Source organism: Vibrio sp. Hep-1b-8, assembly GCF_006124995.1.
Taxonomy (GTDB): Bacteria; Pseudomonadota; Gammaproteobacteria; order Enterobacterales; family Vibrionaceae; genus Vibrio.
In genome coordinates, this window is the sequence record NZ_QEWN01000114.1 from 1 (window position 1) to 57,671 (window position 57,671).

57 protein-coding genes, 1 rRNA gene and 3 pseudogenes (1 of these 61 running past the window's edge) are annotated in these 57,671 nt (G+C 45.5%); 37 read left to right on the top strand and 24 right to left on the bottom strand.

Going from position 1 to position 57,671, the window contains the following annotated elements:
• Positions 1 to 468 (bottom strand): 16S ribosomal RNA (locus DA100_RS14680); the annotation flags it as partial.
• Between the two features lie 598 nt (positions 469 to 1,066).
• Here DA100_RS14680 and DA100_RS14685 point away from each other — a divergent pair.
• Entirely contained in the window at positions 1,067 to 1,615 is a 549-nt protein-coding gene (locus DA100_RS14685) for a gamma carbonic anhydrase family protein (RefSeq protein ID WP_138972816.1), read from the top strand.
• Here DA100_RS14685 and DA100_RS14690 read toward each other — a convergent pair.
• The 4 genes from DA100_RS14690 to DA100_RS14705 all read right to left on the bottom strand — a co-directional run bounded on the left by DA100_RS14690 (position 1,608) and on the right by DA100_RS14705 (position 4,282).
• A complete protein-coding gene (locus tag DA100_RS14690) occupies positions 1,608 to 1,874 on the bottom strand; it encodes a DUF1488 domain-containing protein (protein WP_138972817.1) in 267 nt (88 codons plus the stop codon). The two genes, DA100_RS14685 and DA100_RS14690, sit on opposite strands and share 8 nt — an antisense overlap.
• Before the next feature lie 2 nt (positions 1,875 to 1,876).
• The gene (gene aroE / locus DA100_RS14695) at positions 1,877 to 2,710 is read right to left on the bottom strand and encodes a shikimate dehydrogenase (RefSeq protein WP_138972818.1); all 834 of its coding nucleotides are present in this window, start codon (positions 2,708 to 2,710) and stop codon (positions 1,877 to 1,879) included.
• 75 nt (positions 2,711 to 2,785) lie between these two features.
• Complete coding sequence (gene hemF, locus DA100_RS14700; protein WP_138972819.1) at positions 2,786 to 3,703, bottom strand: oxygen-dependent coproporphyrinogen oxidase; 918 nt, start codon at positions 3,701 to 3,703, stop codon at positions 2,786 to 2,788.
• 21 nt (positions 3,704 to 3,724) lie between these two features.
• Positions 3,725 to 4,282, bottom strand: coding sequence for an L-threonylcarbamoyladenylate synthase (locus DA100_RS14705; RefSeq protein ID WP_138972820.1), 558 nt, complete (start codon positions 4,280 to 4,282; stop codon positions 3,725 to 3,727).
• Between the two features lie 192 nt (positions 4,283 to 4,474).
• Between DA100_RS14705 and purE the strand changes: the two genes are divergently transcribed.
• Positions 4,475 to 4,960 (top strand): 5-(carboxyamino)imidazole ribonucleotide mutase, encoded by a 486-nt coding sequence (purE, locus tag DA100_RS14710; protein WP_138972821.1) that lies wholly within the window; start codon positions 4,475 to 4,477, stop codon positions 4,958 to 4,960.
• 4 nt (positions 4,961 to 4,964) lie between these two features.
• The gene (locus tag DA100_RS14715; protein WP_138972822.1) at positions 4,965 to 6,098 is read left to right on the top strand and encodes a 5-(carboxyamino)imidazole ribonucleotide synthase; all 1,134 of its coding nucleotides are present in this window, start codon (positions 4,965 to 4,967) and stop codon (positions 6,096 to 6,098) included.
• 38 nt (positions 6,099 to 6,136) lie between these two features.
• Here the strand turns inward: DA100_RS14715 and DA100_RS14720 are convergent, their stop codons facing one another.
• Genes DA100_RS14720 through dprA form a run of 3 tightly spaced genes read right to left on the bottom strand, consistent with a single transcriptional unit; the run spans position 6,137 to position 8,346 of the window.
• Entirely contained in the window at positions 6,137 to 6,721 is a 585-nt protein-coding gene (locus DA100_RS14720) for a topoisomerase DNA-binding C4 zinc finger domain-containing protein (protein WP_138972823.1), read from the bottom strand.
• Positions 6,722 to 6,736: 15 nt separating this feature from the next.
• A complete protein-coding gene (locus DA100_RS14725; protein ID WP_138972824.1) occupies positions 6,737 to 7,216 on the bottom strand; it encodes a DUF494 family protein in 480 nt (159 codons plus the stop codon).
• Positions 7,217 to 7,218: 2 nt separating this feature from the next.
• A complete protein-coding gene (gene dprA / locus DA100_RS14730) occupies positions 7,219 to 8,346 on the bottom strand; it encodes a DNA-processing protein DprA (protein WP_138972825.1) in 1,128 nt (375 codons plus the stop codon).
• A 275-nt stretch (positions 8,347 to 8,621) separates the two neighbouring features.
• Here dprA and def point away from each other — a divergent pair, with 275 nt between their 5' ends.
• From def to DA100_RS14760, 6 genes and pseudogenes are all read left to right on the top strand, one after another.
• Positions 8,622 to 9,140 (top strand): peptide deformylase, encoded by a 519-nt coding sequence (gene def, locus DA100_RS14735; protein WP_138972826.1) that lies wholly within the window; start codon positions 8,622 to 8,624, stop codon positions 9,138 to 9,140.
• Between the two features lie 26 nt (positions 9,141 to 9,166).
• Positions 9,167 to 10,114: a methionyl-tRNA formyltransferase gene (gene fmt / locus DA100_RS14740; protein WP_138972827.1), complete on the top strand. Its 948-nt coding sequence runs from the start codon at positions 9,167 to 9,169 to the stop codon at positions 10,112 to 10,114.
• A gap of 89 nt (positions 10,115 to 10,203) precedes the next feature.
• Positions 10,204 to 11,484: a 16S rRNA (cytosine(967)-C(5))-methyltransferase RsmB gene (rsmB, locus tag DA100_RS14745; RefSeq protein ID WP_138972828.1), complete on the top strand. Its 1,281-nt coding sequence runs from the start codon at positions 10,204 to 10,206 to the stop codon at positions 11,482 to 11,484.
• 56 nt (positions 11,485 to 11,540) lie between these two features.
• Positions 11,541 to 12,917 carry a Trk system potassium transporter TrkA gene (trkA, locus tag DA100_RS14750; RefSeq protein WP_138972829.1) on the top strand — a complete coding sequence of 459 codons (1,377 nt, stop codon included), beginning with the start codon at positions 11,541 to 11,543 and terminating at the stop codon, positions 12,915 to 12,917.
• Positions 12,918 to 12,926: 9 nt separating this feature from the next.
• Positions 12,927 to 14,372: a TrkH family potassium uptake protein gene (locus DA100_RS14755; RefSeq protein WP_138972830.1), complete on the top strand. Its 1,446-nt coding sequence runs from the start codon at positions 12,927 to 12,929 to the stop codon at positions 14,370 to 14,372.
• 9 nt (positions 14,373 to 14,381) lie between these two features.
• A pseudogene (locus tag DA100_RS14760) lies at positions 14,382 to 14,932 on the top strand (DUF3157 family protein).
• On the opposite strand, the gene DA100_RS14765 reads toward DA100_RS14760, so the two are convergent.
• Positions 14,929 to 15,582 carry a hemolysin III family protein gene (locus DA100_RS14765; protein WP_138972831.1) on the bottom strand — a complete coding sequence of 218 codons (654 nt, stop codon included), beginning with the start codon at positions 15,580 to 15,582 and terminating at the stop codon, positions 14,929 to 14,931. The pseudogene DA100_RS14760 and the gene DA100_RS14765 overlap by 4 nt on opposite strands.
• A 92-nt stretch (positions 15,583 to 15,674) precedes the next feature.
• Entirely contained in the window at positions 15,675 to 16,472 is a 798-nt protein-coding gene (locus tag DA100_RS14770; protein WP_138972832.1) for a sporulation protein, read from the bottom strand.
• Between the two features lie 293 nt (positions 16,473 to 16,765).
• Here DA100_RS14770 and DA100_RS21020 point away from each other — a divergent pair, with 293 nt between their 5' ends.
• From DA100_RS21020 to ccoG, 3 genes are all read left to right on the top strand, one after another.
• Complete coding sequence (locus tag DA100_RS21020; RefSeq protein WP_171052228.1) at positions 16,766 to 16,933, top strand: hypothetical protein; 168 nt, start codon at positions 16,766 to 16,768, stop codon at positions 16,931 to 16,933.
• A gap of 98 nt (positions 16,934 to 17,031) precedes the next feature.
• Positions 17,032 to 17,298 (top strand): YihD family protein, encoded by a 267-nt coding sequence (locus DA100_RS14775; RefSeq protein WP_138972833.1) that lies wholly within the window; start codon positions 17,032 to 17,034, stop codon positions 17,296 to 17,298.
• A 253-nt stretch (positions 17,299 to 17,551) separates the two neighbouring features.
• The gene (ccoG, locus tag DA100_RS14785; protein ID WP_138972835.1) at positions 17,552 to 18,970 is read left to right on the top strand and encodes a cytochrome c oxidase accessory protein CcoG; all 1,419 of its coding nucleotides are present in this window, start codon (positions 17,552 to 17,554) and stop codon (positions 18,968 to 18,970) included.
• Positions 18,971 to 19,330: 360 nt separating this feature from the next.
• Here the strand turns inward: ccoG and DA100_RS14790 are convergent, their stop codons facing one another.
• The 3 genes from DA100_RS14790 to DA100_RS14800 form a co-directional block, all read right to left on the bottom strand.
• Entirely contained in the window at positions 19,331 to 19,819 is a 489-nt protein-coding gene (locus tag DA100_RS14790; RefSeq protein ID WP_006880078.1) for a hypothetical protein, read from the bottom strand.
• A 31-nt stretch (positions 19,820 to 19,850) separates the two neighbouring features.
• A complete protein-coding gene (locus DA100_RS14795; protein ID WP_006880077.1) occupies positions 19,851 to 20,201 on the bottom strand; it encodes a hypothetical protein in 351 nt (116 codons plus the stop codon).
• A gap of 331 nt (positions 20,202 to 20,532) precedes the next feature.
• Positions 20,533 to 20,721 carry a hypothetical protein gene (locus DA100_RS14800; RefSeq protein ID WP_138972836.1) on the bottom strand — a complete coding sequence of 63 codons (189 nt, stop codon included), beginning with the start codon at positions 20,719 to 20,721 and terminating at the stop codon, positions 20,533 to 20,535.
• Positions 20,722 to 20,742: 21 nt separating this feature from the next.
• Between DA100_RS14800 and DA100_RS21365 the strand changes: the two are divergent.
• The 3 genes and pseudogenes from DA100_RS21365 to DA100_RS14815 all read left to right on the top strand — a co-directional run.
• Positions 20,743 to 20,955, top strand: a pseudogene (locus tag DA100_RS21365) (hypothetical protein); the annotation flags it as partial.
• 66 nt (positions 20,956 to 21,021) lie between these two features.
• A complete protein-coding gene (locus tag DA100_RS14810; RefSeq protein WP_138972890.1) occupies positions 21,022 to 22,008 on the top strand; it encodes a serine/threonine protein kinase in 987 nt (328 codons plus the stop codon).
• A 27-nt stretch (positions 22,009 to 22,035) separates the two neighbouring features.
• On the top strand, positions 22,036 to 22,638 hold the full coding sequence (locus DA100_RS14815) for a thiol:disulfide interchange protein DsbA/DsbL (protein ID WP_138972837.1): 603 nt from the start codon (positions 22,036 to 22,038) through the stop codon (positions 22,636 to 22,638).
• Positions 22,639 to 22,694: 56 nt separating this feature from the next.
• On the opposite strand, the gene DA100_RS14820 is transcribed toward DA100_RS14815, so the two are convergent.
• Entirely contained in the window at positions 22,695 to 23,579 is an 885-nt protein-coding gene (locus DA100_RS14820; RefSeq protein WP_138972838.1) for an acyltransferase, read from the bottom strand.
• A gap of 182 nt (positions 23,580 to 23,761) precedes the next feature.
• On the opposite strand from DA100_RS14820, the gene DA100_RS14825 reads away from it, so the two are divergent.
• Positions 23,762 to 24,751, top strand: a complete 990-nt coding sequence (locus DA100_RS14825) for a DUF2860 domain-containing protein (protein ID WP_138972839.1) — start codon at positions 23,762 to 23,764, stop codon at positions 24,749 to 24,751.
• A gap of 45 nt (positions 24,752 to 24,796) precedes the next feature.
• On the opposite strand, the gene DA100_RS14830 is transcribed toward DA100_RS14825, so the two are convergent.
• On the bottom strand, positions 24,797 to 26,320 hold the full coding sequence (locus DA100_RS14830; RefSeq protein WP_138972840.1) for a YifB family Mg chelatase-like AAA ATPase: 1,524 nt from the start codon (positions 26,318 to 26,320) through the stop codon (positions 24,797 to 24,799).
• Positions 26,321 to 26,796: 476 nt separating this feature from the next.
• On the opposite strand from DA100_RS14830, the gene ilvG reads away from it, so the two are divergent.
• The 6 genes from ilvG (at position 26,797) to DA100_RS14860 (ending at position 34,276) form a co-directional block, all read left to right on the top strand.
• Positions 26,797 to 28,443 carry an acetolactate synthase 2 catalytic subunit gene (gene ilvG / locus DA100_RS14835; RefSeq protein ID WP_138972841.1) on the top strand — a complete coding sequence of 549 codons (1,647 nt, stop codon included), beginning with the start codon at positions 26,797 to 26,799 and terminating at the stop codon, positions 28,441 to 28,443.
• A gap of 1 nt (position 28,444) precedes the next feature.
• On the top strand, positions 28,445 to 28,729 hold the full coding sequence (gene ilvM, locus DA100_RS14840) for an acetolactate synthase 2 small subunit (protein ID WP_138972842.1): 285 nt from the start codon (positions 28,445 to 28,447) through the stop codon (positions 28,727 to 28,729).
• An 11-nt stretch (positions 28,730 to 28,740) separates the two neighbouring features.
• Entirely contained in the window at positions 28,741 to 29,688 is a 948-nt protein-coding gene (ilvE, locus tag DA100_RS14845; protein WP_138972843.1) for a branched-chain-amino-acid transaminase, read from the top strand.
• Between the two features lie 12 nt (positions 29,689 to 29,700).
• Entirely contained in the window at positions 29,701 to 31,542 is a 1,842-nt protein-coding gene (gene ilvD, locus DA100_RS14850; protein WP_138972844.1) for a dihydroxy-acid dehydratase, read from the top strand.
• 3 nt (positions 31,543 to 31,545) lie between these two features.
• Positions 31,546 to 33,075, top strand: coding sequence for a threonine ammonia-lyase, biosynthetic (ilvA, locus tag DA100_RS14855; RefSeq protein WP_138972845.1), 1,530 nt, complete (start codon positions 31,546 to 31,548; stop codon positions 33,073 to 33,075).
• A gap of 220 nt (positions 33,076 to 33,295) precedes the next feature.
• Positions 33,296 to 34,276: an MDR family oxidoreductase gene (locus tag DA100_RS14860; protein ID WP_138972846.1), complete on the top strand. Its 981-nt coding sequence runs from the start codon at positions 33,296 to 33,298 to the stop codon at positions 34,274 to 34,276.
• Positions 34,277 to 34,335: 59 nt separating this feature from the next.
• On the opposite strand, the gene DA100_RS14865 is transcribed toward DA100_RS14860, so the two are convergent.
• Positions 34,336 to 35,277 carry a LysR family transcriptional regulator gene (locus tag DA100_RS14865; RefSeq protein ID WP_138972847.1) on the bottom strand — a complete coding sequence of 314 codons (942 nt, stop codon included), beginning with the start codon at positions 35,275 to 35,277 and terminating at the stop codon, positions 34,336 to 34,338.
• Positions 35,278 to 35,431: 154 nt separating this feature from the next.
• Positions 35,432 to 35,623: a hypothetical protein gene (locus DA100_RS14870; protein ID WP_138972848.1), complete on the bottom strand. Its 192-nt coding sequence runs from the start codon at positions 35,621 to 35,623 to the stop codon at positions 35,432 to 35,434.
• 134 nt (positions 35,624 to 35,757) lie between these two features.
• On the opposite strand from DA100_RS14870, the gene tusA reads away from it, so the two are divergent.
• Positions 35,758 to 36,006, top strand: coding sequence for a sulfurtransferase TusA (gene tusA / locus DA100_RS14875; protein ID WP_138972849.1), 249 nt, complete (start codon positions 35,758 to 35,760; stop codon positions 36,004 to 36,006).
• A 50-nt stretch (positions 36,007 to 36,056) separates the two neighbouring features.
• Here the strand turns inward: tusA and DA100_RS14880 are convergent, their stop codons facing one another.
• Both DA100_RS14880 and DA100_RS14885 read right to left on the bottom strand, forming a co-directional pair.
• The gene (locus DA100_RS14880; RefSeq protein ID WP_138972850.1) at positions 36,057 to 36,317 is read right to left on the bottom strand and encodes a hypothetical protein; all 261 of its coding nucleotides are present in this window, start codon (positions 36,315 to 36,317) and stop codon (positions 36,057 to 36,059) included.
• A gap of 158 nt (positions 36,318 to 36,475) precedes the next feature.
• Positions 36,476 to 37,033, bottom strand: coding sequence for a TMEM165/GDT1 family protein (locus DA100_RS14885; RefSeq protein WP_138972851.1), 558 nt, complete (start codon positions 37,031 to 37,033; stop codon positions 36,476 to 36,478).
• A gap of 441 nt (positions 37,034 to 37,474) precedes the next feature.
• Here DA100_RS14885 and glyQ point away from each other — a divergent pair, with 441 nt between their 5' ends.
• The 3 genes from glyQ to DA100_RS14900 all read left to right on the top strand — a co-directional run bounded on the left by glyQ (position 37,475) and on the right by DA100_RS14900 (position 42,007).
• Complete coding sequence (gene glyQ, locus DA100_RS14890; protein ID WP_138972852.1) at positions 37,475 to 38,398, top strand: glycine--tRNA ligase subunit alpha; 924 nt, start codon at positions 37,475 to 37,477, stop codon at positions 38,396 to 38,398.
• A gap of 2 nt (positions 38,399 to 38,400) precedes the next feature.
• Entirely contained in the window at positions 38,401 to 40,467 is a 2,067-nt protein-coding gene (glyS, locus tag DA100_RS14895; RefSeq protein ID WP_138972853.1) for a glycine--tRNA ligase subunit beta, read from the top strand.
• Between the two features lie 289 nt (positions 40,468 to 40,756).
• The gene (locus tag DA100_RS14900) at positions 40,757 to 42,007 is read left to right on the top strand and encodes a valine--pyruvate transaminase (RefSeq protein ID WP_138972854.1); all 1,251 of its coding nucleotides are present in this window, start codon (positions 40,757 to 40,759) and stop codon (positions 42,005 to 42,007) included.
• Between the two features lie 226 nt (positions 42,008 to 42,233).
• On the opposite strand, the gene DA100_RS14905 is transcribed toward DA100_RS14900, so the two are convergent.
• The 5 genes from DA100_RS14905 to dnaA form a co-directional block, all read right to left on the bottom strand.
• Entirely contained in the window at positions 42,234 to 42,668 is a 435-nt protein-coding gene (locus tag DA100_RS14905; RefSeq protein ID WP_138972855.1) for an Hsp20 family protein, read from the bottom strand.
• A gap of 347 nt (positions 42,669 to 43,015) precedes the next feature.
• Complete coding sequence (gene gyrB / locus DA100_RS14910; RefSeq protein WP_138972856.1) at positions 43,016 to 45,433, bottom strand: DNA topoisomerase (ATP-hydrolyzing) subunit B; 2,418 nt, start codon at positions 45,431 to 45,433, stop codon at positions 43,016 to 43,018.
• A gap of 13 nt (positions 45,434 to 45,446) precedes the next feature.
• Positions 45,447 to 46,529, bottom strand: coding sequence for a DNA replication/repair protein RecF (gene recF, locus DA100_RS14915; protein WP_138972857.1), 1,083 nt, complete (start codon positions 46,527 to 46,529; stop codon positions 45,447 to 45,449).
• A gap of 1 nt (position 46,530) precedes the next feature.
• Complete coding sequence (gene dnaN, locus DA100_RS14920; RefSeq protein WP_138972858.1) at positions 46,531 to 47,631, bottom strand: DNA polymerase III subunit beta; 1,101 nt, start codon at positions 47,629 to 47,631, stop codon at positions 46,531 to 46,533.
• Positions 47,632 to 47,684: 53 nt separating this feature from the next.
• Positions 47,685 to 49,091, bottom strand: a complete 1,407-nt coding sequence (dnaA, locus tag DA100_RS14925) for a chromosomal replication initiator protein DnaA (RefSeq protein ID WP_138972859.1) — start codon at positions 49,089 to 49,091, stop codon at positions 47,685 to 47,687.
• Between the two features lie 408 nt (positions 49,092 to 49,499).
• Between dnaA and DA100_RS14930 the strand changes: the two genes are divergently transcribed.
• The 11 genes and pseudogenes from DA100_RS14930 to DA100_RS14980 form a co-directional block, all read left to right on the top strand.
• Entirely contained in the window at positions 49,500 to 50,246 is a 747-nt protein-coding gene (locus tag DA100_RS14930) for an amino acid ABC transporter substrate-binding protein (protein WP_138972860.1), read from the top strand.
• A 116-nt stretch (positions 50,247 to 50,362) separates the two neighbouring features.
• Positions 50,363 to 51,034, top strand: coding sequence for an amino acid ABC transporter permease (locus DA100_RS14935; RefSeq protein ID WP_138972861.1), 672 nt, complete (start codon positions 50,363 to 50,365; stop codon positions 51,032 to 51,034).
• A complete protein-coding gene (locus DA100_RS14940; RefSeq protein WP_138972862.1) occupies positions 51,031 to 51,768 on the top strand; it encodes an amino acid ABC transporter ATP-binding protein in 738 nt (245 codons plus the stop codon). The genes DA100_RS14935 and DA100_RS14940 overlap by 4 nt, the downstream gene beginning before the upstream one ends.
• Positions 51,769 to 51,998: 230 nt before the next feature.
• Positions 51,999 to 52,133: a 50S ribosomal protein L34 gene (gene rpmH / locus DA100_RS14945; protein ID WP_005378825.1), complete on the top strand. Its 135-nt coding sequence runs from the start codon at positions 51,999 to 52,001 to the stop codon at positions 52,131 to 52,133.
• Positions 52,134 to 52,179: 46 nt separating this feature from the next.
• A complete protein-coding gene (gene rnpA / locus DA100_RS14950) occupies positions 52,180 to 52,503 on the top strand; it encodes a ribonuclease P protein component (RefSeq protein ID WP_239928257.1) in 324 nt (107 codons plus the stop codon).
• Positions 52,470 to 52,727, top strand: a complete 258-nt coding sequence (yidD, locus tag DA100_RS14955) for a membrane protein insertion efficiency factor YidD (RefSeq protein WP_138972864.1) — start codon at positions 52,470 to 52,472, stop codon at positions 52,725 to 52,727. The genes rnpA and yidD overlap by 34 nt, the downstream gene beginning before the upstream one ends.
• Before the next feature lie 2 nt (positions 52,728 to 52,729).
• On the top strand, positions 52,730 to 54,349 hold the full coding sequence (gene yidC / locus DA100_RS14960) for a membrane protein insertase YidC (protein WP_138972865.1): 1,620 nt from the start codon (positions 52,730 to 52,732) through the stop codon (positions 54,347 to 54,349).
• Between the two features lie 119 nt (positions 54,350 to 54,468).
• Positions 54,469 to 55,830, top strand: a complete 1,362-nt coding sequence (mnmE, locus tag DA100_RS14965; RefSeq protein WP_138972866.1) for a tRNA uridine-5-carboxymethylaminomethyl(34) synthesis GTPase MnmE — start codon at positions 54,469 to 54,471, stop codon at positions 55,828 to 55,830.
• 171 nt (positions 55,831 to 56,001) lie between these two features.
• Positions 56,002 to 56,533 (top strand): annotated as a pseudogene (locus DA100_RS14970) (phage integrase SAM-like domain-containing protein); the annotation flags it as partial.
• Between the two features lie 388 nt (positions 56,534 to 56,921).
• Complete coding sequence (locus DA100_RS14975) at positions 56,922 to 57,134, top strand: helix-turn-helix transcriptional regulator (RefSeq protein ID WP_000588506.1); 213 nt, start codon at positions 56,922 to 56,924, stop codon at positions 57,132 to 57,134.
• A 21-nt stretch (positions 57,135 to 57,155) separates the two neighbouring features.
• Positions 57,156 to 57,671, top strand: partial view of a type I restriction endonuclease gene (locus tag DA100_RS14980; protein WP_138972867.1) — the 5' portion only. 2,610 nt of this gene lie beyond the right edge of the window; 516 of the gene's 3,126 nt are visible here — the first part of the coding sequence; it begins with the start codon at positions 57,156 to 57,158; its stop codon lies off the right edge, out of view.

Consider the following 57,671-nt stretch of genomic DNA (forward strand, 5'->3'; position numbering starts at 1 on the left):
GCTGAAAGTACTTTACAACCCGAAGGCCTTCTTCATACACGCGGCATGGCTGCATCAGGCTTGCGCCCATTGTGCAATATTCCCCACTGCTGCCTCCCGTAGGAGTCTGGACCGTGTCTCAGTTCCAGTGTGGCTGATCATCCTCTCAGACCAGCTAGGGATCGTCGCCTTGGTGAGCCATTACCTCACCAACTAGCTAATCCCACCTGGGCATATCCTGACGCGAGAGGCCTAAAAGGTCCCCCTCTTTGAGACCAATTCCGAAGAACCGGGCTATTATGCGGTATTAGCCATCGTTTCCAATGGTTATCCCCCACATCAGGGCAATTTCCCAGGCATTACTCACCCGTCCGCCGCTCGACGCCGTTAACGTTCCCCGAAGGTTCAGTTAACTCGTTTCCGCTCGACTTGCATGTGTTAGGCCTGCCGCCAGCGTTCAATCTGAGCCATGATCAAACTCTTCAATTTAAGATTTTGTTCGGCTCAATGAATACTGACTTCAAAACTGATATTTATGAAAACATAAACATGTAATTTTAAAGCTATTATCGTTCCAACAGAACGATAATGAATTGACTGTGCCAAGTCCTCTGATGTTTCCAAAAGAAGTCTCGTTTGGTCACTTCGTTTCATTGAAACCTAATTTGAAACCCCTCTTTTATTTAGAGAAATTTCTAATTGGATTATCATCAACGAGTGCCCACACAGATTGATAGGTTTATATTGTTAAAGAGCTTCCCTTCTTTGTGACCAACATCACTTCGGAAGAGGCGGTCATTTTAGCGAGATAAAGTTTAGTGTCAACCACTTTTTTCAAACTTTTTTCAAGTGTTTCCACTTGGCTAAGCGACCTGCTAACTGGGCTTTCATTCTTTCGAAACCTTAGCTTCGAACTGTACCCGTGTCAGCGAGGGGGCATTATAGAGATCGCCATCACATTGGCAAGTGCTTTTTTGAGTTTTTTTTGATTTTTTTGCTGTTTGGGTATTTTCTATTCAAAACCATCTGTTTTTGTCACTTTTCTACGCCAATATTGGCAAATTCCCCCTTCTTACTAGGAGATAAAATGAGCTCTCTGCGCAGTTATAAAGGTATCAAGCCCCAAATCGGCCAACGCGTCTATATAGATAGTAGTTCTATTTTAGTTGGCGACATTCAAATTGGCGATGACTCTAGCGTTTGGCCTTTGGTGGCCGCTCGCGGAGACGTTAACCATATCCATATTGGCGAACGTACTAATATCCAAGATGGAAGCGTACTTCATGTTACCCATAAGAACGCAGCCAACCCAGAAGGCTACCCTCTTATTATTGGCAATGACGTAACCATAGGTCACAAGGTGATGCTTCATGGCTGTACCATCAAAGACCGTGTTTTAGTTGGTATGGGCGCAATCGTACTGGATGGTGTTGTAATAGAAGATGAGGTAATGATAGGAGCAGGCAGTCTGGTTCCACCCGGAAAGGTTTTGCAAAGCGGTTATCTTTATGTAGGCAGCCCAATCAAACAAGCACGCCCTCTTAATGATGCCGAGCGTGCTTTCTTGCAAAAGTCTGCTGATAACTATGTACAGAACAAAGAGGACTACCTACATCAGGTAGAAGACCTTAATTAGTTACCTCTACTTTTCCATCAGCGTTGAACTCTTCATCTTCGATAAGTTGCTCGGCAAGTTCCTCTAGATCAAAACGATATTGAGTAAAGAGGTCTAGGGCTTGTTGAGCATTGTTGATGGTTTGTCCGGATAATTTTTCCAATTCAGCCTGAGTAATGACACATTCAATGAGTGCCCCAGCCAGCTGAGCAGGGAACGTCATCTCTTTATGTTGCTCATCCCAAGACCGTAGATCTGGAAATAGGATCGACTGATTCAATTTTACATTCCTTCTAGATTCTTACGCAGTTCGCGCAGAATTTGTTTGGTTCCTGGTCGAAGTCCACGCCACAACATAAAGCTTTCTGCGGCCTGACCAACCAACATACCCAAGCCATCGTAGGCAACGGCTACCTTATTATCTATAGCCCATTGATTAAACGCTGTGTTGCCCGCACTGTACATCATGTCGTAGACATGCGTGTGCTTAGTAAATATATCAGGAGAGATTTCAGGAAGTTCACCACTTAGACTCGCCGACGTAGAGTTAATCACCACATCAAAGCCATCATTTATCTCTGACATTGCTACGGAATGGACTCGTCCATATGGAGAAAACATCTCTTCAAGCTGCAACGCCTTGGAGAATGTTCGGTTGGTAATAACGATTTCACTTGGTTGTTGATCAAGTAATGGCTTTATTACCCCTCTCGCTGCGCCACCAGCACCAATGATAAGTATTCGCGCACCTTTCAGCGGCACTTGGTGTTGCAACAGATCTTGTACCAGCCCTTCCCCATCGGTGTTGTCACCAATGATTTCACCATCATCCAGCTTCTTTAAGGTATTGACCGCACCAGCGAGTTTCGCTCGCTCAGTCAGTCGTGTCGCGAATTGGTAAGCATCTTCTTTGAACGGCACTGTCACATTGCACCCTTTGCCGCCAGTAGAAAAAAACATCTTTGCGGCACTGTTAAATTCACCAACAGGCGCAAGCTCTGCTGTGTAAGTAAGAGACTGGTTAGTCTGGCGGGCAAATAGAGTGTGAATAAATGGTGATTTACTGTGTCCAATGGGATTACCAAAAACGGCATAGCGATCTATTTGCTGTGTCATATCCTTACCTGCAGAAATAAAAAGGGTCAACTAAGTTAAGTTGACCCTATCACTATCTATATAAGGAAGAAAGCCTTACCACTCTCTTGGTTTAAGGTAATGATCATAGAGCTCCGCTTCCGGTGAGTTAGGTTCAACTTGATAAGCATACTCCCAACGCGCAAGCGGAGGCATCGACATTAGGATCGACTCAGTCCGGCCACCACTCTGTAGGCCAAATAGAGTGCCACGGTCAAACACTAGGTTAAACTCAACATAGCGACCTCGGCGATATAACTGGAACTGACGTTCACGCTCGCCGTATGCAGTCTCTTTACGACGCTCGATAATAGGCAAATAAGCTTGAGTATAACCTTCACCTACCGCCTTGATGTAATCAAAGCACTTGTCGAATTCCCAATGGTTGAGATCATCAAAGAACAAGCCGCCAACACCACGAGTTTCATCGCGATGAGGGAGATAGAAATATCGGTCACACCAAGCTTTATGTTCTGGATAAACTTCGCTACCGAATGGGGCACACACTTCCTTAGCCGTATTGTGCCAGTACTGAGCATCTTCTTCGAATGGGTAGAATGGCGTTAAATCGAAACCACCACCGAACCACCAGATAGGGTCTTCACCCTCTTTCTCGGCAATAAAAAAACGTACATTAGCGTGAGAGGTTGGTACATAAGGGTTATTCGGGTGCATAACCAAAGAGACCCCCATCGCTTCAAAACGACGCCCAGCCAGTTCAGGACGATGCGCTGTTGCTGAGGCCGGCATCTCTTTCCCTTCAACATGGGAGAAGTTAACTCCACCTTGCTCAAATACCGCACCATCTTTCATGACACGAGTACGGCCGCCCCCGCCCAATTTCTCTCCAGGTTCACGGTGCCATTCATCTTCGACAAACACCGCTTGTCCATCAGCCTCTTCCAATTGCTGACAAATTGAATCCTGAAGTTTCATTAAAAACTGCTTAACCGCTAGTTTATCTATGGCTGACATACGACTTCCTTAACTGCAGGGTTATCCCTGTCTTAATACTTGTGAGGTTTTAGCATCGCGAATCTCACTGGGTTTATTACGCCCCCCTGTTTCCCCCTCCAAGACAGCAACCAATTGGCTACCCAATTGCTGGTAGACTTCATCAGTCGTCATACAAGGTGGCTGACCGGTCAAGTTCGCGCTGGTAGAGGTTAACGGCTTTCCAAATGCATTACACATCTTTTGTACCAAAGGATGATCACTCACACGAACTGCAATCGAATTATATTGACCGCAAACCCAGACAGAGACTTTATCGCTACAAGGCATGATCCAAGTTACCGGTCCGGGCCAACTTTGCTTTACTTGCTCTAACTGCTTTGGCGTCAACTGAGATTCATCAATATAAGGCAGCAACTGCTGGTAACTTGCTGCGATGAGAATCAGCCCTTTGTCCTTTGGTCTCTGTTTGAGTTTTAGTAGCTTATCAATGGCTTGAGGATTATCGGGATCGCATCCGACCCCAAACACGCCTTCGGTTGGGTAAGCGATGACTTCACCATTACGCAAAGCGCTGAGCGCCTTATCAAAGTTATCCACCAAATCACTTCCTATTAATCATCAATCCGCACAAGTGTACAAATATTCGCAACCACACACTAAAGCTATTTGTCGACAAATTCATAGGCGTCGCTTTCAAACCCAACGCAAACGTTTGCTTCGATCGAAAATCCCCGTATAATGCGCTCAAATTATTTGCTCACTATTCTATGTGCTTTGAAGGAGTTTGAGATGAAAGTCGGTATCATCATGGGTTCAAAATCAGATTGGCCAACAATGAAGCTAGCCGCAGAAATGCTAGACAAGTTTGGCGTTGAGTACGAAACCAAAGTTGTGTCAGCGCACCGTACCCCTCAGCTTCTTGCAGATTACGCAACCACCGCAAAGCAACGTGGGCTAAAAGTGATTATTGCTGGCGCAGGTGGCGCAGCACATCTACCAGGTATGGCGGCAGCCTTTACATCTCTACCTGTACTGGGTGTACCCGTTCAGTCTCGTGCACTGAGTGGATTGGATTCACTGTACTCCATCGTTCAGATGCCGAAAGGGATTGCCGTTGGTACTCTTGCTATTGGTGAGGCTGGCGCAGCAAACGCAGGCATTCTCGCTGCTCAAATCCTAGGTACTCACGATGAAGAAATCATGGCGAAAGTGGAAGCTTTCCGTCGTGAGCAAACTGAAACCGTTCTAGCAAACCCAAATCCAGCAGAGGATTAAGTCGATGCATGTTTTAGTGTTAGGCGCAGGCCAACTGGCGCGAATGATGTCACTTGCTGGTGCACCTCTTAACATTGAGATCTCTGCCTACGATGTCGGTAGTGAAAATATTGTTCACCCACTAACACAAGCTGTTATTGGCCACGGGTTGGAAAATGCGATCGAAAAAGCGGATGTCATCACCGCAGAGTTTGAACATATTCCACATCCTATTCTTGAGATCTGCGAGCAAAGCGGAAAGTTTCTCCCATCAACACAAGCGATTAAAGCTGGCGGCGATCGTCGACTTGAAAAGTCGCTTCTCGATCAAGCGGATGTTCGCAATGCTAAGTATTATGTGATCGAGACGCGCGAAGATTTCGATCAGGCTATCGACCATGTCGGTATTCCAATGGTGCTCAAGAGTGCGCTAGGTGGCTATGATGGCAAAGGTCAATGGCGTTTGAAAGAGATGGCTCAAGTAGAGCAAATCTGGACTGAGATGGCTGATTGCATTGCGGCAACGCCTACACAAGCGATCGTTGCAGAACAGTTTGTTCCTTTCAACCGAGAAGTCTCTTTGGTTGGTGCTCGTGGTAAAGATGGTTCAATCGCCGTCTACCCACTCGCAGAGAACATCCACACAGACGGCGTGCTGACTCTCTCAACCGCGATTGCAGATACTGAACTGCAAGAACAAGCAAAGGCGATGTTTACTGCGATCGCAGAGCGACTCGAGTATGTGGGTGTATTAGCGCTGGAGTTTTTTGATGTCGACGGCACCCTGCTGGTCAATGAAATCGCCCCACGAGTACACAACTCAGGTCACTGGACTCAGCAAGGTGCAGAAACCTGTCAGTTTGAAAACCATCTACGTGCAGTGTGTGGCTTACCACTTGGCAGTACAAAACTGATCCGTTCGACCTCAATGATCAACATCTTAGGTGAAGATACATTACCAACAGAAGTGCTTGCGATGGATGGGTGTCATATCCACTGGTACGGCAAAGAGAAACGTGCAGGACGCAAGATGGGACATATCAATGTCTGTGGAGACTACAACGGTGAGCTTCAGCGCAAATTATGTGCACTGGCCAACCTGCTTGATAAGCAAGCTTTTCCTGCGGTGCATGAATTTGCCGAGCACTTCACGGAATAGAGAATAAGAAGCAAAAACGGCGCTTTATGCGCCGTTTTTTATTGCTCTGATTGGGTGTGATGACATTTCCGATTTGCGCACTGGCGCTTATTGCCACTGGCGAGTTTCTTCTCGACTAATAGTGGATAACCACATTGCTCGCAACTGCCTGCAACTGGGGGTTGATTCACGGCAAACTTGCATTTTGGATAGTTGTCACAAGCATAAAAGAGTTTGCCAAAGCGCGTTTTACGTTCGACAAGCTGTCCTTTATGGCATTCAGGACAAGTGTACGTTTGTGGCGTTTGCTCTTGTTTTGGCTTTTCGAGCGACTCAATATGTTGGCACTGGGGATAGTGACTGCATCCAATGAACATGCCATAGCGACCCTGACGCAAAACCAGTTCATTACCGCACTCTGGGCACGCTACACCTAACTCTTTAACGATATGGCCATCATTTTGATGCAATGGCTTAATGTAGTCGCAGGCCGGATACTGGTTGCAACCGAGAAAAGGACCATGCCTACCATGACGAAGCTGAAGTTCACCCTCACGGTGCTGTTCCTGACACTTAGGACATGCTTGATGCTCTAACGCATGTTCATGGGCAGAGAACAGCTGATGATCTATTTTGTTACTCATATCTACTCTTGAAGATTAATGCAGAATACCTTGCTCTTTGGTATACAACAGCTCTTCCATAAGCGTATAAGCGTTTTCATTACCTGGCACATTAAATAGCACCATCAACACAATCCATTTCAGATCGTCTAACTCAAACTCATCGGTTTCTAAACCCATAATACGGTCGACAACCATTTCACGAGTTTCTGTCGTCAACACATTAACCTGCTCTAAAAAGGTTAAAAAACCACGACATTCAAGGCTAAGACGTTCACACTCTTTAGCCGTATAAATACGAGTTGAGTTTGAAGTGCTACACACTGAAATCGCCGAGTGAGTTTCACTTTGCTGCAGTGCTGCTAACTCTTCTAGCCAGACGAGAGCTTTGTATATGTCTTTTTGATGAAAACCAGCGCGAAGAAGCTCTTCTTCTAGCTCATCTTGATTAACCTGTAAATCTGCATCGCTATGGATGTAGGTCTCGAATAGATACATTAGGATATCCATCATCATAGCTAGCCCCTCCCCTTAAGAATATAGCCACCACTAACTGCAACAACATGCCCTGAGAGCTCAAGCTCCAAGAGCTGCATCATGACTTCCTGCACAGGTATATTGGTCCTGTTTGCAAGAATATCAACTGGTGTAGCCTTACTTCCTACGTTAGCTAACAGCTGAGAAAATGGCAATTGTTCTTTACCACCAATTTCATTGAATAGCTCATTTTGAATCGGAGGCTCACTTTTGTTAGACCACTGCAAAAGCGTTTCTACTTCACTCACAATGTCATCCACCGTTAATACCAAGCAAGCCCCCTGTTTAATCAGAAGGTTACATCCCCTCGCGTTCACATTGTGAATTGAACCTGGCAAGGCAAACACTTCTCGCCCTTGTTCAAGAGCGTAACGAGCAGTAATAAGGGAACCACTCTTTTCCGCCGCCTCGACAACCAAAACACCAACAGAAAGACCACTAATTATTCTGTTACGACGCGGAAAGTGTGCCGACTTTGGTTTGGCATGAGGATGCAATTCAGAAACAAGCGCGCCTCCAGCATCAAGAATTCGACCCGCCAAATCACGGTGGCGTGTAGGATAAACGGTCTGTAAACCACACCCTAGAACGGCAAGAGTTTGTCCGCCCCCCTGTAGTGCACCATCATGTGCGTATCCATCTACCCCAAGCGCTAGCCCACTGGTCACAGCTAAACCCTGCTTCACCAAATGCTTGGCAAATTGACGAGCCGTATTAAGCCCTTCATGACTGGCGGATCGACTGCCCACTATCGCTATTTGAGGTTGCGACAAGCTCTCAACACTCCCTTTAACAAATAAAATTGCGGGTGAACCTGAAGCCTGTTTTAAAAGTTCGGGATAACCTTGATCAAGTAATGTGACGATGTGGTTATTGCCCATCTGTGCCTTCCAACCCAAACACTGCTCTACGTCTTTCCGTGCGCGATGGTGAAGATAGTCAACCTGCCTGTCGTTCATTCCTAGAGTTAACAATGCGGTCGCTTTAGAGGTAACGATATTGATGGGAGAATCGTATTCCAATAAGCGAGTAAAGCTCTTAGAGCCAATTCCGGGAGTAAAATACAGTGACAACCAAGCACTGAGTTCTTCATCAGATACCACTGTTATTCCTTGATGTTTTACAAGCTTGCCTTAGGGGTACGTAGGCAGCTTGAAGTTTAAAGATTTCCTACCCCGTAAATATGCATCAAGCACTCAATCACTTAACAAATCCACCACAATTAGCAGCTCTAGTTGCGTGGTTGTGTCATCGACATCTCTAGCTTCATGAACAAGAAGCGACTCAAAAAGCCGCATTGATGCTGTCATTTGAGATGTAAAATGTCTAGAATTGAGCCAACAAGGTTTATCCTGATTTGGCACAGTTCAACATTCGAGTGTATATGTCTGTATTACAAGTATTAACATTCCCAGATGATCGCCTGCGCACAGTGGCAAAGCCCGTAGAAGCAGTGACACCTGAGATTCAAAAGTTCGTTGATGACATGATTGAAACCATGTACGACGAAGAAGGTATCGGCTTGGCTGCAACCCAAGTAGATTTCCACCAACGTATCGTTGTTATCGATGTTTCCGATACCCGTGACGAACCTATGGTTCTGATCAACCCAGAAATCATCGAAAAACGCGGTGAAGATGGCATTGAAGAAGGCTGTCTATCGGTTCCTGGCGCACGTGCACTTGTGCCACGAGCAGCTGAAGTAACGGTAAAAGCACTTAATCGTGATGGCGAAGAATTCACTTTTGAAGCTGACGATCTATTAGCTATTTGTGTTCAGCATGAGTTGGACCACTTAGAAGGCAAACTTTTTGTTGATTATCTTTCGCCTCTAAAGCGTAAACGCATCCAAGACAAGCTTGCGAAAATTAAACGCTTCAACGAGAAAAATACGAACGCTTAATCGCTAACTAATAGAAGGAAGGTACCTTGAGCAAACCTTTAAAAATTGTTTTTGCTGGTACTCCGGATTTCGCCGCCCGTCACTTGGCGGCGTTGTTGTCTTCGGAGCACGAGATCATTGCTGTTTACACTCAACCAGATCGCCCAGCGGGTCGAGGTAAGAAGCTGACAGCAAGCCCAGTTAAAAATATCGCTCTTGAGCATAACATTCCGGTATATCAGCCAGAAAACTTCAAATCAGATGAGGCGAAACAAGAATTGGCAGAACTGAATGCCGATCTCATGGTTGTGGTTGCTTACGGTCTACTTCTGCCTCAAGCGGTACTCGATACACCAAAACTCGGTTGTATTAACGTTCACGGTTCAATTCTTCCACGCTGGCGTGGTGCGGCTCCGATTCAACGTTCTATTTGGGCGGGTGACAAAGAGACTGGCGTGACCATCATGCAAATGGATATCGGCCTTGATACTGGCGATATGCTAAAAATTGCCACTCTACCTATTGAGGCTAACGATACCAGCGCATCAATGTACGAGAAGTTGGCAGAACTTGGTCCTCAAGCTTTGGTGGAATGCCTAACAGATATCGCGAATGGTACGGCTGTGGCAGAAAAGCAAGACGATGAACTGGCAAACTACGCGAAAAAACTCAGCAAAGAAGAAGCTCGTATCAACTGGAATGATGAGGCTCAACACATCGAGCGTTGCGTCCGTGCGTTCAATCCTTGGCCAATGAGCCACTTTGATGCCGCTGAAAATAGCATCAAAGTTTGGCAAAGCCGTGTTGAAGAGCAAACTTCAGCGAAACCTGCGGGCACAATTTTGCAAGCAGACAAGTCTGGTATCTATGTCGCGACTGGCAAAGGTGTACTTGTCCTAGAACAGCTACAGATACCGGGTAAAAAAGCCATGCCAGTACAAGATATTCTTAACTCTCGTGCAAACTGGTTTGAAGTGGGTAGCGTACTTAGCTAGTCCCCATTCGAGCCCAGTCATTATCATTGGGCTCACTATTACGAACTTTTCGAGAGCAGAGATGCTCTCGCACCATTAAGGTACTCAACATGAATGTTCGCGCTGCTGCAGCCAACGTCCTATTCCAAGTGGTCGACAAAGGTCACTCTCTTTCGAGCGCACTCCCTGCGGCTCAACAAACTATCAAGCCTCGTGACCACGCACTATTACAAGAGATTTGTTATGGTGCACTACGTTACCTCCCACGCTTGGAATCCATTGCCAACGAGTTGATGGATAAGCCACTCAAAGGTAAACAACGTGTCTTTCACCACCTGATTCTGGTCGGTATCTACCAACTTAGCTTTATGCGTATTCCCGCGCATGCGGCGGTAGGTGAAACGGTAGAGGGAACAAACACTCTTAAAGGCCCACGTCTACGCGGCTTGATCAACGCAGTTTTACGTAATTATCAGCGTCATCAGCAAGAGTTAGACGCAATAGCGGTGAGTCACAATGCTGGCAAATATGGTCATCCAAGTTGGCTACTGAAGTTACTTCAAGAGAGCTATCCAGAGCAGTGGCAAGAGATTGTTGAAGCGAACAACAACAAAGCACCAATGTGGCTACGTGTTAACCACCAGCACCACTCGCGTGATGAATACCTTGAATTACTTAAAAATGAAAACATTGATAACACGATTCATAGTGAAGCCAAAGACGCCGTAAAATTGGCCGCGCCATGTGACGTGACAAAACTGCCTGGCTTTGAAAAAGGTTGGGTGTCCGTTCAGGATGCGGCCGCGCAGTTATCGATTAACTACCTAACACCGCAAGATGGCGAATTGATCTTAGACTGTTGTGCGGCCCCTGGCGGTAAAACAGCACACATTCTGGAACGCACTCAGGGTTGTGAAGTGGTTGCCATTGATTGCGACGATACACGTTTGAAGCGCGTTCACGATAACTTGCAGCGTTTGAACCTCAAAGCCAAAGTGATTTGCGGTGACGCACGAAATCCGCAAGATTGGTGGCAAGGTGAGCAATTTGATCGCATTCTACTCGATGCACCTTGTTCTGCGACTGGCGTTATTCGTCGTCACCCTGATATCAAGTGGTTACGCCGAGCTGACGACATTGCCGCCTTGGCCGAGCTACAAAGCGAAATCCTTGATGCAATGTGGCAACAACTGAAGCCGGGCGGCACTCTAGTGTATGCAACCTGTTCAATCACACCTCAAGAGAACAAGGAGCAGGTGAAAGCTTTCCTAGCTCGCACTTCAGACGCTCAGTTGCAAGGTTCAGATGTGAGTAACCCTGGACGTCAGATTTTACCAGGTGAAGAGTCTATGGATGGCTTCTATTACGCCATCCTAACTAAGAACGCGTAAGTGATAGGACGGCAGCAACCCTGTCGCCTTTTTAAGTAGTTAAACGAGAAAACGGTATGAAAATCATCATTCTTGGTGCGGGTCAAGTTGGCGGCACGTTGGCAGAAAACCTTGTCGGTGAGAACAACGACATAACCATCGTCGATAGAGACTCAGATCGTCTGCGTGAGCTTCAAGACAAATACGATCTCCGTGTGGTTAATGGTCACGCAAGTCACCCAGACGTACTGCGCGAAGCCGGTGCACAAGATGCTGATATGTTGGTTGCAGTAACCAACATGGATGAAACTAACATGGCCGCTTGTCAGGTGGCTTTTTCTCTGTTTAATACACCAAACCGTATCGCTCGTATTCGTTCACCAGAATACCTCGCTGAAAAAGAAGCACTATTCCAATCTGGCGCCGTACCCGTCGATCATTTAATTGCACCTGAAGAACTCGTCACCAGTTACATTGAACGCTTGATCCAGTATCCAGGAGCTTTACAGGTTGTGAGCTTCACAGAACAGAAAGTCAGCCTGGTTGCGGTGAAAGCCTATTACGGAGGCCCATTAGTGGGTAACGCGCTGTCGGCATTGCGTGAACACATGCCGCATATCGATACTCGTGTAGCGGCGATTTTCCGTCAAGGTCGACCTATCAGACCTCAGGGTACAACCATTATCGAGGCTGATGATGAAGTGTTCTTTGTCGCCGCCAGCAATCATATCCGCTCAGTCATGAGTGAACTGCAACGTCTTGAAAAACCTTATCGTCGCATCATGATCGTCGGTGGGGGTAACATCGGTGCCAGCCTAGCGCGTCGTCTTGAGCAGTCCTACAGCGTCAAACTTATTGAACGAAGCTATCAGCGAGCTGAAACGCTGTCTGAAGAACTAGAGAACACCATTGTTTTCTGTGGCGATGCTGCCGACCAAGAGTTGCTAGCTGAAGAGAACATCGATCAGGTTGATGTATTTATTGCTCTAACCAACGAAGATGAAACCAACATTATGTCAGCCATGCTCGCCAAACGTATGGGAGCAAAGAAGGTAATGGTGTTGATCCAACGCGGTGCCTATGTTGACCTTGTACAAGGCGGTGTTATCGACGTTGCGATCTCGCCACAGCAGGCCACAATATCAGCACTGCTAACCCACGTGCGTCGAGCAGATATTGTCAACGTATCTTCACTACGTCGTGGAGCCGCTGAAGCAATCGAAGCAATCGCCCACGGCGATGAAACCACGTCCAAGGTGGTTGGCCGAGCGATTGGCGACATCAAACTACCACCGGGTACCACTATCGGCGCAATCGTCCGTGGTGAAGAGGTACTCATTGCCCATGACCGTACGGTTATCGAACAGGATGATCACGTAGTGATGTTCCTCGTTGATAAGAAGTACGTACCAGACGTAGAAGCACTATTCCAGCCAAGTCCATTCTTCCTATAGGCTCGGGTTATGGTTAACTTTCGTCCCGTACTTTTTGTAATAGGGTTAGTACTTTCTAAACTAGCCCTATTTATGTACGTCCCCACCTTAGTCGCCTTCATCACTGGTACTTCGGGTTTTCTCGAATTTGGTCAAGCGGTTCTAATCACTCATCTGGCCGCTTTTATCTGTCTCAGTATTGGCCGAACCAAAGATTTTAAACTCAGTGTGCGCGATATGTTCCTTATCACCAGTCTGGTGTGGACCATAGCCAGCGCGTTTGCAGCTCTGCCGTTCGTATTTATCAACCACATCAGTTTCACAGACGCTTACTTTGAAACCATGTCAGGCATCACTACTACTGGGTCTACGGTGCTAAGTGGGCTAGACAATATGGCGCCAAGTATCCTGCTGTGGCGTTCAATATTGCAGTGGCTGGGAGGCATTGGCTTTATCGTTATGGCCGTAGCTGTACTGCCGATGTTAAACGTCGGTGGTATGAAGCTGTTCCATACTGAATCGTCAGACTGGTCAGATAAAAGTAGTCCAAGAGCCAAAACGGTAGCGAAGAATATCGTCGCGGTTTATTTAGCATTAACCGGGCTGTGTATTGTCGGTTACCTGCTGACTGGCATGAATCTGTTTGAAGCGATAAACCACGCCTTTACCACGTTATCGACGGGTGGCTACTCCACTTCTGATGGTTCAATGAACCACTTCTCAAATGGCGCTCATTGGGTCGCGACCTTGTTTATGTTTTTAGGTGGACTGCCCTTCTTACTGTTCGTTGCCGTCATCAGAAAACGTCGCTTGAATGAGCTGCTCAATGATGCTCAGGTGCGTGGATTCACTTATTTATTTCTTATAAGCAGTCTAATTATATCTGCCTGGTTGGTGATTCGAGATGGCTACGCGGTGCTCGATGCCCTGCGAGTATCCATGTTTAACATCGTCTCCGTTGTCACTACCACCGGATTTGGTCTTGAAGATTTCACCGCTTGGGGAGCTCTGCCAACCACTCTATTTGCGTTCTTAATGATGGCAGGCGCCTGTTCCGGTTCTACCTCTGGCGGCATCAAAGTGTTCCGCTTTCAGATTGCTGTAACCCTACTCAACAAGCAGATGATGAAACTAATTCACCCTTCTGGTGTATTTGTTCAACGCTACAATAACCGTCCGGTCAATGATGATATCGTGCGTTCAGTAGTGGCTTTCGGCTTAACTTTTTTTATCACTATTATCGCGATTGCTGGGGGACTGAGTGCCATGGGCCTTGACCCAATTACCAGTATTTCGGGCTCTATTACTGCGGTTGCAAACGTTGGGCCTGGGATGGGTTCTATTATCGGACCAACTGGCAACTTTGCTCCCCTACCTGACGCTGCTAAATGGCTCCTCAGCCTAGGAATGTTAATGGGACGCTTAGAGATACTGACTCTACTGGTGCTTTTCTTCCCTGCCTTCTGGCGACGTTAAGGAATAAATATGAAAACGACGATTGGACTTTCATGCTTGCTTGCGAGCACTATGATTTACGCGGCGCAGACAGTCACTCTTGCCGATGGGCGCCAAGTACAGCTGAATGATGATTTTACTTGGCAATACATAGTTGAAGCGTCAACTGATACCCGTCTATCCCAGTAAAAACCGTCGCGGCTATTCCTGTGATTAACCGACAAGTGGGCAGCGTAATTCAACTTGGTAGCCAAAAACCAGTAATGCAGCTATCTGACTCTGGCGTTGATGTACTGCTTGGAGCTGCACAGTATCAATCTGATCAGTTGGTTATTGAGACCTCTTTGACGAACCAAAGCACTCAGTCTGTCGTACTGGTTGAAGTAGAGGTAGAGTTATTAAACATGTCTGGAGAGGTTATCTATGAACAAACATTTGCGGTTTGGACTTCCATCAAGCGCCTTGCTGATACCTACCTAAGACCTCAACAGGCCATCGCAGGTAAAACAATCAAGATCCCTGTTGAACGCGCTGAGCAGTACCAAATCCACGCAAAAATCATCAAAGTCGAAACCCGTTAAACAGGGTCGACATAAAGATAAATCGCGAAAAAATGGCAAGCGCATCCTGCTAAAACAAAGCCATGCCAGATTGCATGATTGTAGGGGATGCGTTTAGCAACATAGAAGATCACACCCAACGAATAGATCACTCCACCAGCAGCAAGCAAAGTTAGCCCTCCAAGCGCTAAATGCATCGCTAATTGATAAATCACTATCAATGATAACCAACCCATGATCAGATACGTGGCAAGAGAAAGCCGTTTAAAGCGATAAACAAACGCCATCTTCATAATGATACCAAACAGAGCAATACTCCAAATCACCACCATCAAACTGATTGCTAAAGGTGTACGCAAACTCACCAGAAGAAACGGTGTATAGCTACCCGCTATAAGTAAGTAGATAGCACAATGGTCGAAGGTTTTCAGTGCACGTTTGGCTTTTTGGTACGGCACAGCATGATAAAGGGTGGAGGCTAAAAACAGCACAATCATACTCGCACCATAAACACTCATACTAGTGATCGTCAGTGTATCGGCGTTGTGTTCTGTCGATTTGATCAGCAGCAGTACCAAGCCAACAATGCTCAGCACCATACCCAGAGCATGGGTTAGCGTATTGGCAAACTCTTCTTTAACGCTGTATGTAGCGGCTGGATTCGCAGACATTCGGCCCTACTCTTGAGTAACGATTGGAATAATTACTCAAGAGTATGGCATATTAAGCTTACGCTTGTAAGCTGAAAATGGTTGCTTTTTGGTTAAGAGTGGTTATCCAAATACTCGATAACTTTCTGCCCCGCTTCTTGAGCTGATGTATGCAGCGGAATCGACATCTGACGCTTGAGATCACCGATACCCAGTAAGCTTGCGAGCATACCTTTGGCACCTTCACGATGACGGTCAATTTCAAACCACATTTGTAACTCGTCATCGCTGCGATAGGCGACCACTTCTAACTCTCGCCAACGACCATGAAAAGGCCCAGTGGTAGGAACAAACTCAAATTCCTGTACAAATGGCATGGCAAAACCGTCTACAGCTTCACACTCCACCTGACGAATACGTAAGCCTTGTTCTTCCAGTGCTGTAAAAATACTATCGAGAAGAGGATCAGGTCGTACCGTCAGGATATCTTTATCGGTTGGATCTTTAGCCATTGCGATGTCTAGACCAGTTTCAAGCCAGACTTTGGAATCACCAATCGTGACTGGAGTATTCCAAGGTACATCCAGCTCTACTGCGAAATCGCGCGTTTCGCCAGGCTCAATGGTGAAAGCGTAAGGCAGTGACCACTCAGCTAATGCATAACTTGCCGGAACACGGCGCATGCGGCCAGCATTGGCTTTATCTTTATCGTGATTAGCTGGCACTTCTTTGATGTAGCGGCAATAAAGCTTGAGATCGATGTTATCTATCTCTTGAGCAGTCGAGCCACCATAAACATGAATGGTAATGTTGAGCTTTTGTCCCGGATACAACACTTCTTGCTGAAGAACAGAGTCGACTTTTGCAGAGCCAATACCAAACGTCGCCAGCGTTTTCTTAAACAACGACATACACACCTCCTTGGCACACACGAGACCATTAAATTGTTTTCATACTAATCTGCTTTGCTGTCTCACTGCTAGTGACTTGTTCACATAATTGTAGCAACCACACATCGATTAGATATCGACCAATCTGACTGATAATGCTAATCTATTTATTGATATGCGTGCATATCAATATTCCTGATTGATTATTTGGATTGGCGTAAGCCAGAAGAGCCAAACTTCAGCAATGGAGCTCAACTCATAGTTAATCAGGCCATTACATTGGCAATGGATATGCCTGACAGTTAGGTAAATTAATGCGCCCAACAACAGTCAGGTTCTCGCACACAAACACAAGTGCGATGCGCCGTCGTAGCGGTTTTGCGACCGCTCCAATGGCAAAACAAGTCGCTACTACCATGACTTTAGTTGAAAAAACAGCCTTGATGGCTGCCGCTTCTCCTAAAGTGGTTAAAGCAGCTTAATTAAAAAGCGCAGTCTAGGCTGCGCTTTTTTCTTACCTTCTCCGCACCTATTTGTTACCTTTAGCGACAAATCATTATAAGTTGTGTGGAGAAAGCCAATGAAATGCCATCGAATTGAAGAGCTGCTCGAACTGCTCGAACCTGAGTGGCAAAAAGATCAGGAAATGAACTTGCTGCAGTTTATCGTCCAACTAGCGCAAGAAGCGGGTTACCACGGGAAACTTGAAGAGTTGACCGATGACGTACTGATCTACCACCTAAAAATGCGCAACAGCAGCAAAGATGAAATGATCCCTGGTCTGAAAAAAGACCAAGAAGATGATTTTAAAACGGCGATTTTACGCGCTCGTGGAATCATCGACTAAAAAAGATCTCTCCCAAAGGCGACCAGTGGTCGCTTTTTTTATACGCATACTGCCCTTAAAACCCAAACTGTTAGGCGATTTATTTATAAAACTGTAATGATTTTTGTTGTTAAAGGTTGATAGTGTTAAAGAAATAATAATGTTATAGCGTATATAATCGCCGAACATAAGAGATTACTAAAATAATAGTCAGCAATGTCTACTGAGCGAGAACATAAGAAATCTCGCCAATTAGCCTAAAGAAGGAAGCGTAATGAGTCAGGATAAAATCGATATCAAAGATGTGACTCCCAAGGCCTTTAACCCTAAGACTCATAAAACTAAGGGGGACAGGTTTAACCCAAGCAACCGAATCTATGTTCGCGAAAGTAAAGGTACCTTTCAAAAATTACGCCGCTATGGTGGTTGGTTCCTACTGCTATTTTTCGCACTCATTCCTTGGCTCTCTTACGGAGACCGACAAGCCATCTTGTTAGACATTGGCCATCAGCAGTTTAACTTTTTCGGTACAACCCTTTACCCCCAAGACCTCACACTACTTGCACTGCTGTTTATGATCGCCGCATTTGGCCTATTTTTCCTCACGACCTTCTTAGGCCGTGTATGGTGTGGCTACCTCTGCCCACAAACCGTCTGGACCTTTATGTACATATGGTTTGAAGAAAAGCTCGAAGGCAGTGCTAATAAACGTCGCAAACAAGACTCTGGCAAGCTCACAGCCAATCTTGCAATGCGCAAAACAGCAAAACATCTCGCTTGGTGGGCGATTGCGCTGGCCACAGGCTTTACTTTTACCGGTTACTTTGTGCCAATCAAAGAACTCGTCGTCGGCTTTTTCACCTTTAACGCTGAGTTCTGGCCAGTATTCTGGGTGTTATTCTTTGCAATTTGTACCTATGCCAACGCAGGTTGGATGCGTTCAATTATGTGTATTCACATGTGCCCATACGCTCGTTTCCAGTCAGCTATGTTCGACAAAGATACCTTTATCGTCGGTTATGACACTAAACGTGGAGAAACACGTGGTCCTCGTTCGCGCAAAGCCGATCCAAAAGCACTAGGCTTGGGTGATTGTATTGATTGTGACCTGTGTGTGCAGGTCTGCCCTACAGGTATCGATATTCGTGATGGTCTACAGTACGAATGTATCAACTGTGGTGCCTGTATTGATGCGTGTGACAACACGATGGAACGAATGGGCTATGACAAAGGATTGATCAGCTACACGACCGAACATCGTTTATCAGGCAAGCACACCAAGGTCGCTCGCCCTAAACTGATCGGTTATGGAGCCGTTCTACTCGTTATGATTGGTCTATTTTTTGTTCAAGTCGCTAGCGTCGATCCTGCGGGTCTAAGCGTACTTCGCGATCGTAACCAGTTATTCAGAGTGAATGGGCTAGGTGAAGTAGAAAACACATACACTCTAAAGATCATCAATAAAACTCAGCAACAGCAAGAGTATCAGCTCAATGTTGAAGGACTGAGTGATGTCTCTTGGTATGGAAAACAGACAGTACAGGTAGCTCCTGGTGAGGTACTTAACCTTCCGATGAGCCTAGGTGTTAACCCTGACAAACTCAGCTCTCCTGTTTCAACAATTCAGTTTATACTGTCGGACAGCGAAGACTTCACTATTGCCGTAGAAAGTCGCTTCATTAAGAAGCTCTAGACTGTCTACTCACCCAATGGAAAGAGGCTCAGCAATGAGCCTCTGTTTTCACCCTAAATTACTGACAATAAAGAAAAAATAAAGAACACCGACCACATAGTGACCACATCTATACAATAACCTCACTATCAAGTACGGCTGCTTATTTGCTAGCCATGCGGTTGCTGTTCAGAAAACAACCTCCTCAACTGCAATCAACCACTCATCCCAAGGTAAACTATCCCCTTTTAAAAAGCCCGCTGTGGCGGGCTTTTTATAATGTACTCTAACTCGTAGCTACTTGGACAAAAGCTTTTCATACCTGATGCTTTATAGTTATGTAGTCGGATTAGAAAAAGTATGTTGATACTTTGAACGGTGTTATGTTCGTTTTGGCAGATCTTGTCTTGCTGCCTCGATTAACTTAGGCAAGTGCTCTTCAGCAATGTCGCGAATTCTTACTGCATGTCTAAACAAGTGATCTGAGTGGGGATTATCAAAGGATTGTTGAGCGGCTTCATGTGCATTAAAATTTTCTGTTCGTAAGGAGCTATTTACAGACTCTAGAAGTTTATAAAATTCATCGTTCATTACCAACCTGCCTGAGACTGTTAATTTTTGGATATCTCTCATGGACTCATCGAAATTAGAGTCTGGGCGACTAGTATACTCACAACAATGTTCAGAGCGAACTTGCTCAGCCCAATACGAAATATCTTCCAGAGCTATAATTACTCTACTGTAGAGTTCCCTTTTCTCATCCCAAATTTTTTCTTTCTTAGACCGAGACAACGTGAAGTGAGCGCCGAATGCTGCACCAAGAAAGCTAGTGACGATTAGTACTACATATTTAATTAGTTCGGTATACATTCCATCCTCTGAACACTTAGCCTTATTAAGCCTACAGCTCTAGTGTTCCAATGGTGTGCTCTAAATTGGAACAAACTGTATCTGACGTTGAGCTGAATTTTTGTTTGTACTTTTTATATGCGCTAATTCGATTATCGCTAGCCAATTTTGAATCTTCCATTGAACTAAACAACGATACTGCTTTCTCTGATAGTTGACGATTAAACTGATGCATAACTTTAGCTTTCGTATTGTTACTCGAATCTTCGTAATAGTGCTGACAATATTCAGCCATCCCTGCCAATCGAGACAATGCAACAATTTCATTTTGCTGCTCCCCTGCTATTGCAGAAAATTGAATAAATATCGAGGATAGGACAACAAACTTGATTGTATTCAGCATTTCAAAATTCCTATGGTAAGCCCAACACTACTTAGGCGACTAACGTTTGCCTTTCATGTTCACATGATGTCGTCTTTCATGTATTCATTCAATTTTTAATCAATAGGTTAATGGCCATATTGTGATCTTAGAATGCTGCGTGACGTTTAATTTCACTATCTTCTAAATCCGGATAACTTTTGGTAGGAAAACTAGCCTTTAAGCCTTTTTACGTGCTGCCATTACGCTGATCCTTTCGTTTCTAAAATCGTGACTCGAGTGTGAAGCTTAAATAGCCCCACCAAAATTAAAATTGTGTTGCCGTCTAAGCCCAGTGCTTGTATTACTTCCATCAAAACCCTCGCTTAACTAATAGGCGATAAACCAAAGATTTAAAGCCGAGTGTGTAGATGATGGACGCCGCCACCACATACTGAAACCAGACGGGCATACTCGCTAAGCTCTTCACCCCTGCAACGGCATAAGGCTGCAAAGCAGGGATAAAGCACGACCACACCACCGCCCAGATAGAGATAATCACAAAGTCATCTTGCTTGAGAGTGATGGCGGGGATATTTTAACGCTTAAGGAGATACTCGGGCATGCTAGTATTAATCAAACGATGACTTACGCACATTTGGTTCCTGACCACTTGATTGATGCGGTTAAACCCAACCCACTAAACAAGTTAAGAGATCCACAAAATGACCACACTTATGACCCAGAGCGCCCCATAGCCATACAAAACAAAACACTAAGTGGTTGTATTTTATAACAATTAACTACAACCACCCATACTAAACAACCTAGGAAACGCTCAGCAATGAGCCTCTTTTATTTTATGATACAGCAAGCCTTTAACTTTGATGCGCTCACCCCAGACTTTATGTGGTATGCGCTAGAGAGTATCGGGATCCGCGCCGAGTCGGGATTTTTAGCACTTAACAGTTATGAAAACCGCGTCTATCAGTTCACTGATGAAGAACGTCAGCGCTATGTGGTGAAGTTCTACCGCCCAGAGCGTTGGAGTCAGGAACAGATTCAGGAAGAGCATCATTTTACGCTTGAGCTGATCGAATCAGAAATTCCCGTCGCGCCACCCGTCGTCATTAATGGTCAAACTCTGCATCACTATCAGGGGTATCTATTTGCCCTGTTTGCCAGTGTTGGTGGTCGTCAATTTGAAGTGGATAACCTAGAACAATTGGAAGGGGTTGGCCGTTTCTTAGGTCGTATCCACAAAGTCGGCTCAAAGCAGGTATTCAAACACAGACCCACTATTGGTCTCGAAGAGTATGTTTATCAGCCGCGCAAATTACTGCAAAACTCAACGTTTATTCCCATGCATTTGGAAAACGCCTTTTTCAATGATCTTGACCTGCTGATCAGCAATCTCGAGACGCACTGGACGGACTCCACCAGCATGATACGTCTGCATGGCGATTGCCACCCAGGCAACATTCTGTGGAGAGATGGTCCTATGTTCGTCGACCTAGACGACGCTCGCAATGGCCCTGCCATTCAGGATCTATGGATGCTACTGAGTGGGGATCGGGCTGACAAAATAATGCAACTCGACATCATCTTAGAAGCGTATCAAGAATTTAATGACTTTAATCTCAATGAATTGAAACTAATCGAACCTTTGCGTGGTCTACGTATGGTGCACTATATGGCATGGCTAGCAAAAAGATGGCAGGACCCGGCATTTCCTCTCGCCTTTCCATGGTTTAATGATCCAAAATATTGGGAAAGTCAGGTTCTCGGGTTCAAAGAGCAGATATCTGCCCTCAATGAACCACCACTTTCACTCATGCCACAGTGGTAACAACAATAATTACACATGGAGTTAAGAATGAAAAAGCTGTTTGCACTCGTCGCAACAATGATGCTGAGCTTATCGGCTCATGCTGCACAATTTAGTCAAGGTGAACACTATAAAGTCCTTGAACTTGAAGCTTCAAAGAAACCGACAGTGACTGAGTTTTTCTCGTTCTACTGCCCTCACTGTAATACCTTTGAGCCTATCATTCAGCAGCTAAAAGCGCAGCTACCTAAAGATGCTAAGTTCCAGAAGAACCACGTCTCTTTTATGGGCGGCAACATGGGAGAGTCAATGAGCAAGGCATACGCCACCATGATTGTGCTAAAGATCGAAGACAAGATGACCCCTGTGCTGTTTGACCGAATTCATAACATGCGCAAAGCACCAAAGAATGATGAGGAATTACGCCAAATCTTCCTTGATGAAGGTGTCGATGCAGACAAGTTCGATGCTGCGTTCAATGGTTTTGCTGTGGATTCTATGGTTCGTCGTTTCGACAAGCAGTTCAAAGATAGCGGTCTTTCCGGTGTGCCAGCCGTTGTGGTCAACAACAAATACTTAGTACAGGCTCAATCGATTAAAACGCTTGATGAATACTTTGCATTGGTCAACTATCTACTGACACTGAAGTAATCGCTACAGATCAAAAAAGGGAGCATACGGCTCCCTTTTTGATCCCAATGATGCAATTACTTTTCCTGATGCAGCTCCTTGAGCACAGCATCTTTTTCCTTCCAAACATCTCCCAACCATTGCTGAAACTGACGTTTATACGGTTTGTCGTTAAAGTAATCACCTCGCACTTTTTCATCAACAGGCAGAACCTGAGTACGAACCACTATTCTTTGCATTCTTCCCATCAAAGCATCTTTAAATGGCTTTTCTGTATTGTCAGGGTAAGCCAGTGTGACATCGATAATATTATCAAACTGGTCGCCCATCGCCGCTAACGTGTAGGCAATGCCACCTGTTTTAGGTTGGAGCAGATAGTCATAGCCAGCTGTACTCTTACGCTGCTTTTGCGGTGTAAAACGAGTCCCCTCTACGTAATTCACCACTGTTGTCGGCGTGTGTTTAAATTTGGCACATGAACGACGAGTGGTTGCGAGATCCTGACCACGCTTTTCTGGATGACGAATCAGATACTCCCGCGAATAACGGCGCATAAATGGCATATCCAACGCCCAGCAAGCCATTCCAATGAAAGGAACATAGAGTAATTGTTGTTTAAGGAAAAACTTGGGCATTGGAATGCGATCTTTAAACACACAGCACAACACGACAATATCAGTCCAACTCAGGTGGTTACTGATCATTAAATACCAACCGTCTTTCTTCAGCTCATCTCCCCCCTGAACATCCCATTCAACTTGGTTCGAAACATTCAGAATGGCCGAGTTAATCGTCGCCCATAGCCACATCACTTTATTGGCTAATTGGGTGCCTTTCGCTTTCAGCGCCGCAGTTGGAAGAAGAAGCTTGAATACAGCGATAATACAGATAGCTACCGAACACAAAGCTGAGTTTAAGATAACTAAGGAAACATTCAGAATAAGAAGTAAATGTGCCAACATAACGCTTAATAATGAGATTTGAAGAAAATTTAATATAGTTTTACTAATGGATAATAAAACAGCGTGTAATTATACAAGCCATTGGAAAGTTTGAAACTAATCTGGCTATGGTCAGAGTAGTTAATCAACACTATTTCCGGTGATGTCACCTTATTTAGCATTACACTTTTGGAGAACTCACAATGAGCACCAAACCTATCATGCTCTCAACTGCCATTTTCTGCTTCTGCGCTGCTCCAGCGATGGCCCAGTTGTCAGACACCGCTGGTATCAGTGGTGAAATTTCGTTGAGCGCCGGTTACCTTTCTTCAACATCCAATTTCAATACCGATGCCAACGCAACCATTAATGACAACACCCAAAAAGATGAAAGTGACAGCAGCTTTATCCCTGTACCTCTCGGTAGCATCGCCTATACGTTTGGAAGCCAGCTAGATAGACAGCTATATGTGGGTACATCTAGAGAAGATATCGCAGTAGGTACCTTAGCGTTAGAGTTGGGCTATAAGCAACTGCTGGCAAATGGAACAGTGATTGATGCCTCTTTCCTACCGACAATCATGTCTGGTGAAACATGGTCAGATCCTTTTAAAACAGGTTCAGCAAGAAGCGTAACCGATGAGAAAGGCAATGCCTTCCGTCTAAAATTCAGCAATATTAATAATTCTGGCTTTAGCTTGGACACCGCTTATGCCAGTCAGGAAGTAGAGAACGAACGTTCAGGTCTATATTCTGGCTACGTATCATCCGCTCACCTTTTAAAAAGAGATGCAGACAAACTCTACCTAAAAGGTGACTATCGGATGCGCATCCAACCCGGTACATTTTTAGCCCCCTCCATTACGTTCGTAAAATCGGATGCTGAAGGGGATGCCTATTCCTTTACTTCATGGAGAGGCGAACTATCCCTATTTAAAGTAATGGAGCGTCACCAGTTTGCTCTCACAGCTGGCTACACGCACTTCAGTTACGACGCCTCTCATCCGGTTTACAATACAACGCGTGCTGATGATGAATTTAGCCTGTTTGCGGCCTATGAGTACCAACAATTAATGGGCTTGCGTGATTGGTCTCTGATCTCGTTTGCGGGTTATGGGCAAAAAGACTCAAACATCAACTTTTACCAAGAACAACAGTTAATATTCTCCATAGGTGTTAACTACAAGTTTTAAGCATCGGAAAGCCCACTGAACACCTTCTGTGGGCTTCCATTCAATCTATACCGCTTGTTCGGTAAGTTGTCGCAGCAGTCGGTCCATAGAACGATAACCAAGGGCCTCAGCAAGATGATTACGCTCTATTTGAGGTGAATCTTCTAAATCAGCAATGGTACGAGCAACTTTAATGATTCGGTGATAAGCACGAATCGATAGACCCAATCGATGCAAAGCATTTTCTAGAAACTGCGCATCCTGCTTTTGCAGTGGACAATAACGCTCGATTTCTCGACTAGTGAGCAAAGCATTAACCTTGTTGGCACGCGAGAGCATTTTTTCACGCGCTAGCAGCACTCGCTGTTTGACAACCGAGGTCGATTCTCCTCTGTCACCCCCCTCTGCTAGGGTCCCCTTTGGTAAGGCAGGGATTTCCAACGACATATCGAATCGGTCAAGTAAAGGCCCTGACAAACGACTCAAATAGCGCAAAATAACTTGTGGGTTAACTCGAGATAAATTGCCCTCGTAATACCCCGTAGGACTAGGGTTCAAAGCGCCAACCAACTGAAAACGTGCCGGAAATCGCGTTTTTCCTTGCGCGCGTGAAATAATAATTTCACCGGACTCAAGAGGTTCCCGCAAAGAATCCAACACTTTGCGTTCAAATTCTGGCATCTCATCAAGAAACAACAAACCATTGTGGGCGAGTGAAATTTCACCCGGCCTCGGAATAGAGCCACCTCCCACTAAGGCTGCCATTGAACTTGTATGGTGTGGAGCGCGAAATGGCCTCTGTTTCCAATTATGAACATTAATCTCTTGTTGTGTCAGTGAGGCTATCGAAGCGGTTTCTAGCGCTTCTTGATCCGACATCTCGGGTAATAAGTCACACAGCCTCGACGCCAACATCGTTTTACCCGTCCCTGGAGGGCCTAGAAAAAGCAAATTGTGGTTGCCAGCAGCGGCTATTTCCAAGGCGCGTTTGCCTTGTTGCTGACCAATAATGTCCTGCATGTCACGCTGTAAATGCGACTGACTCTCCTTGTATTCGCTTTGGTGAAGAGACAAGGGTTGCTGGCCCGAAAGGTCTGCACACACTTCAAGTAGACTGTGAGCTGATTTATGCCGTTCCGCCCCAACCAACGCCGCTTGATCACCATTTTGATGTGGTACAACTAAGCTACGTTTGACACGATTTGCGGCTAAAGCAGCAGGTAGAACACCTTTAACATATCTCAGTTCACCTGACAGTGCCAATTCACCAATAAATTCTCGCTCAGATAACGCGACGGTAGGTATTTGCTCTGAAGCGGCCAAGATACCCAACGCAATGGGCAGATCAAACCTTCCTCCCTCTTTAGGAAGATCGGCAGGAGCAAGATTCACCGTAATTCGTTTAGCGGGAAACTCAAAGCGTGAATTAACAATGGCGCTGCGAACTCTATCTCGTGATTCTTTAACCGTCGTTTCGGGTAACCCAACCAAACAAAAACCGGGCATACCATTACTAATATGTACTTCGACTGTCACCGAAGGTGCTTCAACACCCACACAGGCTCGACTGTGAATAATGGCTAATCCCATAGTGAATCCATCTTGTAGATGCTCATTATTTATCCCCCTGATAGTTAGTTCATTTTCTTATCAAGGTTGTTATATAGCTTGGCTAGATGCTGAAAGAATGTGAAAAAAGAATGAGTTTTTGCTTGTCATTTAACGGATATGTATGTTACCACTAGAGACGCAAACATTTTCGTGCCCTATTCGGCACACATAACTATAGAAAATAAGATGAACTTTAACGCTCGCACTAACGCACTGATTGCCCTGATTATCGTGGTCATTATTGACACCGCGCGGGGTCTAGTGGGCGAAAGATAACCACAGAATAGAAAAAACCCCCGCACTGCAAAGTCCGGGGGTTTTTTTACAATTAGTCGCTGAAAAATTTGGCTGACATAAATTTAAAGCTCATAAATAGAGCTTGCAGGAAGAATGGGAGCGCACATGACGTGCAATAAAACACAACATCAAGATAAGGACAGCCGAGGGGGTAGAGGATGACAGGTGCAGAGCTAGTCGTAGCTGCTCTACAACAGCAAGGAATCAAAACCGTTTTTGGTTACCCTGGCGGTGCCATAATGCCGATATACGACGCCCTATATGATGGTGGCGTTGAACATATCCTCTGTCGTCATGAACAAGGTGCAGCAATGGCTGCAATTGGTATGGCGCGCGCGACCCAGGATGTCGCAGTATGTATGGCGACTTCAGGTCCGGGAGCAACAAACTTAGTGACAGGTTTGGCCGATGCTTTCATGGACTCTATTCCGCTAGTTGCCATTACTGGTCAGGTTGCGAGTTCGCACATTGGTACTGATGCCTTTCAGGAAATGGATGTCATAGGGATGTCACTATCCTGTACCAAACACAGCTATCTAGTCACTGACATCAATGACCTCGCGCCCACATTGGCCGAAGCGTTTGAAGTTGCTAAAACAGGCCGTCCAGGCCCTGTCATTGTCGATATCGCTAAAGATGTACAGCTTGGGCAAGCTCCTGTTGAGCTACTACCACCATTTACCCCACCTGCAATGCCCGTTGCCAGCCAAGAAGCAATAGCGAAAGCTCAGGAGCTTCTTTCACAAAGTTCTCGTCCTGTTCTTTATGTTGGTGGTGGCGTACAACTAGGTCACGCAACCAATGCTGTGCGCGAATTCTTGCGCCTTAACCCAATGCCATCAGTGAGTACGCTGAAAGGCTTAGGCACTATCGAACGTCACGACCCACATTACCTAGGTATGCTAGGTATGCACGGAACCAAGGCTGCAAACCTTGTTGTTCAAGAGTGTGACCTTCTGATTGCTGTTGGCGCACGTTTCGATGACCGTGTTACTGGTAAGCTAGATACTTTCGCTCCCAATGCCAAAGTTATCCATATCGATATCGACGCAGCTGAAATCCATAAACTTCGCCAAGCAAACGCTCCAGTTCGTGCAGAAATTCCAGCCGTTCTTCCTCATCTTGAACTCACTCAAGATATTACGCCTTGGGTTAAACACAGTGAAAGTCTGCGCAGTGGGTTTAAGTGGCGCTATGACCATCCAGGTGATCTGATCTATGCACCGGGACTGCTCAAACAACTTTCTGATCTCATGCCAGATAGCTCGATTGTTTCAACAGATGTTGGCCAACATCAAATGTGGGCAGCTCAGCATATTCAGCCTCGTGATCCACAGAACTTCATCACTTCAGCAGGACTTGGCACCATGGGCTTTGGCTTGCCAGCAGCAATGGGCGCCGCAGTAGCTCGTCCTGATGATCAGTCTATTCTCATTACGGGTGATGGTTCATTTATGATGAATGTGCAGGAGCTTGGGACTCTAAAACGTCGCCAAATTCCTGTAAAAATCGTACTACTCAACAACCAACGCTTAGGCATGGTGCGCCAATGGCAATCATTGTTTTTTGATGGCCGCCATAGCGAGACCATCCTAGATGACAACCCTGACTTTGTAATGCTAGCTAAAGCCTTTGATATTCCTGGTAAAACCATCACTAAGAAAGAAGAAGTTGAGCCAGCACTAAAAGAGATGCTAGAAAGTAACACGTCTTATCTTCTTCATGTTCTAATCGATGAGGAAGAAAATGTCTGGCCACTTGTACCACCAGGTGCATCAAACAATGACATGCTGGAGAACACATAACATGGAAAGATACTTAATCGACATTAAAGCAGACGACAAACCCGTTCTGCTAGAACGTGTACTTCGCGTTGTTCGTCACCGTGGCTTCACGGTTAAACAGGTGGCAGGCACACAAAACCACGAAAGCAGAATCGCCAGCGTAGAGATCATCGTTGATAGCGACCGCCCAATCTCGTTCCTAACCAATCAGATCGAGAAGCTTTGGGACGTGCGCACCGTTGAAGTCACGCAAATTGCGCGAGATGAATTACCAAATAACAACTTACAACAAAAGATTTGTGCATAAGGAAGGCAATAATGGCTACAAAAACAGCAGATTACATTTGGTTTAATGGTGAGATGGTTCCTTGGGCGGAGGCTAACGTACACGTTTTGACTCACGCGATGCACTACGGCACTTCAGTATTTGAAGGCGTACGCTGCTACAACACACCAAATGGTCCAATTGTCTTCCGTCATCTAGAGCATGCGAAGCGTCTGAAAGATTCAGCAAAAATATACCGTTTCCCGATTCCATACACGATTGAAGAAATCATGGAAGCAACGCGTGAAACTCTGCGTCAAAACAAACTGGATAGCGCTTACATCCGTCCACTCGGTTTTGTGGGTAACGTTGGCCTTGGTGTTTGTCCACCAACCGGCACAGAGATGGATCTCATCATTGCTGCCTTTCCTTGGGGTTCTTACCTAGGCGAAGATGCGCTAGAAAAAGGTGTAGACGCCATGATTTCTAGCTGGAACCGCGCTGCACCAAATACCATTCCAACCGCAGCAAAAGCTGGTGGTAACTACCTTTCTTCTCTACTGGTTGGTGGTGAAGCTCGTCGCCACGGATATGCTGAAGGCATCGCACTCAGCGTTGATGGTTACCTATCTGAAGGTGCTGGTGAAAACATTTTTGTGGTTAAAGATGGTGTTATCTGTACTCCACCAGCAACCAGCGCGATCCTACCAGGCATTACTCGTGACTCCATCATGACCATCGCTCGAGATCGTGGTTACGAAGTGCGTGAAGCTAACATCGCTCGTGAAGCACTGTACCTTGCAGACGAAGTATTCATGACAGGTACCGCCGCGGAAATCGTTCCTGTTGCGACGGTCGACAAAATTGAAGTGGGTAGCGGTAAACGCGGCCCTATCACTAAAGAGCTGCAAGAAGCTTACTTCGGCCTATTCAACGGTACGACGGAAGATAAATGGGGTTGGCTAGATTACGTTTACCCAGAGAACGCACTGGCAAAATAAGGAAGTAGTAAGATGCCTAAATATAGATCAGCAACCACCACTCATGGACGCAATATGGCGGGTGCACGCGCTTTATGGCGTGCGACCGGTGTTAAAGATGAAGACTTTGGTAAACCAATCATTGCGGTAGTGAACTCATTTACCCAATTTGTACCAGGTCATGTTCACCTGAAAGACATGGGGCAGTTAGTCGCTCGTGAAATTGAGAAAGCAGGCGGTATCGCTAAAGAGTTTAATACGATCGCGGTAGACGATGGCATCGCGATGGGTCACGGTGGCATGCTCTACTCGCTACCATCACGTGAACTGATTGCTGACTCAGTAGAATACATGGTCAATGCTCACTGTGCTGATGCCATGGTCTGTATCTCGAACTGTGACAAAATCACGCCGGGGATGCTAATGGCGTCAATGCGCCTCAACATCCCGGTAATTTTCGTCTCTGGCGGCCCTATGGAAGCGGGTAAAACCAAGCTTTCTGATCAAATCATCAAACTAGACCTTGTTGATGCCATGATCCAAGGGGCTGACCCGAAAGTTTCTGACGAACAAAGCGAACAGATCGAGCGTTCAGCGTGTCCAACCTGTGGTTCATGTTCAGGTATGTTCACAGCTAACTCAATGAACTGTCTGACTGAAGCTCTAGGCTTATCTCAGCCGGGTAACGGTTCAATGCTGGCAACGCACGCAGACCGTGAGCAGCTATTCCTTAACGCAGGTCGACGCATTGTTGAACTGACACGTCGTTACTACGAGCAAGATGACGAATCTGCACTACCACGCAACATTGCAACGTTTGACGCATTTGAAAACGCGATGGCATTGGATATTGCGATGGGTGGTTCAACTAACACTATCCTGCACCTGCTAGCAGCAGCACAAGAGGGTGAAGTGGATTTTGATATGGAAGATATCGACCGCCTATCTCGTCAGGTACCGCATCTATGTAAAGTGGCGCCATCTACGCAGAAATACCACATGGAAGACGTGCACCGAGCTGGTGGTGTAATGGCTATCCTTGGTGAGCTTGACCGCGCAGGACTGCTACACAGCGACGCACATACCGTACTGGGTCTTTCTATGAAAGAGCAGTTAGCCAAATACGACATCATGCAGACCGAAGATGAAGAGGTTCTAAAATTCTTCCGCGCGGGCCCTGCTGGCATTCGTACGACCAAAGCATTCTCACAAGATTGCCGTTGGGATCGCCTTGATGATGACCGCAAAGAAGGTTGTATCCGCACGAAAGAGAATGCCTTCAGCCAAGAGGGAGGCTTAGCCGTTCTTTCAGGCAACATCGCTCTCGATGGTTGTATCGTGAAAACAGCAGGGGTGGATGAAAGCATCCTTAAATTTACCGGTCCGGCTGTCGTTTTTGAAAGCCAAGAAGATGCCGTTGAAGGTATTCTGGGCGGCAAAGTGAAAGCTGGTGATGTGGTCATTATTCGCTACGAAGGCCCTAAAGGTGGCCCTGGTATGCAAGAGATGTTGTACCCAACGACTTACCTCAAATCGATGGGTTTAGGTAAAGAGTGTGCCCTGCTGACTGACGGTCGATTCTCAGGCGGAACATCGGGCCTATCTATCGGTCACGCTTCTCCTGAAGCAGCTAACGGTGGTGCTATCGGTCTGGTAAGAGAAGGTGATATGATCGCAATTGATATTCCTAACCGTTCAATCTCTCTTGAGGTTTCAGAACAGGAACTTGCTGAGCGCCGTGCAAAACAAGACGAACTTGGCTGGAAACCAGCTGATCGTCAACGTGAAGTATCATTTGCACTAAAAGCTTACGCGAGTATGGCTACCAGTGCTGACAAAGGTGCGGTACGAGATAAATCTAAGCTAGAGGGCTAGCTTATGACGCTTACGCAACAAACTGGCGCAGACTATCTGCGCCAGATCTTAAGAGCTCCAGTTTATGAAGTGGCGACCGTTACGCCACTTCAGGATATGCCCCGTCTTTCGGCTCGTATTGGCAATAACGTTCAAATTAAACGTGAAGACCGCCAACCCGTGCACTCGTTCAAACTGCGAGGTGCGTACAATATGGTCGCGAGTTTGAACGATGAACAGAAATCGGCAGGCGTGATCGCTGCGTCGGCAGGCAACCATGCACAAGGCATGGCGCTATCGGGCACGAAACTAGGCATAAAGACTACCATTGTCATGCCTAAAACGACACCGGATATCAAGGTAGAAGCGGTACGCGGATTTGGCGGCAATGTGGTTCTACATGGCAGCAACTTTGATGAAGCTAAAGCGGAAGCTGAACGTTTGTCTACTGAGCATGGTTACACCTTTGTTCCTCCATTTGATCACCCTTTGGTCATTGCTGGTCAGGGAACAATTGGAATGGAGATGCTGCAACAAAATGGTCATCTCGATTACATCTTTGTCCCTGTTGGTGGTGGTGGTCTTGCTGCGGGCGTTGCTGTTCTAGTCAAACAACTGATGCCTGAGATAAAAGTCATTGCTGTTGAGCCTGAAGATTCCTCTTGTCTGAAAGCCGCTCTAGACGCAGGAGAGCCTGTCGTTTTAGACCAAGTGAGTATGTTTGCTGACGGCGTAGCCGTAAAACGTATCGGAGAAGAGACATTCCGCCTTTGTCAAAAATACATCGATGGACACATCTCGGTATCCAGCGATGAAATCTGCTCTGCGGTAAAAGATATCTTTGAAGATACCCGTGCGATTGCCGAACCTTCTGGTGCACTGGCTCTGGCTGGACTAAAGAAATTTGCAGAAAAGAATGAACTCAAGGGTAAAAACCTTGGAACCGTTTTATCAGGCGCAAACACTAACTTCCACGGTCTGCGTTACGTCTCCGAGCGTTGCGAACTCGGTGAAAAACGTGAAGGCCTGTTAGCTGTCACGATTCCTGAACGCCAAGGGGCATTCTTCGAATTTTGTAACTTAATTGGTGGCCGTGCTGTCACTGAGTTTAACTATCGTTACAATGATGATTCTTTAGCGAATATCTTTGTCGGTGTTCGTCTGCAGGGTGGTCAAGAAGAGTTAGAACATATCATCCATGATCTACGTAACGGCGGTTACCCAGTGGTTGATTTGTCAGATGACGAAATGGCAAAACTGCATATTCGCTACATGATTGGTGGAAAGCCATCTAAACCACTGAAAGAACGTCTCTATAGTTTTGAGTTTCCTGAGTACCCCGGCGCTCTTCTTAAATTTTTAAGTACCCTAGGGACACACTGGAATATTAGCCTGTTCAACTACCGCAACCATGGTGCTGACTATGGTCGAGTACTGTGTGGCTTTGAATTGGATGAGTCAGATCTCTCTCAATTCTCAGCTCATCTGCGTGAGTTGGGTTATCAATGCAAAGACGAAACCGACAACCCGTCGTATAAGTTCTTCCTTTCCTAGTCAGGATACCCTCAATACTCAGCCTCTTGCTTTCAGTAAGAGGCTTTTTTATTTGGCTTTAGTGATTTTTCGCTCTGAACCGTGAGCACTAACCTGTCAGCTTATTGGACAGAATGCATGATACGCATAGATATAATGCTAAAGTTTCATTTTAGTCATGCCTTATTTAGGTCTACACTCAATTCTGTTTTTTAATTGCTGCCCGTGGTGGAGACGACAAATGTTTAACGCACTGATCCTAAACCAAGAAGACAAACGCACTATTGCTTCCATCGAGCAAATCGATGAATCACAACTTCCTCAAGGTGAAGTCCTAATCGACGTCGATTACTCATCTCTCAACTACAAAGATGGTTTGGCTATCACTGGTAAAGGCAAAATTATCCGTAATTTTCCAATGGTGCCTGGTATTGATATGGCGGGAACCGTTGTCAGCTCTGAAGACAACCGCTACCAAGCGGGTGACAAAGTTGTACTCACCGGCTGGGGTGTGGGTGAAAACCACTGGGGTGGCATGGCTCAGCGTGCTCGTTTACAAGCAGACTGGCTAGTCCCACTACCAAAAGGTATCGACAGTAAAAAAGCCATGATGGTAGGAACCGCAGGTTTTACTGGCATGTTGTGTGTGCAAGCTCTGCTTGATGCTGGCATCACACCAGAGTCCGGTGAAGTACTTGTAACAGGTGCGAGTGGCGGGGTTGGCTCGGTTGCCGTATCGCTGCTGGCAGCTTTGGGCTATCAAGTCACAGCTGTCACCGGACGTGTCGAACAAAATGGTCCACTACTAGAGAAACTTGGCGCTAGCCGAATCATTGATCGAGCGGAGTTTGAAGAACCTGCGCGTCCACTAGAAAAACAAGTTTGGGCGGGGGCGGTTGATACCGTAGGCAGTAAAGTGCTAGCGAAAGTTCTTGCACAAATGGATTATAACGGCGCTGTAGCAGCATGTGGGCTTGCTGGCGGCTTTGACCTACCAACAACCGTCATGCCGTTTATTCTACGTAACGTACGTCTACAAGGCGTTGACTCGGTGATGTGCCCAACCGAAAAACGTATTGCGGCATGGGAGAGACTGGTTGAGCTCCTTCCAGATAGCTACTTTGAACAAGCATGTACAGAGATTGAGCTTCAAGATGCGCCAAAATACGCTGAAGATATCACCAATGGTCAAGTAACAGGTCGAGTGGTGATCAAACTTTAGCGACAGCTAAACTCAAAGAGCCAGCACCTGTAATGCTGGCTCTTATTGATTCTGCCTGTCTAGTCTAACCCAATATCTTCTATTCGCTTGGCAATTAAACGACTACATTCTTCTTTAACTATCCCACGCAGCCACTCCTGAGAAGGTGAATGTTCACAGCGGGGATGCCAAATCATTGAATAATCAAAGGGCGTAAACTGAAATGGCAACGGCTTGATGAGCAAGTCATAACGTTCAGCAACTAAGTACGCCAAATCAGCAGGCACGGTAATAATGATTGGCATGGTACCCACAATCGCCAATGCCGCCTCAAGATGATATGCCCTTAACACCATTTTCCGCTCAGGTTGATCAATCAAAGCCTGCTCAATCAGTGCCTTAACTCCATCACTTATCGCTATCATCGCATGCGGATAGGTCAAATAATCCGATAGGCTCATCTCTTTATCTGCTAAAGGATGCTGTTTTGAGAGCAAGCAAAGCACACCTACCCGACCAAGAATTTCACTGCGTAGTGGTTCGACTGGGCCAATAGGTCGGCAGATGGCTAAGTCTGCCCCTTGATAAGTCAGTTGATCAGCGAGTCTGTCATGTTGCAAAGGTAGGAAGTTAAACGAAACATTCGGCGCTTCCTGATAGATTCGCGGTAGAGCAAAGGGCAGTATGGTTTGCATCGCGTAATCTGTGGTCGCTATATTGAACGTCTGATCGCAGCTCCTTGGCTCAAACTCTAATGGTGACAACAACTGACGAAGAGATTCGAGAGGTTCACCCAAAGCCTGATCGATTTCCAGCGCTTTTTGCGTTGGAATCAAGTGCTGACCTTGCCGAGTAAACAGTGGATCGGAGAGCATTTCACGTAAACGCCCAAGCACTCGACTCATAGCCGATTGACTGAGATTGAGGCGGTTTGCCGCTTTGCTGACGCTGCATTCCTCGATAAGAACACGAAGAGCCACCAACAAGCTAAGGTCACGACGATAAATGTCTTCTAATTCCACGTTTAACCATCATTTTTTGAAAAGGTGTCTGCAATTGTACCTTTTTCAGGCAAAAAAAATCCCGCTTTTCAGCGGGGAAGCCCAAGAAAACTGGGGATAGTGTCGGAATGTAGTTGAGCGTAGTGACAGAAATGAATGACGGTTGGAAGCGCAATCATCCATTCTCTTGCTCTTCAGATGCACTCGGCCAGCGATGCATCTCGAGCCAGATCCCTACAACCGTCGCACCCATGCCGAGTAGCGGCATAAACGAAGACGATTCTGCTGGTGAACGTAAAACAAGAGCGCAGAAAGAGATAAAGCACAACACTGAATAGATTGTTAACCGATATAATGCTGTCAACATAATAGCTCCCTTGTTTAAATGTTACCAACTTGTTAACCAAGTTAAAACAAAATGACCCGTTTGCCAAGGGGTTATTGAATATTTTTTCTTCACTAGTATTATCTAGGCCAAATTAAGTAACCAAAGATACGACCATGACATTCAATATCGAGCAGGCAAATCAAACATTAGAGGCAGAAGGACTACGCTGCCCAGAGCCAGTGATGATGGTCAGGAAGACAATTCGAAACATGCAAGATGGTGAGGTTCTGCTTGTTAAAGCTGATGACCCATCAACGACACGCGACATTCCTAGTTTTTGCCGCTTTATGGATCATCAGTTAATCGGCTCTCAGACAGAACAACTGCCATACCTATATTTAATTAAGAAAGGAATGGCATAGAGGCCATTAGCAAGAGATGAAAAAACGGCTGCCCTAGGGCAGCCGTTACTTTATTCGTCGTATTCTATGGTGTGAATTTCAGCCTGAAGTTTATTGATCTGCTTTCTCATGGCACGCATCTCTTCATGCATCGGTATTATGTGAGCGACTCGAATCCAAGCCTCAACCGTCAAGCCAGTCAAAATGAACGTACCCGCAACAATGGGCAACCACATGTCCGTTAGCACCATAGCCAGCAAACACAACACAAGGCCAAAGGTGAACAAGTAACTCTGACTTCTAGGGGTGATCCCCGTATAACGTGTAAGCATCGTATCGCCCTCTCGCTATCAATCACACGGTTAAATTACCATGACAAACATGACACTAATATGTCAGCGATCACGTCTACGAACGATTTCAATCCATACTTTGAACTGACGCATTTTAAAGGCTAGCTATTGATATTTAACACCATATCCTTAGCAAACTACGAGTAAATTGCAGCACCAGTCGCTAAGGCGATGAATAGCAAAGCGGTCACTTTTCGGATCAAATCCAGTGGCATTTTGTCTGCTGACAGCTTACCTATCAGTACCACGGGCACATTGGCCAAAAGCATACCGATTGTGGTGCCAAGAACAACCAAACTCAGAGCATCCGCATATTGCGCACCTAAAATTGAGGTTGCGATTTGCGTTTTGTCTCCGATCTCAGCGACAAAAAATGCAATAAAGCTGGCGATGAAAGGTCCTCGATTCGAAATCTGTTCATCGTCATCAAGTTTGTCTGGTATCAGTACCCAGGCAGCCATAGCGACGAAACTGACCACCAGCACCCATTTTAAAACTTGCGGTGAAAGATAATCAGCAACGACAACACCTAGCCATGCTGCTAACGCGTGGTTGGCAATAGTGGCAAGAGAAATGGCTGCGATAATAGGTATAGGTTTACGGTATCGACTCGCTAACAGGAGTGACAATAATTGAGTCTTATCACCGATTTCCGCCAGTGCGACGGTGGTAATAGAAATAGCTAAAACGCTCAAGACATGCTCTTTTGAGGTAGGGATTATTTTTAACCAAAGACAAACCTCATGCCCCACCCCGGTTCATGATGATTTGTCTAAGGTCTTGCTAAACACGAGTGACGTTTTTGATTGTTATCTGTCACTACTCGTCTCGAACGCCATGATGATTTTGCATCAATTATGTTGACGAACGAACCTATTATCCCAGTGTTGATAAATAGGTAAGCTACTCCCCAAAGACTGCGGAATTCTATCGCTCCCCTTAGCGATTCTCAAGTAGGAAACTACAAATAAACTCCCTTTTAGGAAAATTTGGTTAGATAAGGCAGAAAAATTCTATTAAAGGGGATTTTTGCCTATGAATTAGTCAAGATTACCTCTACTCCCATGCCTAATATCTGGGTATACTTGATTGTTATTTTTTTATCAATTTTAGACACAAGAATCGCGCGAATTACTATGCAAAAATACGATATCAAAACCTTCCAGGGAATGATCCTCGCGCTGCAGGATTACTGGGCACAAAATGGCTGCACAATCGTTCAGCCTCTAGATATGGAAGTAGGTGCAGGCACCTCTCACCCAATGACATGTCTACGTGCACTTGGCCCAGAGCCAATGTCGACAGCTTACGTTCAACCTTCACGTCGTCCAACCGATGGCCGTTATGGTGAAAACCCGAACCGTCTGCAGCACTACTATCAGTTCCAAGTAGCTCTAAAACCATCTCCGGATAACATTCAGGAGTTGTACCTAGGCTCGCTTGAAGTTCTTGGTATCGACCCGCTAGTTCACGACATCCGCTTCGTAGAAGATAACTGGGAAAACCCAACACTAGGTGCATGGGGTCTTGGTTGGGAAGTATGGCTAAACGGCATGGAAGTGACTCAGTTTACTTACTTCCAGCAAGTGGGCGGCCTTGAGTGTAAACCAGTGACTGGCGAAATCACTTACGGTATCGAACGTCTAGCGATGTACATTCAAGAAGTGGACTCCGTTTACGATCTAGTGTGGAACGTCGCTCCAGACGGTAGCAAAGTCACTTACGGTGATATCTTCCACCAAAACGAAGTTGAGCAATCAACGTACAACTTTGAGCACGCAGACGTAGATTTCCTATTTAGCTTCTTCGATCAGTGTGAAAAAGAGTCTAAGCAACTACTAGAGCTTGAGAAACCTCTTCCTCTACCTGCTTACGAGCGCATCCTGAAAGCGGCACACGCCTTCAACCTACTTGATGCACGTAAAGCAATCTCTGTAACAGAGCGTCAACGTTACATCCTTCGTATCCGCAACCTAACTAAGTCTGTTGCAGAAGCCTACTACGCATCTCGCGAAGCGCTTGGCTTCCCTATGTGTAAAAAAGAAGGTGAGGAGAAGTAATCATGGCTAAAGAATTTCTAATTGAACTGGGTACAGAAGAGCTACCACCAACGCAACTTCGTACATTAGCAGAAGCGTTCGCAGCAAATTTCGAAGCTGAGCTAAAAGGTGCAGACGTTGAACACCAAGGAGTGAAATGGTATGCCGCTCCTCGTCGTTTAGCTCTTAAAGTGTCAGCACTGGCTGAAGGTCAAGCAGACAAAGTCGTTGAAAAGCGTGGTCCTGCTGTTGCTGCTGCTTTCGATGCTGAAGGTAACGCAACCAAAGCAGCACAAGGCTGGGCTCGCGGCTGTGGTATCACAGTTGACCAAGCTGAGCGCATGGTCACGGACAAGGGTGAATGGCTACTGTTCAAACAAGAAGTAAAAGGCCAAGCAACCTCAGAAATCGTTGTGGAACTTGCTGCTAAAGCTCTTGCTGATCTACCAATCGCAAAACCAATGCGTTGGGGCGATAAAGCAACACAATTTATCCGTCCAGTGAAAACGCTAACCATGCTTATGGATTCGGATCTGATCGAAGGTGAAATCCTTGGAGTTGCGTCAAGCCGCACTATCCGTGGTCACCGCTTCATGGGTGAACAAGAGTTCACTATCGACTCTGCAGAGCAATACCCAGCGATTCTAGAAGAACGCGGTAAAGTAATGGCAGATTACGAAGCACGTAAGGCGATCATTCTCGCTGACGCACAAAAAGCAGCGGCCGCCGTTGGTGGTATTGCCGATCTAGAAGACGACTTAGTAGAAGAAGTGACTTCTCTTGTTGAGTGGCCTGTTGTACTTACGGCAAAGTTTGAAGAAAAGTTCCTAAAAGTGCCTTCTGAAGCTTTGGTTTACACCATGAAAGGTGACCAAAAGTACTTCCCTGTATACGATGAAAACAAGCAGTTGCTACCAAACTTCATCTTTGTATCGAATATCGAATCAAAAGAGCCACGCTACGTAATCGAAGGTAACGAGAAGGTTGTACGTCCACGTCTAGCGGATGCAGAATTCTTCTTTAACACTGACCGCAAGCGTCCTCTTATCGATCGTCTTCCTGAGCTAGAACAAGCTATCTTCCAAAAGCAACTTGGTACGATCAAAGACAAAACTGACCGTATTACCGCTCTTGCTGGCTACATCGCTAAGCAGATCGACGCTGATGTTGAAAAAGCAACTCGCGCAGGTTTATTGGCGAAGTGTGACCTAATGACTTCAATGGTATTCGAATTTACCGATACTCAAGGGGTTATGGGCATGCATTACGCCAAGCATGACGGTGAAGACGAACAAGTTGCACTGGCGCTGTACGAGCAATACATGCCTCGTTTTGCTGGTGACGAGCTACCAAGCACAGGTATCTCTTCAGCAGTCGCTATGGCGGACAAGCTAGACACTATCGTCGGTATCTTTGGTATTGGCCAAGCACCTAAAGGCTCAGACCCATTTGCACTTCGCCGCGCTTCTCTAGGTGTACTACGTATCATCGTTGAAAACGGCTACAACCTAGACCTCATTGATCTTATCCGCGAAGCAAAAATCCAGTTTGGTAACAAGCTGACCAATGACAACGTTGAGCAAGATGTTATCGAGTTCATGTTGGGTCGTTTCCGCGCTTGGTATCAAGATGCAGGCTTTAGCGTAGATATCATCCAAGCAGTACTAGCGCGTCGTCCAACCAAACCAGCAGACTTTGACCAACGTGTTAAAGCGGTATCTCACTTCCGTGAATTGGAAGCGGCAGAAGCACTGGCAGCAGCGAATAAACGTGTCGGTAACATCCTTGCTAAATTCGATGGTGAACTGGCAGCAGAGATAGATCTAGCTCTTCTCCAAGAAGACGCAGAAAAATCACTAGCTGAAAGCGTAGAAGTGATGACTGAAGCTCTTGAACCAGCATTTGCGACAGGTAACTACCAAGAAGCATTAAGCAAGCTTGCAGACCTACGTGAACCTGTCGATGCGTTCTTCGATAACGTAATGGTTATGGCGGATGATGAAGCGCTTAAGACAAACCGTCTAACGCTACTGAACAATCTACGTAACCTATTCTTGCAAATTGCTGATATCTCACTACTACAGAAGTAAGCATTAATCGTAAGAATCGACTGAAATCACCAAGAGTAAGGGAAGCAAATGCTTCCCTTTTTCTTTACCTTCCAGCGAACTCGCGACAGATTGCTCACGATAACACTCCAAACATCGATCCAATGAGACTGGATTTGTGATCAGAAAGTAAATTATTTTCTGCCATGCTTAGATTGGCTCTTTGCGTTGTACTCACATTAAGGTATGTTCAAGGATTATTCGCTTTACTAGCTGTTTCTAGTAACTCATTACACTTAAAGCAATCACAATGAATTAGGTATAACTACAAATGCAATTCTCGAAGTTTGGTGAAAAATTTAATCAGTATTCTGGTATCACACGATTGATGGATGATTTAAATGATGGTCTGCGTACCCCAGGAGCCATTATGCTCGGTGGAGGTAACCCAGCCGCGATTCCAGCTATGCTCGAAGACTTTCGCCAAACCAGTGAAGAGATGCTCGCCAGTGGCGAATTGATCGCAGCCATGGCCAATTATGATGGTCCGCAAGGCAAAGATGCATTTGTTAAAGCACTCGCTAAATTATTGAAAGAGACTTATGGTTGGGATATCAGCGAGAAGAACATCAGTCTAACAAATGGCAGTCAAAGTGGTTTTTTCTACTTATTTAACCTGCTTGCAGGTCAGCAGCCAGATGGCTCGCACAAAAAAATTCTGCTGCCTTTGGCTCCTGAGTATATTGGCTATGGCGATGCTGGGGTTGATGAGAACATCTTTATCTCTTACCACCCAGAGATAGAATTACTCGATAATGGCCTATTCAAATATCACGTCGACTTTGAGCAACTTAAAGTTGATGAGTCCGTGGCGGCTATCTGTGCATCACGCCCGACTAACCCTACAGGTAATGTTCTAACGGATGAAGAGATTCACAAGTTGGACAAACTCGCACGTGAAAACAACATTCCACTGATTATCGATAACGCTTACGGACTGCCATTCCCAAATATCATCTTCGAAGATGTACAGCCATTTTGGAATAAGAACACTATCTTATGCATGAGCCTATCAAAACTAGGTCTACCGGGTGTTCGCTGCGGGATTGTCATCGCCAATGAAGAAATAACTCAAGCACTGACGAATATGAACGGCATTATCAGTTTAGCACCGGGGAGCATTGGGCCAGCGATCGCTCATCATATGATTGAAAAAGGGAACTTACTAAAACTCAGTTCAGAGGTAATTAAACCTTTCTACCAACAAAAGTCACTTCGTGCTGTTGAACTGCTGCAAAACGCAATTACCGATCCGCGTTTTCGTATTCATAAACCGGAAGGCGCTATTTTCCTTTGGTTATGGTTTGATGAACTTCCAATCACAACTATGGAACTTTATCAGCGTCTTAAAGCTCGTGGGGTTTTGATTGTACCTGGAGAGTATTTCTTTATCGGTCAGGAAGATGACTGGGAACACGCTCACCAGTGTTTACGTATGAACTATGTGCAAGATGATGAGATGATGCAGAAAGGCATTAAGATCATTGCTGAGGAAGTTGAGAAGGCATACCAGCAAGGATAATACCTAGCAGTGACCTGAATAACGATTGCTTTCCAAGTCGCTTGAGCAAGATTCACTACTAGGGATAAGCACTAGCGCAATGTCTACGCATACTTGCCGCAATCGCTACACAGGTCATACATATCCTATAACGCTAGATACAAAAAAGAGCACCGCCTTTTTCAAGGTAAGGGTGCTCTTTCACTCTTCTTCCCGGATATACTCAGCTAGTTAAAGCTGATGGCATTTAGCCCTCAATCAAATTCTTGCCATTAATCGCAATTTTACGTGGTTGCATCGCTTCTGGGATTTCGCGCTCTAGGTCAATATGTAGTAGACCGTTTTCCATGCTTGCACCCACCACTTTTACGTAGTCTGCTAGCTGGAATTTACGTTCGAAATCACGCTCTGCGATACCTTGGTATACGTAGGTCTTTTCAGCTTCTGTTTTACGCTCACCCTTCACGATCAACATATTTTCTTTTTGAGTCAGATCGAGTTGGTCTTCAGCAAAGCCAGCAACTGCCATCGTAATACGGTAGTTGTTCTCGTCTTTTTGCTCGATGTTGTACGGAGGGTAACCGCCAGAAGTGTTCTTCGAGGTATTTGCTTCCATCATGTTGAATAGACGATCGAAGCCAATTGCGTTGCGGTAAAGTGGGGTGAAATCTACAGTTCTCATAATGCTATCCTTTTAGTAAGCAATAGTCTTAGTCGTGAGTTTGCGCGGATCTACCTTGTATAGATCGTTGCCGACTAAGGGATTTATCCTCTACTCCTCGGGCTCTGTTAGCGCTGGGACGTAGTAATAAATCGATTCAATTGTGTGCCTCTAAGGTTATCCTCTCTTGAGCGATACCTTATCAGCGAGTCCAGAGGTTCTGTTTCTTCTCTTTTGAGCAAGACAGCCTCCCTCTTCAACAATAGATATGTGGTTGGGGTAAATTAGTTTCAAGGGATAAAAGTAAAAAAGCGCAAATCTTTCGACCTGCGCTTTTTCTAGAGACTCGCTGCTAGTCACTAGGAACTTTATACATCCAAGTTTGCTACTTTTAACGCATTCTCTTCAATGAAGTTACGACGAGGTTCAACTTGGTCACCCATTAGCGTTGTGAACAGCTGATCAGCACCGACTGCATCTTCAATGGTTACTTGCATCATACGGCGCGTTTCTGGGTCCATAGTGGTTTCCCAAAGCTGATCTGGGTTCATCTCACCTAGACCTTTGTAGCGCTGTAGGCTTAGACCACGACGTGACTCTTTAATTAACCACTCTAGTGCATCAACAAAGCTTGATACTGGTTGAGTACGCTCACCACGTTTAATGTAAGCGCCTTCTTCAATCAGACCTTCTAATGCTTCAGACAGGCTTGCTAGCTTGCCGTACTCTTTCGAGTTGATTAGGTCAATGCTCAGTGCATGCTCATGAGTCACACCGTGAGTACGAACGACAATCTTAGGTAGGCTTAAACCTAGCTCAGCGTGTTGTTCTACTTCGAAGCTGTATTGGCTTGCACCCACTTCTTTAGCATTTAATTGCTCAACAAGCTGCTTAGTCCAAGCTTCTACTGCTGCTGCATCATGACACTGCTCTGCCGTTAGACGTGGCGTGTAGATTAGCTCATGAATCAGTGCACGTGGGTAACGGCGGCTCATACGATCCACTAGCTTGATACCCGCATTGTATTGCTGAACTAGCTTCTCTAGAGCTTCACCTGATAGCGCTGGCGCTTCTGGGTTTACATGTAGAGAAGCATTGTCTAGAGCAAGAGCCACTTGGTACTGGTTCATTGCATCTTCATCTTTGATGTACTGCTCTTGTTTACCTTTCTTCACTTTGTAAAGTGGTGGCTGAGCAATGTACACGTAGCCACGCTCAATAAGCTCTGGCATTTGACGGTAGAAGAAGGTCAATAGTAGCGTACGGATGTGCGAACCATCGACGTCGGCATCGGTCATGATGATGATGTTGTGGTAACGCAGCTTGTCTGGGTTGTACTCGTCACGACCGATACCACAACCAAGTGCTGTGATAAGCGTTGCGACTTCTTGAGAAGACAGCATTTTGTCGAAACGTGCTTTTTCAACGTTAAGAATCTTACCTTTTAGCGGTAGGATTGCTTGATTCTTACGGTTACGGCCTTGTTTTGCGGAGCCGCCTGCCGAGTCACCCTCCACTATGTAGAGTTCAGACAGCGCTGGATCTTTTTCCTGACAGTCTGCCAGTTTACCAGGTAGACCCGCTAGGTCTAACGCACCTTTACGACGAGTCATTTCACGAGCTTTACGCGCTGCTTCACGAGCACGTGCTGCGTCGATAATCTTAGAACAAACCATCTTCGCTTCTGTCGGGTTCTCAACTAGGAACTCAGACAGTTTCTCACCCATTGCCGATTCAACTGCAGATTTCACTTCTGATGAAACCAGCTTGTCTTTGGTTTGGCTTGAGAACTTAGGATCTGGCACTTTCACCGAAACAACCGCAGTTAGACCTTCACGCGCATCATCACCGGATGTCGCTGTCTTCGCTTTCTTCGAGAAGCCTTCTTTGTCCATGAACGAGTTCAGGGTACGTGTTAGAGCTGCACGGAAGCCCGCTAAGTGCGTACCACCATCACGTTGAGGGATGTTGTTAGTAAAACAGTAGATGTTCTCTTGGAAACCATCGTTCCACTGCATCGCAACTTCAACAGCAATGCCATCTTCACGTTCGAAGTCGAAGTGGAAGATCTTGTCAATGATTGGGGTTTTGTTGGTGTTAAGATGCTCAACGAATGCTTGGATACCACCTTCAAACATGAAGTGGTCACTCTTATCTTCTTCTCGCTCGTCGATCAATTTAATCGAGACACCTGAGTTTAGGAAAGACAGTTCACGTAGACGCTTAGCAAGAATATCGTAGTGGAATTCCGTGTTAGTAAAAGTCTCTGCACTCGGCCAGAAACGGATTTGAGTACCCGTTTTATCAGTATCGCCAACCACAGCTAATGGCGCTTGAGGCTCACCGTGATGGTAAGTTTGAGTGTGGATATGACCACCGCGGTGGATAGTTAGCGTAACTTTTTCTGATAGTGCGTTTACTACCGAAACACCTACACCGTGTAGACCACCCGATACCTTGTATGAGTTGTCATCGAACTTACCACCAGCGTGAAGTACCGTCATGATAACTTCAGCCGCAGAGACTTTCTCTTCTGGGTGCAATTCTGTCGGAATACCACGACCATCATCGCTTACAGAAACTGAGTTATCCTCATGAATTGTCACAATGATGTCTTTACAGTGACCTGCTAACGCTTCATCAATTGAGTTATCCACCACCTCGAAAACCATGTGGTGCAGACCGGTGCCATCATCCGTGTCGCCGATGTACATACCAGGACGCTTACGAACCGCATCCAGACCCTTTAGTACCTTAATACTCGATGAATCGTAATTTTCAGACATGAGTTTTCTTCCGCTATTTATTTTGCTCTATTGTGCCATGTTCCACATGGAACATCCTGCCATTTTCGTCTTGCATATCTGCAATTTGACTGTCAGTAATAGAGCTTACAAAAACTTGAGCCCCCGTCGCTTTCAAGCAATCCGCTAGGCGCTTACGACGTTGGCTATCTAATTCAGATGCAAAGTCATCAATTAAGTAGATACATTGCTTGCCAGTCATTTCAGTAAGATGTTGTCCCTGAGCCACACGCAATGCACAAACCATTAACTTTAACTGACCACGTGACAGTACATCCTCAACAGGTGTGCCATTCACTTTAATGCGCAAATCCGCTTTATTAGGACCACTAAATGTGTACCCTAATGCTTGATCACGCTCGAAATTTTTTTCCAGTATATCTTGGTATGGCGTCTCTTTATCCCATCCACGATAATACTTCAGTTGAATCTCAAATTCGGGTAAGAATGTCTGACAAATTTCTTCAGCCTTTACCCTCATTTGCTCGACATATGTCGCACGCCACTGGCTAATATTCTCAGCCAAACGAGCCATTTCTTGATCCCAGTAACTCAGTTCTCGATAACTGGTTGCTGTTTTTAATAACGCATTTCTTTGCTTGTTGAGACGCTTGAAACGACCCCATGCATCATAAAATGCAGACTCGGTATGAAACACACCCCAGTCAATAAATGCACGGCGATGTTTAGGACCATCGGTCAGCAAATCAAACCCTTCAGGGTGGATCAACTGCAGAGGTAATACTTGTGCCAGTTGTGCCAACTTTTGTCCAGACTGACCGCCTATTCTAACCTCTGTTGAGCCATCACGCTGCTTATTAATGCCAATTGGTAGCTCAAATTGATCCGAGTTCAAAAAACGCCCATGAACAAACAGCTCATTGCAGTCATTTTGAATCACTCTGCCTGTCAGAGAACTCTTAAAAGAGCGACCATGCCCAAGCAGGTAGATGGCCTCAAGAATGCTAGTTTTGCCACTTCCATTGGGCCCAATAAGAAAGTTAAAGCCTGCTGATAGTTCAATATCACAGGCTTTAATGTTTCGAAATTGCTGAATAATAAGACGTGAAAGCGGCATGCTAGAGTCGAATTGGCATTACCACGTACATAGCACTGTCATCATCGGCATTTTCAATCAACGCACTGGCGTTGGCATCCGACATTGACACTCGTACTTTCTCACAACGAATTGTATTAAGCACATCGAGAACGTAGCTCACGTTAAAACCAATCTCGATAGGCTCACCTTCAAAACTGACATCTAACATCTCTTCAGCTTCTTCTTGTTCTGGGTTGTTCGCGGTAATACGCATTTCCGCATCAGCAAGATTCACTCGAACACCACGGAATTTTTCGTTCGATAGAATAGCAGCACGAGAGAAAGCTTGACGTAGCTCATCGCAACCTGCTTCAAGTGTTTTGGTCGTACTCTGTGGCATTACGCGTCGGTAATCAGGGAAACGACCATCAACGAGCTTCGAAGTAAATACGTAGTTATTCACCTCTGCACGAACATTAGAGCTACCGATCTGCAAAACAACAGGCTGCTCTGGTGCATCGAGTAATTTAACCAGCTCCAGTACACCTTTACGCGGTACTATAATCTGTTTTTGTGCAAAATCAGCACTTAGCTGAACTTGTGATACCGCCATACGATGGCCATCCGTCGCAACACTGCGTAAGGTGGTACCATCGATTTCAAACAACATACCATTGAGGTAGTAACGCACATCTTGGTTTGCCATAGAAAACTGCGTTTTTTCCACTAAACCACGCAACTCAGCTTGAGTCAGTGATACCTCAACTTCACTTTGCCAATCTTCAATATTTGGAAAATCATTCGCAGGAAGTGTGGATAGCGAAAAACGGCTACGCCCAGAACGAACCTGAACACGATCACCTTCCAACACAAAAGTAATCACCGAGTCATCAGGAAGACCACGGCAGATATCGAGGAACTTACGAGAAGGAACGGTAATGCTGCCAGCTTCGAATTCACCTTCCAATGTCACACGGCTAATCAGCTCAACTTCAAGATCCGTCGCCGTCATCGATAGCACGTTATCTTCTACCTTTAACAGTAGGTTGCCCAAAATAGGCAATGTTGGTCGACCACCTAACGCACCTGAGACTTGTTGAAGAGGTTTAAGCAGGTGGCTACGCTCAATGGAAAATTTCATAGGATGCTCTTATCCGAATTCGTTGGTTATTTCGTTGCTAAGGATACTGCGAATTAAGAAGAAAGGGTACGAATCAAATTCGAGTAATCTTCTTTAATATCGTGGCTCTCTTCACGCAGTTGCTCAATCTTACGACATGCATGAAGTACAGTCGTATGATCACGACCGCCAAATGCATCACCAATTTCTGGCAAACTGTGGTTAGTCAGCTCTTTCGCAAGAGCCATAGCAAGTTGGCGCGGGCGCGCAACAGAACGAGAACGGCGCTTAGATAACAGATCCGCGACTTTAATCTTGTAGTATTCAGCTACCGTTTTTTGAATATTATCAATGGTAACTAACTTCTCTTGTAACGCTAGCAAATCTCTAAGCGCTTCACGAACAAAGTCGATAGTAATTGGACGACCGGTAAAGTTGGCGTTTGCAATAACGCGATTCAATGCCCCTTCCAGCTCACGAACATTAGAACGTAAACGCTTAGCAATAAAGAAAGCAACCTCGTCAGCGAGGTGAATCTGGTGATCTTCCGCTTTTTTCATCAAGATCGCGACGCGAGTTTCTAGCTCAGGTGGTTCGATCGCAACCGTTAGACCCCAACCAAAACGCGATTTAAGACGATCTTCTACACCACTGATCTCTTTCGGATAGCGGTCAGATGTCAAAATTATCTGTTGGTTACCTTCCAGTAAGGCATTGAAGGTATGGAAAAATTCTTCTTGTGAGCGCTCTTTATTGGCAAAGAACTGAATGTCATCGATAAGAAGTGCATCGACACTGCGGTAATAGCGCTTGAACTCTTCAATCGCGTTATTTTGTAGCGCCTTAACCATATCTTGAACAAAACGCTCAGAGTGCATGTAAACGACTTTTGCATTGGGCTTGTTATCAACAATCGCGTTGCCTACCGCATGCAATAAGTGTGTTTTACCTAAACCTGTACCACCATATAAAAATAGCGGATTGTACGCTGAGCCAGGATTATCAGACACCTGACGCGCCGCCGCTAAACCTAACTGGTTTGATTTACCTTCAACAAAGTTGGTGAACTTATGTTTTGGGTTAACGTTTGAGCGATGGTTGATGTCAGCAATCGCTTGAGCGTCATCATCCCAAGTTTTATGAACAGGTTTACGTGCTTGAAGTTGCGCAGGAGCAGAGGATTCTGCCGCCACATCCGCAGGTGTACGTTTCGGTGCAGGGGTCGGCGCTGCCACACGACGGCTACCTACCTCAAAACGTAGGCTTGGTACGTCGTTACCACAGTATTCCTGCAACAGACGATTAATGTTGTTTAGATATTTGTCACGTACCCAGTCCAATACGAAACGGTTTGGGGCAAATAAAGTGAGCGTATTGTCATTGAGCTCCGCTTGTAACGGACGAACCCACATGCTGAATTCAGTTGCTGGTAGCTCTTCTTGAAGCTGTTGCAAACATTGCAACCAAAGCGAAGATGACACGGTGCCCCCACTCGAAGTAATTGATCTGAAAAGATTGGCAATTTTACCTGTTGATAACCAAGATCGCCAGCAAATGATCGACGATCCAGTGAATAAGATCCAAGTTATTCACAATATTTTCGACATTATTCGATGGATCCTCACAACCTGCCCCATTTTTACTCACACATTGATCCACATATCTCCAATATTGGCTTGATCTTTGGGTTGGTGATAAGTCTGTGAATTAAGCGTTTTCTCTTCGCTTGATTTCATGCTGATTTGTGTCTTTATTCACCAATAATTTCCACCACTGATGGAAAAACAGACAGCTTATTACTCTAGTTTCTAGTTTATTTCTCTTGGTTATTTATCTATTCATCTAAACTAACAGTAGTATTTATCCCCATAATCATGTGGAGTTGTAAAATGAAAAACTGGATTAAGGCTGCCGTTGCAGCTATCGCGCTTTCTGCGGCTACTGTACAAGCTGCTACTGAAGTAAAAGTTGGCATGTCGGGTCGTTACTTCCCGTTTACCTTTGTTCAGCAAGATAAGTTACAAGGCTTTGAAGTCGATCTATGGGATGAAATCGGCAAACGCAACGACTACAACGTAGAATATGTGACAGCTAACTTTTCTGGTCTATTTGGTCTGCTAGAGACGGGGCGCATTGATACTATCTCTAACCAAATCACTATGACTGATGCACGTAAAGCAAAATACCTTTTTGCTGACCCATACGTGGTAGACGGTGCTCAAATCACCATTCGCAAAGGTAACGATAGCATTAAAGGTATCGAAGACCTTGCGGGTAAAACAGTAGCAGTAAACCTTGGTTCAAACTTTGAGCAATTGCTGCGTGCTTACGATAAAGATGGCAAGATCAACATCAAAACTTACGATACAGGTATCGAACACGATGTTGCTTTAGGTCGCGCTGATGCGTTTATCATGGATCGCTTGTCAGCACTTGAACTGATCAAGAAAACAGGCCTGCCGCTAGAACTTGCTGGCCAACCATTCGAAACCATTCAAAACGCTTGGCCATTCGTTAATAACGAAAAGGGTGAAAAGCTTCAAGCTGAAGTAAACCAAGCGCTTGCAGCAATGCGTGCTGACGGTACTCTAGAGAAAATCTCTCAAAAATGGTTCGGCGCTGACATTACTCAGTAAGCCTGTATACTCTCTATCTCATCTGAGATAGGACACCTTAACCCACTGCCTCCCTTCATTTGCAGTGGGTTTTGCTTTTCTAATGCCGTCATTTATTTAATCAATGGGACACGTTTATGGGATTCGATTTTAATTACATGCTGGATCTGATGCCGATACTGCTTAAGTATTTAGGCACAACCATGGAAATGGCGACATGGGGACTGGTATTTTCACTGTTCCTTGCCGTGATTCTGGCCAATATTCGCGTGTTTCGCATCCCGGTTCTCGATCAACTGAGCCAGCTTTATATTAGCTTCTTCCGCGGTACGCCTCTATTGGTGCAGTTGTTTCTGCTCTACTACGGATTACCTCAAGTCTTCCCATGGTTAGTTGGGTTAGATGCATTTAGTGCAGCGGTCATCGGCTTAACTTTACACTTCGCTGCATATATGGCCGAAAGCATTCGAGCAGCCATCATTGGTATCGATCGCAGTCAGATGGAAGCTAGCTTGTCAGTCGGCATGACGACGACTCAAGCGATGCGCCGTATCATCCTACCGCAAGCGACACGCGTAGCACTACCATCACTAATGAACTACTTCATCGATATGATTAAATCAACCTCGCTTGCTTTTACCTTAGGTGTGGCTGAAATCATGGCTAAGGCGCAAATGGAAGCCTCATCGAGTTTCCGATTTTTTGAAGCCTTCTTGGCGGTAGCGCTAATCTACTGGGGTGTCGTGGTTATCCTGACTCGCATTCAAATCTGGGCTGAAGCTAAATTGAATAAGGCATACGTAAGATGATCAAATTAGAGAACATCCATAAAAGCTTTGGTGATACACAAGTATTAAAAGGCATTGATATTGAGATCAACCGGGGTGAGATCATTGTCATTATCGGCTCGAGTGGCACAGGAAAATCGACGCTTTTGCGCACTGTAAACTTTTTAGAGAATGCGGACAAAGGCATCATTACCATCGATGATGTCAGCGTCAACGCTGAAAAACACTCTAAATCAGAAGTATTGGCTCTACGACGTAAAACAGGCTTCGTATTCCAAAACTATGCCCTATTCGCGCATATGACAGCGAGACAGAACATTGCTGAAGGCTTAGTTACCGTGCGCGGTTGGAAGAAGAGTGATGCACTACAGCGCGCTCAGCAGATTCTCGATGATATCGGCCTAGGCGATAAAGGCGATAGTTATCCAGCTGCGCTTTCAGGGGGCCAACAACAGCGTGTGGGTATTGGTCGAGCTATGGCACTTCAACCAGAGCTGCTGCTATTTGATGAACCAACATCAGCACTTGATCCCGAATGGGTTGGCGAAGTTCTTAATTTAATGAAGGACTTAGCGACAAAACACCAGACTATGCTGGTGGTGACACACGAAATGCAATTTGCTAGAGAGGTCGCTGATAGAGTGATCTTTATGGCGGAAGGAACAATTGTTGAGCAAGGTTCTCCACAGGATATTTTCACTAATCCACAAGATCCTCGTTTGCAAAAGTTCCTACGACAGGTAGGCGCTGAGTAAAGATCATCAACAAGGATCGATCGATCCTTGAGATTTTGCTCACACTACGTATAATCGCTCGGCCGGAATTTAGCACTCGCACAGAGATTGACACTTTGTGTGACTGTGATTACAATTCCGCCTCTTTGTTGAGAGGCGTCGGTTAGTCCTCTTTATATATAAAGAAGACGTTAAGCGCCCACGCCGGGTTAACATTGACCTAAAACTACTGATCAGTAAAGGTAATTATCATGAAACGCACTTTTCAACCTACAGTTCTAAAGCGCAAGCGTACTCACGGTTTCCGTGCTCGCATGGCAACTAAGAACGGTCGTAAAGTAATTAATGCACGTCGTGCTAAAGGCCGTGCGCGCCTATCAAAATAATCATTAGTTTATTTTGAATACGTACACGTTCAATCGGGAGTTACGTTTGTTAACTCCCGAGCATTATCAAAATGTCTTTCAGCAAGCTCATCGAGCTGGCTCACCTCATTTCACCATCATTGCTCGTAAAAATAGCCTATCTCATCCTCGACTAGGTTTAGCCGTTCCCAAGAAACAGATCAAAACCGCAGTAGGTCGTAACCGTTTTAAGCGCCTTGCTCGTGAAAGCTTTCGTAACAATCAACATCAACTTGCTAACAAAGATTTTGTTGTTATTGCCAAGAAAAGCGCGCAAGATTTGAGCAATGAAGAAATATTCAAACTATTTGATAAGTTATGGCAGCGTCTGTCTCGCCCTTCACGTGGTTAGCGATCGGATTTGTCCGTCTCTATCAAGGCCTAATTAGTCCGCTTATTGGACCGCGTTGTCGTTTTACTCCAACCTGTTCTACTTATGCCATTGAAGCGTTGAAAGCTCACGGTTTTGTAAAAGGGTGTTGGTTATCAAGCAAACGTCTATTAAAATGCCATCCTTTGAATGAAGGGGGGTATGACCCCGTTCCACCAGTCCAAAAACAAGACAGAGATAAATAACGATGGATTCTCAACGTAATATCCTGTTAATCGCGCTAGCACTGGTTTCTTTCTTATTGTTCCAGCAATGGCAAGTTGCAAAGAATCCAACGCCTCAGCCGGTTGAGCAGGCTCAATCAAGCAGTACTCTACCTGCACCATCTTTTGCGGACGAGCTAGATCCAGCTCCAGCGCAGCAAGCTTCTGCTAAAATGATTACCGTGACAACTGATGTATTGACTCTGTCGATTGATACGGTTGGTGGTGATGTTATTCAGGCAGACCTTAACCAATACTCAAACGAGTTGGATTCATCGGATCCATTCGTACTGCTTAAAAACGAGCCAGGACACCAGTTCATTGCTCAGAGTGGTCTAGTTGGTCCTCAAGGTATCGACCTTAGCAGCACTAACCGCCCTCTATATGCAGTAAACGGTGATAGCTTCGCTCTAACTGATGGCCAGGACGAACTACGCGTTCCAATGACATTTACTGCCAATGGCCTTGAGTACACGAAGACATTCATTGTTAAACGTGGCAGCTACGCTGTTGACGTTGAATACGATATCGTCAACAAGTCAGGCAACAATGCGACATTCGGTATGTACGCTCACCTACGTCAAAATCTACTTGACGCTGGTGGCAGCATCACAATGCCAACATACCGTGGTGGTGCGTACTCAACAGAAGATACTCGTTACAAGAAGTACAGCTTCGAAGATATGCAAGATCGCAACCTGTCTCTCAACCTAGTTGACGGCCAAGGTTGGGCTGCCATGATTCAACACTACTTCGCATCAGCATGGATTCCACGCAATGAGCCAGGTACTAACCTTTACACACGTGTAATCGGTAATCTTGGTGACATCGGTGTTCGCATGCCGAATAAGACCATTGCAGATGGTGACAGTGCTAACCTTAAAGCAACACTTTGGGTTGGTCCTAAACTTCAAGACCAGATGGCTGAAGTTGCACCAAATCTAGATCTAGTAGTGGATTACGGTTGGCTATGGTTTATTGCTAAACCACTACACTCATTACTTTCATTTATCCAAAGCTTTGTTGGTAACTGGGGTGTCGCAATCATCTGTTTGACGTTTATTGTTCGTGGTGCGATGTATCCACTAACTAAAGCACAATACACGTCTATGGCGAAAATGCGTATGCTTCAGCCTAAGCTGCAAGCAATGCGTGAACGCATCGGTGATGACCGTCAGCGTATGAGCCAAGAGATGATGGAACTGTATAAGAAAGAGAAAGTGAACCCACTTGGTGGCTGTTTACCTCTTATTCTACAAATGCCAATCTTCATTGCACTGTACTGGGCGCTAATGGAATCTGTAGAGCTACGTCATTCACCATTCTTTGGTTGGATCACAGACCTTTCAGCCCAAGACCCGTACTACATCTTGCCACTGCTGATGGGGGCATCTATGTTCATGATTCAGAAGATGAGCCCAACCACAGTAACGGATCCGATGCAGCAGAAGATCATGACCTTCATGCCGGTTATGTTTACCTTCTTCTTCCTGTTCTTCCCATCAGGTTTGGTTCTTTACTGGTTAGTATCGAACGTAGTAACGCTGATTCAACAGTCGCTTATCTACAAAGCACTGGAGAAAAAAGGCTTACACTCTAAGTAACCTTTAAGCGGAATTAACTGTGAAAGGCGACCTAAAGGTCGCCTTTTTTATTTGAGCTGATTACAATTCAGCTAAACATGATTTGCCACTATCGGCATACAAATAAGACAGGCACATTTATGACAACTGATACCATTGTTGCTCAAGCAACCGCCCCTGGTCGTGGTGGCGTCGGCATTATTCGAGTATCCGGCCCATTGGCATCAAAGGTTGCGCTGGAAATTACCGGCAAAGAACTTCGTCCTAGATACGCGGAATACCTGCCATTTACCGCCGAAGATGGTAGCCAACTTGATCAAGGTATTGCGCTGTTTTTCCCAAATCCCCACTCGTTTACCGGAGAAGATGTATTAGAACTTCAAGGGCATGGTGGGCCAGTCGTTATGGATATGCTGATCAAACGTATCCTAAAAATATCAGGGATACGAACAGCACGTCCTGGTGAGTTCTCTGAACGCGCCTTTCTCAACGATAAGCTAGACCTAGCACAAGCAGAAGCCATCGCTGACCTTATTGATGCAAGTTCAGAAGAAGCAGCAAAATCAGCGTTACAGTCGCTTCAAGGCGCATTCTCGTCACGAATCAACACATTAGTCGAATCTTTGATTCACTTGCGTATCTATGTTGAGGCTGCAATTGACTTCCCAGAAGAAGAGATAGACTTCTTAGCTGATGGCAAAGTTGCTGCCGACTTACAAACGATTATCGACAATCTTGCTGCGGTCCGTAAAGAAGCCAATCAAGGTGCGATCATGCGCGAAGGGATGAAAGTTGTCATTGCAGGCCGACCAAATGCGGGGAAATCAAGCTTACTCAATGCACTCTCAGGTAAAGAATCTGCCATCGTAACGGACATTGCCGGTACGACGCGTGACGTGCTTCGAGAGCACATTCATATCGATGGTATGCCTCTTCATATCATCGATACAGCAGGTCTACGTGACGCATCTGATGAGGTAGAGAAAATCGGTATTGAACGAGCATGGGAAGAGATTAGTCAAGCTGATCGCGTACTGTTTATGGTGGATGGTACGACAACCGATGCCACCGATCCGATCGAAATCTGGCCAGATTTTGTCGATCGTTTACCAAACAATATTGGTATGACGGTGATCCGCAATAAAGCCGATCAAACGGGTGAGGAACTGGGTATATGTCATGTCAATGATCCTACTCTTATTCGTCTATCAGCCAAAACAGGAGCGGGGGTTGAATCTCTGCGCACACACCTCAAAGAGTGTATGGGCTTTGCTGGTGGGCATGAGGGAGGCTTTATGGCTCGACGTCGCCACCTAGAAGCACTAGACAGAGCCGCTGAACACTTGGACATAGGCCAGCAGCAACTAGAGGGTTACATGGCCGGAGAAATCTTAGCTGAAGAGCTACGCATCACCCAGCAGCATCTCAGTGAGATCACTGGCGAGTTTAGTTCTGATGACCTACTCGGTCGTATTTTCTCTTCTTTCTGTATCGGGAAGTAAAGTGGGCAAATAACGGAAAATAACAGCAAGCAACGGTAGATAACACACTGATTTTATTAGATCGTCATTTGCCGTTTGTTTCCATCTATTGCCGTTAATTGCCAAATCTAGTCCCCAGTTGGCCCCCAATGACATGATAAGTGCCGTATTGGGGACCAATTGGGGGCTAAAATGAAAATTTCCATTGAAAAACGAACACTTAAAGCAGATGGAACGCGCACATTGCGTCTCATTTATGACCACGGTTATACCATTAAATCAAACGGATCTCGTCAGCGAAAACGTGAACACGAAGTGCTAGATCTGTTTGTCTATGAAAAACCTAAAACACCCACCCAGCGCCAACACAACAAAGAACACATGCTTCTCGCCGAAACCATTAGGAGTAAACGACTGGTTGAGTGGCAATCCCAAAAGCATGGTTTTGAGGATCGAACCAAGCGCTCAGCTAGCTTCATTGATTACTTTCAACGGCAAATTGATATCAAAGAACAAACCACCTCAACCTCCAACCATTCGATCTGGCTTTCAGCTCGTAAACACCTGCGGTTCTACTGCGGAAAACATGATCTTAGTTTTGATGAGCTGGATAAAGACTGGTTAGACGGGTTTTTAGTATTACCTAACCAATGAAGCGAAAACCAAAAGTGATACCGCGTTATCTCGCAACACACAAAGCTCCTACTTCAATAAAGTTCGAGCGGTGAGCAACGCAAAGGCGCGCGGTGCTCAGGCCCATTTTGGGCAGTTTCGCGTGAAAAGAAGCCAGTCGAATTCATGATTTAGAATTACAGAAGCAGATAATGAGGCGGTAATGGGATTAGGCGTTGCTTCAGCGTTATTCACCAAACCACAAAGCGCTATGCGTTAAGTAACCCGCTAATGCGTTAAGTTGCTTACCATAACGCATAGTGATTAGATCCTCACTTTCACTTGTGAAAGTGTGTTTTCAGCAATCCCTCCCTATAGACAAGCAACACCAGCTATATCTCCTCTCGAATAATTTCATTTCAACTCTAATTTTTAACCATTGGCTGGCATTTCTGTTATAGTTGCACCTACGTTCAGAATGCCTGCATGGATAGGAACACATGATCAAATGCCACCTCGCCCGTTTGATGGGAGAGCGCAAATTAAGAATAGCGGATGTCATTCGTGAAACGGGTTTAAGCCGCAACACAGTGACACTTCTGTATAAAGAAACAGCACAAAAAGTGGACTTAGAAGCCATCGACAAACTGTGCGTGCTATTTAATTGTCAAGTTGGTGAGCTCTTAGAACAGTCACCAGAGAATGATCAATAAAAACAATAACGAAGGACTGATATGAGCTTCACAGAAGATTCAAGAGTAAAAATACCAACGATCCTACATCTCATGCGTTTGGGTTATGAGTACTTATCCCTAAAAGGAACACACTGGGACAAGGATACAAATATCTTCCCGGAATTATTCTCCTCAGCGGTCAGCCGTATCAATCCCGACATCACATCTGATGACGTTGCCCGTTTGCTCGAAGAAGTGAAACTCTCTCTGGATAACCAAGACTTAGGCCGAGCTTTTTTCAATAAGTTGAATGCTCGATCTGGCACTAAGCTTATCGATTTCGAGAACTTTTCCAACAACAGCTTCCATGTCGTTACTGAGCTAACCTACAAAAACGGAGACGATGAATTTCGTCCTGACATTATCTTGTTAATCAACGGCATGCCGCTGGTGTTTATTGAGGTGAAAAAGCCTAACAACCGAGACGGTATCATCGCGGAAAGAGAACGCATCAATAAACGTTTTCAAAACCCGAAATTCAAGCGCTTTGCTAACATCACTCAGTTCATGATTTTT

Bases quoted from the DNA above. Each gene is read 5' to 3' on its own strand.
- glyQ (WP_138972852.1), top strand. From the start codon at position 37,475: ATGCAAAAATACGATATCAAAACCTTCCAGGGAATGATCCTCGCGCTG.
- DA100_RS14870 (WP_138972848.1), bottom strand. From the start codon at position 35,623: ATGTTGACAGCATTATATCGGTTAACAATCTATTCAGTGTTGTGCTTT.
- DA100_RS21020 (WP_171052228.1), top strand. From the start codon at position 16,766: ATGCGCCCAACAACAGTCAGGTTCTCGCACACAAACACAAGTGCGATG.
- DA100_RS14905 (WP_138972855.1), bottom strand. From the start codon at position 42,668: ATGAGAACTGTAGATTTCACCCCACTTTACCGCAACGCAATTGGCTTC.
- ilvD (WP_138972844.1), top strand. From the start codon at position 29,701: ATGCCTAAATATAGATCAGCAACCACCACTCATGGACGCAATATGGCG.
- ilvA (WP_138972845.1), top strand. From the start codon at position 31,546: ATGACGCTTACGCAACAAACTGGCGCAGACTATCTGCGCCAGATCTTA.
- ilvM (WP_138972842.1), top strand. From the start codon at position 28,445: ATGGAAAGATACTTAATCGACATTAAAGCAGACGACAAACCCGTTCTG.
- DA100_RS14765 (WP_138972831.1), bottom strand. From the start codon at position 15,582: ATGTCTGCGAATCCAGCCGCTACATACAGCGTTAAAGAAGAGTTTGCC.
- DA100_RS14900 (WP_138972854.1), top strand. From the start codon at position 40,757: ATGCAATTCTCGAAGTTTGGTGAAAAATTTAATCAGTATTCTGGTATC.
- DA100_RS14795 (WP_006880077.1), bottom strand. From the start codon at position 20,201: ATGCTGAATACAATCAAGTTTGTTGTCCTATCCTCGATATTTATTCAA.
- DA100_RS14940 (WP_138972862.1), top strand. From the start codon at position 51,031: ATGATCAAATTAGAGAACATCCATAAAAGCTTTGGTGATACACAAGTA.
- DA100_RS14685 (WP_138972816.1), top strand. From the start codon at position 1,067: ATGAGCTCTCTGCGCAGTTATAAAGGTATCAAGCCCCAAATCGGCCAA.
- ilvG (WP_138972841.1), top strand. From the start codon at position 26,797: ATGACAGGTGCAGAGCTAGTCGTAGCTGCTCTACAACAGCAAGGAATC.
- yidC (WP_138972865.1), top strand. From the start codon at position 52,730: ATGGATTCTCAACGTAATATCCTGTTAATCGCGCTAGCACTGGTTTCT.
- DA100_RS14975 (WP_000588506.1), top strand. From the start codon at position 56,922: ATGATCAAATGCCACCTCGCCCGTTTGATGGGAGAGCGCAAATTAAGA.
- DA100_RS14775 (WP_138972833.1), top strand. From the start codon at position 17,032: ATGAAATGCCATCGAATTGAAGAGCTGCTCGAACTGCTCGAACCTGAG.
- yidD (WP_138972864.1), top strand. From the start codon at position 52,470: ATGGCAGCGTCTGTCTCGCCCTTCACGTGGTTAGCGATCGGATTTGTC.
- DA100_RS14820 (WP_138972838.1), bottom strand. From the start codon at position 23,579: ATGTTGGCACATTTACTTCTTATTCTGAATGTTTCCTTAGTTATCTTA.
- DA100_RS14770 (WP_138972832.1), bottom strand. From the start codon at position 16,472: ATGTCGTTGTTTAAGAAAACGCTGGCGACGTTTGGTATTGGCTCTGCA.
- DA100_RS14725 (WP_138972824.1), bottom strand. From the start codon at position 7,216: ATGATGATGGATATCCTAATGTATCTATTCGAGACCTACATCCATAGC.
- DA100_RS14880 (WP_138972850.1), bottom strand. From the start codon at position 36,317: ATGCTTACACGTTATACGGGGATCACCCCTAGAAGTCAGAGTTACTTG.
- rsmB (WP_138972828.1), top strand. From the start codon at position 10,204: ATGAATGTTCGCGCTGCTGCAGCCAACGTCCTATTCCAAGTGGTCGAC.
- DA100_RS14810 (WP_138972890.1), top strand. From the start codon at position 21,022: ATGATACAGCAAGCCTTTAACTTTGATGCGCTCACCCCAGACTTTATG.
- DA100_RS14930 (WP_138972860.1), top strand. From the start codon at position 49,500: ATGAAAAACTGGATTAAGGCTGCCGTTGCAGCTATCGCGCTTTCTGCG.
- hemF (WP_138972819.1), bottom strand. From the start codon at position 3,703: ATGTCAGCCATAGATAAACTAGCGGTTAAGCAGTTTTTAATGAAACTT.
- aroE (WP_138972818.1), bottom strand. From the start codon at position 2,710: ATGACACAGCAAATAGATCGCTATGCCGTTTTTGGTAATCCCATTGGA.
- DA100_RS14830 (WP_138972840.1), bottom strand. From the start codon at position 26,320: ATGGGATTAGCCATTATTCACAGTCGAGCCTGTGTGGGTGTTGAAGCA.
- gyrB (WP_138972856.1), bottom strand. From the start codon at position 45,433: ATGTCTGAAAATTACGATTCATCGAGTATTAAGGTACTAAAGGGTCTG.
- DA100_RS14720 (WP_138972823.1), bottom strand. From the start codon at position 6,721: ATGAGTAACAAAATAGATCATCAGCTGTTCTCTGCCCATGAACATGCG.
- recF (WP_138972857.1), bottom strand. From the start codon at position 46,529: ATGCCGCTTTCACGTCTTATTATTCAGCAATTTCGAAACATTAAAGCC.
- ilvE (WP_138972843.1), top strand. From the start codon at position 28,741: ATGGCTACAAAAACAGCAGATTACATTTGGTTTAATGGTGAGATGGTT.
- trkA (WP_138972829.1), top strand. From the start codon at position 11,541: ATGAAAATCATCATTCTTGGTGCGGGTCAAGTTGGCGGCACGTTGGCA.
- tusA (WP_138972849.1), top strand. From the start codon at position 35,758: ATGACATTCAATATCGAGCAGGCAAATCAAACATTAGAGGCAGAAGGA.
- rpmH (WP_005378825.1), top strand. From the start codon at position 51,999: ATGAAACGCACTTTTCAACCTACAGTTCTAAAGCGCAAGCGTACTCAC.
- ccoG (WP_138972835.1), top strand. From the start codon at position 17,552: ATGAGTCAGGATAAAATCGATATCAAAGATGTGACTCCCAAGGCCTTT.
- DA100_RS14935 (WP_138972861.1), top strand. From the start codon at position 50,363: ATGGGATTCGATTTTAATTACATGCTGGATCTGATGCCGATACTGCTT.
- DA100_RS14755 (WP_138972830.1), top strand. From the start codon at position 12,927: ATGGTTAACTTTCGTCCCGTACTTTTTGTAATAGGGTTAGTACTTTCT.
- DA100_RS14715 (WP_138972822.1), top strand. From the start codon at position 4,965: ATGCATGTTTTAGTGTTAGGCGCAGGCCAACTGGCGCGAATGATGTCA.
- DA100_RS14860 (WP_138972846.1), top strand. From the start codon at position 33,296: ATGTTTAACGCACTGATCCTAAACCAAGAAGACAAACGCACTATTGCT.
- def (WP_138972826.1), top strand. From the start codon at position 8,622: ATGTCTGTATTACAAGTATTAACATTCCCAGATGATCGCCTGCGCACA.
- glyS (WP_138972853.1), top strand. From the start codon at position 38,401: ATGGCTAAAGAATTTCTAATTGAACTGGGTACAGAAGAGCTACCACCA.
- dnaN (WP_138972858.1), bottom strand. From the start codon at position 47,631: ATGAAATTTTCCATTGAGCGTAGCCACCTGCTTAAACCTCTTCAACAA.
- DA100_RS14825 (WP_138972839.1), top strand. From the start codon at position 23,762: ATGAGCACCAAACCTATCATGCTCTCAACTGCCATTTTCTGCTTCTGC.
- DA100_RS14790 (WP_006880078.1), bottom strand. From the start codon at position 19,819: ATGTATACCGAACTAATTAAATATGTAGTACTAATCGTCACTAGCTTT.
- DA100_RS14815 (WP_138972837.1), top strand. From the start codon at position 22,036: ATGAAAAAGCTGTTTGCACTCGTCGCAACAATGATGCTGAGCTTATCG.
- mnmE (WP_138972866.1), top strand. From the start codon at position 54,469: ATGACAACTGATACCATTGTTGCTCAAGCAACCGCCCCTGGTCGTGGT.
- purE (WP_138972821.1), top strand. From the start codon at position 4,475: ATGAAAGTCGGTATCATCATGGGTTCAAAATCAGATTGGCCAACAATG.